This window comes from Actinacidiphila cocklensis, assembly GCF_907177275.1.
Lineage (GTDB): Bacteria > Actinomycetota > Actinomycetes > Streptomycetales > Streptomycetaceae > Actinacidiphila > Actinacidiphila cocklensis.
On record NZ_CAJSLV010000069.1, the window covers coordinates 6,931 to 62,358 of the forward strand.

The 55,428-nt window shown below is 72.1% G+C and carries 55 protein-coding genes and 1 pseudogene (1 of these 56 only partly in view); 24 read left to right on the forward strand and 32 right to left on the reverse strand.

The annotated features are described in order from the left end of the window. The 3 genes and pseudogenes from NFU81_RS24745 to NFU81_RS24755 all read left to right on the forward strand — a co-directional run. Positions 1-344 (forward strand): annotated as a pseudogene (locus NFU81_RS24745) (DEAD/DEAH box helicase); the annotation flags it as partial. A gap of 99 nt (positions 345-443) precedes the next feature. Beyond that, entirely contained in the window at positions 444-1,340 is an 897-nt protein-coding gene (locus NFU81_RS24750) for an alpha/beta fold hydrolase (protein ID WP_251493710.1), read from the forward strand. A 93-nt stretch (positions 1,341-1,433) separates the two neighbouring features. After that, positions 1,434-1,574 carry a hypothetical protein gene (locus NFU81_RS24755; protein WP_205048651.1) on the forward strand — a complete coding sequence of 47 codons (141 nt, stop codon included), beginning with the start codon at positions 1,434-1,436 and terminating at the stop codon, positions 1,572-1,574. A gap of 81 nt (positions 1,575-1,655) precedes the next feature. On the opposite strand, the gene NFU81_RS24760 is transcribed toward NFU81_RS24755, so the two are convergent. The 4 genes from NFU81_RS24760 to NFU81_RS24775 all read right to left on the reverse strand — a co-directional run bounded on the left by NFU81_RS24760 (position 1,656) and on the right by NFU81_RS24775 (position 5,063). Further along, positions 1,656-2,264 (reverse strand): MarC family protein, encoded by a 609-nt coding sequence (locus NFU81_RS24760; RefSeq protein ID WP_251493713.1) that lies wholly within the window; start codon positions 2,262-2,264, stop codon positions 1,656-1,658. A gap of 99 nt (positions 2,265-2,363) precedes the next feature. Further along, positions 2,364-3,215: a PHP domain-containing protein gene (locus NFU81_RS24765; RefSeq protein ID WP_251493715.1), complete on the reverse strand. Its 852-nt coding sequence runs from the start codon at positions 3,213-3,215 to the stop codon at positions 2,364-2,366. Positions 3,216-3,304: 89 nt separating this feature from the next. Then, positions 3,305-3,943 carry a DUF6758 family protein gene (locus NFU81_RS24770; RefSeq protein ID WP_251493718.1) on the reverse strand — a complete coding sequence of 213 codons (639 nt, stop codon included), beginning with the start codon at positions 3,941-3,943 and terminating at the stop codon, positions 3,305-3,307. 535 nt (positions 3,944-4,478) lie between these two features. Next, entirely contained in the window at positions 4,479-5,063 is a 585-nt protein-coding gene (locus NFU81_RS24775; RefSeq protein WP_251493721.1) for a suppressor of fused domain protein, read from the reverse strand. A 395-nt stretch (positions 5,064-5,458) separates the two neighbouring features. On the opposite strand from NFU81_RS24775, the gene NFU81_RS24780 reads away from it, so the two are divergent. Beyond that, positions 5,459-6,595 (forward strand): magnesium and cobalt transport protein CorA, encoded by a 1,137-nt coding sequence (locus NFU81_RS24780; protein WP_251493724.1) that lies wholly within the window; start codon positions 5,459-5,461, stop codon positions 6,593-6,595. A gap of 8 nt (positions 6,596-6,603) precedes the next feature. Here the strand turns inward: NFU81_RS24780 and NFU81_RS24785 are convergent, their stop codons facing one another. Next, positions 6,604-7,560, reverse strand: a complete 957-nt coding sequence (locus tag NFU81_RS24785; protein ID WP_422665279.1) for a DMT family transporter — start codon at positions 7,558-7,560, stop codon at positions 6,604-6,606. A 115-nt stretch (positions 7,561-7,675) separates the two neighbouring features. Here NFU81_RS24785 and NFU81_RS24790 point away from each other — a divergent pair, with 115 nt between their 5' ends. Continuing rightward, entirely contained in the window at positions 7,676-8,182 is a 507-nt protein-coding gene (locus tag NFU81_RS24790) for a hypothetical protein (RefSeq protein WP_251493727.1), read from the forward strand. A 33-nt stretch (positions 8,183-8,215) separates the two neighbouring features. Here NFU81_RS24790 and NFU81_RS24795 read toward each other — a convergent pair whose 3' ends face one another. Next, positions 8,216-8,971 carry a hypothetical protein gene (locus tag NFU81_RS24795; protein ID WP_251493729.1) on the reverse strand — a complete coding sequence of 252 codons (756 nt, stop codon included), beginning with the start codon at positions 8,969-8,971 and terminating at the stop codon, positions 8,216-8,218. A 149-nt stretch (positions 8,972-9,120) separates the two neighbouring features. Here NFU81_RS24795 and NFU81_RS24800 point away from each other — a divergent pair, with 149 nt between their 5' ends. From NFU81_RS24800 to NFU81_RS24810, 3 genes are read left to right on the forward strand one after another with little or no spacing between them, the layout of a single operon-like run. Further along, positions 9,121-10,452 (forward strand): magnesium transporter MgtE N-terminal domain-containing protein, encoded by a 1,332-nt coding sequence (locus tag NFU81_RS24800; protein WP_251493743.1) that lies wholly within the window; start codon positions 9,121-9,123, stop codon positions 10,450-10,452. Then, positions 10,442-11,017, forward strand: a complete 576-nt coding sequence (locus NFU81_RS24805; protein WP_251493746.1) for a DUF1003 domain-containing protein — start codon at positions 10,442-10,444, stop codon at positions 11,015-11,017. The genes NFU81_RS24800 and NFU81_RS24805 overlap by 11 nt, the downstream gene beginning before the upstream one ends. Before the next feature lie 32 nt (positions 11,018-11,049). Next, positions 11,050-12,225, forward strand: a complete 1,176-nt coding sequence (locus tag NFU81_RS24810) for an Mrp/NBP35 family ATP-binding protein (RefSeq protein WP_251493749.1) — start codon at positions 11,050-11,052, stop codon at positions 12,223-12,225. A 78-nt stretch (positions 12,226-12,303) separates the two neighbouring features. Here the strand turns inward: NFU81_RS24810 and NFU81_RS24815 are convergent, their stop codons facing one another. From NFU81_RS24815 to sigE, 4 genes are all read right to left on the reverse strand, one after another. Beyond that, positions 12,304-12,918 (reverse strand): hypothetical protein, encoded by a 615-nt coding sequence (locus tag NFU81_RS24815; protein ID WP_251493752.1) that lies wholly within the window; start codon positions 12,916-12,918, stop codon positions 12,304-12,306. Between the two features lie 186 nt (positions 12,919-13,104). Further along, positions 13,105-13,587: a sec-independent translocase gene (locus tag NFU81_RS24820; protein WP_251493755.1), complete on the reverse strand. Its 483-nt coding sequence runs from the start codon at positions 13,585-13,587 to the stop codon at positions 13,105-13,107. 128 nt (positions 13,588-13,715) lie between these two features. Continuing rightward, the gene (locus NFU81_RS24825) at positions 13,716-14,690 is read right to left on the reverse strand and encodes an anti-sigma factor family protein (protein ID WP_251493758.1); all 975 of its coding nucleotides are present in this window, start codon (positions 14,688-14,690) and stop codon (positions 13,716-13,718) included. Beyond that, positions 14,687-15,451, reverse strand: coding sequence for an RNA polymerase sigma factor SigE (sigE, locus tag NFU81_RS24830; RefSeq protein WP_251493762.1), 765 nt, complete (start codon positions 15,449-15,451; stop codon positions 14,687-14,689). The genes NFU81_RS24825 and sigE overlap by 4 nt, the downstream gene beginning before the upstream one ends. A 158-nt stretch (positions 15,452-15,609) precedes the next feature. Between sigE and NFU81_RS24835 the strand changes: the two genes are divergently transcribed. Continuing rightward, positions 15,610-16,302 (forward strand): O-methyltransferase, encoded by a 693-nt coding sequence (locus tag NFU81_RS24835; protein ID WP_251493765.1) that lies wholly within the window; start codon positions 15,610-15,612, stop codon positions 16,300-16,302. Positions 16,303-16,400: 98 nt separating this feature from the next. Here the strand turns inward: NFU81_RS24835 and NFU81_RS24840 are convergent, their stop codons facing one another. Beyond that, positions 16,401-16,568, reverse strand: coding sequence for a DUF3117 domain-containing protein (locus NFU81_RS24840; protein WP_073493047.1), 168 nt, complete (start codon positions 16,566-16,568; stop codon positions 16,401-16,403). Between the two features lie 257 nt (positions 16,569-16,825). On the opposite strand from NFU81_RS24840, the gene NFU81_RS24845 reads away from it, so the two are divergent. Then, a complete protein-coding gene (locus NFU81_RS24845; RefSeq protein WP_251493768.1) occupies positions 16,826-17,608 on the forward strand; it encodes an enoyl-CoA hydratase-related protein in 783 nt (260 codons plus the stop codon). 20 nt (positions 17,609-17,628) lie between these two features. Here the strand turns inward: NFU81_RS24845 and NFU81_RS24850 are convergent, their stop codons facing one another. Both NFU81_RS24850 and NFU81_RS24855 read right to left on the reverse strand, forming a co-directional pair. Continuing rightward, complete coding sequence (locus NFU81_RS24850) at positions 17,629-18,213, reverse strand: DNA-3-methyladenine glycosylase I (RefSeq protein WP_274038127.1); 585 nt, start codon at positions 18,211-18,213, stop codon at positions 17,629-17,631. Beyond that, positions 18,206-18,568: a DivIVA domain-containing protein gene (locus NFU81_RS24855; protein ID WP_251493771.1), complete on the reverse strand. Its 363-nt coding sequence runs from the start codon at positions 18,566-18,568 to the stop codon at positions 18,206-18,208. Before NFU81_RS24855 ends, NFU81_RS24850 begins: the two co-directional genes overlap by 8 nt. A 156-nt stretch (positions 18,569-18,724) precedes the next feature. On the opposite strand from NFU81_RS24855, the gene folP reads away from it, so the two are divergent. After that, complete coding sequence (folP, locus tag NFU81_RS24860) at positions 18,725-19,537, forward strand: dihydropteroate synthase (protein ID WP_251493909.1); 813 nt, start codon at positions 18,725-18,727, stop codon at positions 19,535-19,537. 15 nt (positions 19,538-19,552) lie between these two features. On the opposite strand, the gene NFU81_RS24865 is transcribed toward folP, so the two are convergent. From NFU81_RS24865 to dapE, 3 genes are all read right to left on the reverse strand, one after another. Then, positions 19,553-20,362 carry an LOG family protein gene (locus NFU81_RS24865; RefSeq protein ID WP_251493773.1) on the reverse strand — a complete coding sequence of 270 codons (810 nt, stop codon included), beginning with the start codon at positions 20,360-20,362 and terminating at the stop codon, positions 19,553-19,555. A gap of 16 nt (positions 20,363-20,378) precedes the next feature. Continuing rightward, entirely contained in the window at positions 20,379-21,455 is a 1,077-nt protein-coding gene (locus NFU81_RS24870) for an alpha/beta hydrolase (RefSeq protein WP_251493776.1), read from the reverse strand. 111 nt (positions 21,456-21,566) lie between these two features. After that, entirely contained in the window at positions 21,567-22,634 is a 1,068-nt protein-coding gene (gene dapE, locus NFU81_RS24875) for a succinyl-diaminopimelate desuccinylase (RefSeq protein WP_251493779.1), read from the reverse strand. A 231-nt stretch (positions 22,635-22,865) separates the two neighbouring features. On the opposite strand from dapE, the gene NFU81_RS24880 reads away from it, so the two are divergent. Then, complete coding sequence (locus tag NFU81_RS24880) at positions 22,866-23,810, forward strand: heavy metal transporter (protein WP_422665280.1); 945 nt, start codon at positions 22,866-22,868, stop codon at positions 23,808-23,810. 268 nt (positions 23,811-24,078) lie between these two features. Then, on the forward strand, positions 24,079-24,492 hold the full coding sequence (locus NFU81_RS24885; RefSeq protein ID WP_251493785.1) for an ATP-binding protein: 414 nt from the start codon (positions 24,079-24,081) through the stop codon (positions 24,490-24,492). 44 nt (positions 24,493-24,536) lie between these two features. On the opposite strand, the gene dapC is transcribed toward NFU81_RS24885, so the two are convergent. Both dapC and fdxA read right to left on the reverse strand, forming a co-directional pair. Continuing rightward, the gene (gene dapC / locus NFU81_RS24890; protein WP_251493788.1) at positions 24,537-25,634 is read right to left on the reverse strand and encodes a succinyldiaminopimelate transaminase; all 1,098 of its coding nucleotides are present in this window, start codon (positions 25,632-25,634) and stop codon (positions 24,537-24,539) included. A 141-nt stretch (positions 25,635-25,775) separates the two neighbouring features. Further along, entirely contained in the window at positions 25,776-26,096 is a 321-nt protein-coding gene (fdxA, locus tag NFU81_RS24895) for a ferredoxin (protein WP_033171714.1), read from the reverse strand. A 108-nt stretch (positions 26,097-26,204) separates the two neighbouring features. On the opposite strand from fdxA, the gene NFU81_RS24900 reads away from it, so the two are divergent. Further along, positions 26,205-27,176, forward strand: a complete 972-nt coding sequence (locus tag NFU81_RS24900) for a GNAT family N-acetyltransferase (RefSeq protein WP_251493792.1) — start codon at positions 26,205-26,207, stop codon at positions 27,174-27,176. Beyond that, positions 27,173-27,970 carry a transglutaminase family protein gene (locus NFU81_RS24905; RefSeq protein WP_251493795.1) on the forward strand — a complete coding sequence of 266 codons (798 nt, stop codon included), beginning with the start codon at positions 27,173-27,175 and terminating at the stop codon, positions 27,968-27,970. The genes NFU81_RS24900 and NFU81_RS24905 overlap by 4 nt, the downstream gene beginning before the upstream one ends. 197 nt (positions 27,971-28,167) lie before the next feature. Here NFU81_RS24905 and NFU81_RS24910 read toward each other — a convergent pair whose 3' ends face one another. The 4 genes from NFU81_RS24910 to NFU81_RS24925 form a co-directional block, all read right to left on the reverse strand. Beyond that, complete coding sequence (locus tag NFU81_RS24910; protein ID WP_251493798.1) at positions 28,168-28,788, reverse strand: response regulator transcription factor; 621 nt, start codon at positions 28,786-28,788, stop codon at positions 28,168-28,170. A 24-nt stretch (positions 28,789-28,812) separates the two neighbouring features. Beyond that, complete coding sequence (locus tag NFU81_RS24915; RefSeq protein ID WP_251493801.1) at positions 28,813-29,139, reverse strand: nuclear transport factor 2 family protein; 327 nt, start codon at positions 29,137-29,139, stop codon at positions 28,813-28,815. Positions 29,140-29,251: 112 nt separating this feature from the next. Next, complete coding sequence (locus NFU81_RS24920) at positions 29,252-32,293, reverse strand: SpoIIE family protein phosphatase (RefSeq protein ID WP_251493804.1); 3,042 nt, start codon at positions 32,291-32,293, stop codon at positions 29,252-29,254. A gap of 124 nt (positions 32,294-32,417) precedes the next feature. Next, entirely contained in the window at positions 32,418-32,960 is a 543-nt protein-coding gene (locus NFU81_RS24925) for a GNAT family N-acetyltransferase (protein WP_251493807.1), read from the reverse strand. 107 nt (positions 32,961-33,067) lie between these two features. Here NFU81_RS24925 and NFU81_RS24930 point away from each other — a divergent pair, with 107 nt between their 5' ends. Genes NFU81_RS24930 through NFU81_RS24940 form a run of 3 tightly spaced genes read left to right on the forward strand, consistent with a single transcriptional unit; the run spans position 33,068 to position 36,047 of the window. Then, positions 33,068-34,057 (forward strand): ABC transporter ATP-binding protein, encoded by a 990-nt coding sequence (locus NFU81_RS24930; RefSeq protein ID WP_251493810.1) that lies wholly within the window; start codon positions 33,068-33,070, stop codon positions 34,055-34,057. Then, positions 34,054-34,794, forward strand: coding sequence for an ABC transporter permease (locus NFU81_RS24935; RefSeq protein ID WP_251493813.1), 741 nt, complete (start codon positions 34,054-34,056; stop codon positions 34,792-34,794). Before NFU81_RS24930 ends, NFU81_RS24935 begins: the two co-directional genes overlap by 4 nt. Before the next feature lie 44 nt (positions 34,795-34,838). Further along, on the forward strand, positions 34,839-36,047 hold the full coding sequence (locus tag NFU81_RS24940; RefSeq protein WP_422665281.1) for a sensor histidine kinase: 1,209 nt from the start codon (positions 34,839-34,841) through the stop codon (positions 36,045-36,047). Here the strand turns inward: NFU81_RS24940 and NFU81_RS24945 are convergent. From NFU81_RS24945 to NFU81_RS24960, 4 genes are all read right to left on the reverse strand, one after another. Continuing rightward, positions 36,025-38,436 (reverse strand): hypothetical protein, encoded by a 2,412-nt coding sequence (locus NFU81_RS24945; protein WP_251493819.1) that lies wholly within the window; start codon positions 38,434-38,436, stop codon positions 36,025-36,027. The two genes, NFU81_RS24940 and NFU81_RS24945, sit on opposite strands and share 23 nt — an antisense overlap. A 152-nt stretch (positions 38,437-38,588) precedes the next feature. Further along, a complete protein-coding gene (locus NFU81_RS24950; protein ID WP_251493822.1) occupies positions 38,589-38,957 on the reverse strand; it encodes a DUF6113 family protein in 369 nt (122 codons plus the stop codon). Continuing rightward, complete coding sequence (gene mshB, locus NFU81_RS24955) at positions 38,954-39,844, reverse strand: N-acetyl-1-D-myo-inositol-2-amino-2-deoxy-alpha-D-glucopyranoside deacetylase (protein ID WP_251493825.1); 891 nt, start codon at positions 39,842-39,844, stop codon at positions 38,954-38,956. The genes NFU81_RS24950 and mshB overlap by 4 nt, the downstream gene beginning before the upstream one ends. A gap of 31 nt (positions 39,845-39,875) precedes the next feature. After that, positions 39,876-40,070 (reverse strand): hypothetical protein, encoded by a 195-nt coding sequence (locus NFU81_RS24960; protein WP_073493011.1) that lies wholly within the window; start codon positions 40,068-40,070, stop codon positions 39,876-39,878. A 260-nt stretch (positions 40,071-40,330) separates the two neighbouring features. On the opposite strand from NFU81_RS24960, the gene NFU81_RS24965 reads away from it, so the two are divergent. From NFU81_RS24965 to NFU81_RS24990, 6 genes are all read left to right on the forward strand, one after another. Further along, positions 40,331-42,496: a prolyl oligopeptidase family serine peptidase gene (locus NFU81_RS24965; protein ID WP_251493828.1), complete on the forward strand. Its 2,166-nt coding sequence runs from the start codon at positions 40,331-40,333 to the stop codon at positions 42,494-42,496. A gap of 530 nt (positions 42,497-43,026) precedes the next feature. Further along, a complete protein-coding gene (locus tag NFU81_RS24970; RefSeq protein ID WP_251493831.1) occupies positions 43,027-44,052 on the forward strand; it encodes an ABC transporter permease in 1,026 nt (341 codons plus the stop codon). 98 nt (positions 44,053-44,150) lie between these two features. Further along, positions 44,151-45,953, forward strand: a complete 1,803-nt coding sequence (locus tag NFU81_RS24975; protein ID WP_308208320.1) for an ABC transporter substrate-binding protein — start codon at positions 44,151-44,153, stop codon at positions 45,951-45,953. Positions 45,954-46,052: 99 nt separating this feature from the next. Next, the gene (locus NFU81_RS24980; protein ID WP_251493837.1) at positions 46,053-47,030 is read left to right on the forward strand and encodes an ABC transporter permease; all 978 of its coding nucleotides are present in this window, start codon (positions 46,053-46,055) and stop codon (positions 47,028-47,030) included. Positions 47,031-47,040: 10 nt separating this feature from the next. Continuing rightward, positions 47,041-48,102 carry an ABC transporter ATP-binding protein gene (locus NFU81_RS24985; protein ID WP_251493840.1) on the forward strand — a complete coding sequence of 354 codons (1,062 nt, stop codon included), beginning with the start codon at positions 47,041-47,043 and terminating at the stop codon, positions 48,100-48,102. Positions 48,103-48,125: 23 nt separating this feature from the next. Beyond that, positions 48,126-49,256, forward strand: coding sequence for an ABC transporter ATP-binding protein (locus NFU81_RS24990; protein WP_251493843.1), 1,131 nt, complete (start codon positions 48,126-48,128; stop codon positions 49,254-49,256). 87 nt (positions 49,257-49,343) lie between these two features. Here the strand turns inward: NFU81_RS24990 and NFU81_RS24995 are convergent, their stop codons facing one another. The 6 genes from NFU81_RS24995 to NFU81_RS25020 form a co-directional block, all read right to left on the reverse strand. Beyond that, positions 49,344-50,429, reverse strand: a complete 1,086-nt coding sequence (locus NFU81_RS24995) for an ABC transporter ATP-binding protein (protein ID WP_274038128.1) — start codon at positions 50,427-50,429, stop codon at positions 49,344-49,346. Continuing rightward, positions 50,398-51,447 (reverse strand): ABC transporter ATP-binding protein, encoded by a 1,050-nt coding sequence (locus NFU81_RS25000; RefSeq protein WP_251493845.1) that lies wholly within the window; start codon positions 51,445-51,447, stop codon positions 50,398-50,400. The genes NFU81_RS24995 and NFU81_RS25000 overlap by 32 nt, the downstream gene beginning before the upstream one ends. Before the next feature lie 13 nt (positions 51,448-51,460). Continuing rightward, the gene (locus NFU81_RS25005; protein WP_251493848.1) at positions 51,461-52,453 is read right to left on the reverse strand and encodes an ABC transporter permease; all 993 of its coding nucleotides are present in this window, start codon (positions 52,451-52,453) and stop codon (positions 51,461-51,463) included. Further along, the gene (locus NFU81_RS25010; protein ID WP_251493851.1) at positions 52,446-53,369 is read right to left on the reverse strand and encodes an ABC transporter permease; all 924 of its coding nucleotides are present in this window, start codon (positions 53,367-53,369) and stop codon (positions 52,446-52,448) included. Before NFU81_RS25010 ends, NFU81_RS25005 begins: the two co-directional genes overlap by 8 nt. Positions 53,370-53,460: 91 nt before the next feature. Then, entirely contained in the window at positions 53,461-55,113 is a 1,653-nt protein-coding gene (locus NFU81_RS25015) for a peptide ABC transporter substrate-binding protein (protein WP_251493853.1), read from the reverse strand. Between the two features lie 207 nt (positions 55,114-55,320). After that, positions 55,321-55,428, reverse strand: the 3' end of a protein-coding gene (locus NFU81_RS25020; RefSeq protein ID WP_274038129.1) for an ABC transporter ATP-binding protein. The gene runs 1,029 nt beyond the window's last position; 108 of the gene's 1,137 nt are visible here — the last part of the coding sequence; its start codon lies beyond the right edge, outside the window — the gene reads right to left on this strand; the stop codon is at positions 55,321-55,323.

The following is a 55,428-nucleotide window of genomic DNA, read 5'->3' on the forward strand; positions in this document are numbered from 1 at the left end:
TCGCGGTCGCGGAGGAGGCGCCCAAGCGCCGCCGCACCCGCAAGGCCGTCGCCGAGGTGCCCGCCCCCGCGGACGGCACCGAGGAGGCCGTGGTGAAGGCCCCGCGCCGGCGGACCCGCAAGGCCGCCGCCGACGTCCCGGCCCCGGCTGTGGCGCCGGAGGCCGAGGTCGCGGTCGCGGTCGCGGTCGCGGAGGAGGCGCCCAAGCGCCGCCGCACCCGCAAGGCCGTCGCCGAGGTGCCCGCCCCCGCGGACGGCACCGAGGAGGCCGTGGTGAAGGCGCCCCGTCGCCGGACCCGCAAGGCCGTCGCCGAGGTGCCGGCCGGTGCGGACGGCGAGAGCTGACCCGTACGGCACACACGTGACACCCCCGGCCCACCCGGCCGGGGGTGTTTCATGCCCAGAGGCAACCTGTCGGACATATGCACCGCGTAATCTCGCTGCATGAGCCGACCGACCTCCCTGGACCTGCCTGAGCACACGTCAGCCCACCGGCTGGACACCTCACGCGGGTCGTTCGCGGTCCTGGACGCCGCGCCCGCCCCCGACGCTCCCGCACGGCAGGGCACCGCGCTGCTCGTGCCCGGGTTCACCGGCAGCAAGGAGGACTTCGTCGGCCTGCTGGCACCGCTGTCCGCGGCCGGCTTCCGGGTCGTCGCGATCGACGGCCGCGGCCAGCACGACTCGGGCGGCCCGCGCGACGAGGCCGCCTACGCACAGCGCGAACTGGCGAAGGACGTCTCCGCGCAGGGTGCCGCGCTGGCGGCCGACGGCGACGGCGGGCCGATGCACGTACTGGGCCACTCGCTGGGCGGCCACATCGTCCGGGCGTCGCTGCTCGCCGACGGTCCCGGGCCGTGGGCGACGCTGACGCTGATGAGTTCGGGACCCGCCGAGATCACCGCTGACCAGCAGGTCAGGACGCAGCTGCTGATCGACCACCTGCCGACGATGGACATGGAGACGGCCTGGCGGGCGATGCGCGCGCTGGACGCCGACCGCGAGGACTCCCCGGAGAACCCGGGCTGGCTCGACGACTTCCTGCACCGCCGCTGGGTGACCACCGCGCCCGAACAACTGATCGCCACAGCACGCCAGTTGATGACAGAACCGGACCGGGTCGGCGAACTTGCCGCCGTGCCGCTGCCGAAGCTCGTACTGTCCGGTGAGGTGGACTACGCCTGGCCGATCCCGCAGCTCGACGCGATGGCGGAGCGGCTGGGCGCCCGGCGCGTCGTGATCAAGGGCGCGGAGCACTCCCCCAATGCGGAACGACCGGCCGAGACCGCCGCAGCGCTCATCGCGTTCTGGGCCGCCGAGGGTGCTGCCAGCAGCAAGTAGTCGGCCTGCGAAAGAGTTTATTTAGGGTAGGGAATGTTTTGAAGGGGGTGTTCGTTGACCACACATGTAACGAGGGACGAAGGGAGAAGCCCCATGCGCTTCGAGATCATGCGACTCGACGACCGGAACGGCGACGCCGTGGACAGCACCGTCGTGGACGCTTCCGCCGTCAACAAGATCGTGCAGCAGGCCGCTGCTCTCGGCCAGCGCATCTACATCCGCCCGGCGGACTGATCGCAGGCTCACGCAACGGCGCCCCGTACAGCAGGTCCGTACGGGGCGCTTTCGCATGTCCGGGCAGCGTGCCCGCGGGCCTCAGCCCTGGCCGTGGATGAAGCCGAAGACGCCGTTCGCGACGGACTGCACGGCGATCGCGGACAGCAGCATCCCGGACAGCCGGGTCACCAGCACCACGCCGCCCTCCTTGATCACCCGGATGATCGCCAGCGAGTAGCGCATGGTCAGCCACAGGACGGCGTGCATCGCGACGATCGCCAGCCAGACGGACGTCTGCTCGCCGAAGCCGTCCGCGTGCTGCACCGCGAGGATCACCGTGACGATCGCACCGGGGCCGGCGAGCAGCGGCATCCCCAGCGGCACCAGCGCCACGTTGACGTCCTTGGTCTGCGTCGGCTCGTCCGCCTTGCCGGTCAGCAGGTCGAGCGCGATCAGCAGGAGCAGCAGCCCGCCGGCGATCCGCAGCGCGGGCACCGACACGTGCAGGTAGTCCAGGATCTGCTGCCCGCAGATCCCGAACACCGCGATCACGCCGAAGGCGACACCGGCCGCCTGCAGCGCCATCCGCCGCTGCACTTTGGTGGCCCGGCCCGACGTCAGCGCCAGGAAGATCGGCGTGATGCCGGGCGGGTCCATGATCACGAAGAGCGTGAAGAACACGGAACCGAACAGGGTGAAGTCGAACATGCTGAGCTTTCGTCCTCAGTGGCGCCCTCATGGGGGCGCGCGTCGTCACCGGACCGAAGGGGCCGTTGCTGTCGTTGCCGGACCACCGGCCAGTCGGCGCTAGACCGCCGAGATGGGTTGCGCGCCCGTGGCCCGCGCGGCGATCTCCGCGAAGACCTCCGGAGCGGTGACGCACTCGCCGAGCGCGACCGTCTTGCGCGAGCCGTGGTAGTCGGACGACCCCGTCGCGAGCAGCCCGAGGTCCGCCGCGAGCCCGCGCAACCGCTCCCGGGTGGGGGCGTCGTGGTCGACGTGGTCGACCTCCAGGCCGTCGAGCCCGGCGGAGCCGAGCGCCGCGATGACCTCGTCCGGCACCGTCTCCCCGCGCTTGTGCGCGCCCGGGTGGGCGAAGACCGTGACGCCGCCTGCCGCCTTGACCAGGCGGACCGCGTCGAAGGGGTCGAACTCGTGCTTCTCGACGTACGCCCGCCCGTCGTTGGCGAGCCACTCCTCGGTGAAGGCGTCGGAGACGGTGGGCACGACGCCGAGTTCGACCATCGCCGTGGCGATGTGCGGCCGCCCGACCGACCCGTCGCCGGCGATGCGCTGGACCATCTCCCAGGTGACGGGCACGCCCAGCGCCCGCAGCTTGTCGACCATCCCGCGGGCGCGCGGCACCCGGCCGTCGCGTACCAGCTCGCGCGCGTCGTGCAGCCGCGGCTCCGCCGGGTCGAAGAGGTACGCCAGCATGTGCATGCTGATGCCGTCCGTCCGGCAGGACAGCTCCGCGCCGGTGACCAGCGTCAGGGCCGTGCCGTCGAGGGCAGCGGTGGCCTCCGGGTAACCGCCGACGGTGTCGTGGTCGGTGATCGCGACGACGTCGAGCCCGGCAGCGGCGGCGTTGCGTACCAGCTCAGCGGGGGTGTCGGTGCCGTCGGACGCCGTGGAGTGGGTGTGCAGGTCGATGCGCACGGGCACGGGCTCCCGGGGGACGGGCGCGGACAGGGACGAAGCCAAGGATAGCGTCCACCCGGACCTGCGATTCCCAGGCCTTCAGCGGCTCAGGCCAGCAGCCTCGGGGTGAGGGCGCCGCACGGCAGCAGGTCGACCTCGGCGCCGGCGTCCCGCAGGTCGGTGAGGACCAGCTCGTCGTACATCAGCAGCCCGGTCTCCTCGGGCCAGACGATGGCCCACAGCCACAGGCCGCGGGCCTCGCCCGCGAAGACGACGCGGTCGTCGGGGGCGCCGCCCACGTGCCACAGGGCGGTCGGGCGGCCGGCGGCGAGCACCTTGGCGTGCGGCGGCTTGTTCACGCACATGTTGGGACCCGGGTCGGGGCCGTCGATCCCGGCGTAGCGGGCGCCGAGGCCGACGCCCAGCTCCTCGGCGATCAGCATCAGCTCGCCGGGGCCGCCGAAGGGTCCGGGTCCCGAGCAGGCCACCGCGGTGGCCCGGCCGCCGCTGCGGTCGTCACCGGCGGCGGCGATCCCGGAGAAGAGCCAGCCGACGGGCAGCGGCCACGGCATCCACACCGGCACCTGCGCCCGGTGGACGACCACGCCGAGGCCTTCGACACTCGGCGGGACGACGGGCTGCAGCGGGTACACGGTGCCGTGCACGTCGCACTGCCAGGAGTCGGCGAAGAGGCCGGGCGCCCTGACCCTGCCACCGCACTTCGGGCAACTGGGTTCGCCCCTCATAAATCCCCACGGTCCTCCGACACCGTGCCCGCGTCAAGGACGATCACCCGTCCGGAGTGACGCCTTCGCCTGGTCGGCGGGACGGACAAGTAGATGCAGGGCACAATTAGTTGTAAAAGCCAACCTACTGTGTGTACACAACAACTACTGCCGTCCAGAGGGGACGCGGGCCATGCACCAAGGCACCGACGCCGAGAGCGCCGAGCGCACAGAAGGTGTCTAGGACATGGCGCACGAGAAGGTGAGCCTGCTCCGCCAGCCCACCGCCGCCCGCCGCAGGGGCACCCTCGCGAGCCGTGCGCCAGCAGAAGCGCACCGCCGCCCGAAGGGCCACCCCCAAGCCACCGTGCCCCGCGAAAGCGCACCCCCCGCCCAAGGGGCACCCCCCCGAGCCGCCGCGCCCCGCGAAAGCGCACCGCCGCCCGAAGGGCCACCCCCACAGCACCGCGCCCCGCGAAAGCGCACCCCCTGCCCAAGGGGCACCCCCCGAGCCGGCGCAGCCCGCGGAAGGGTGCCGCTCGGCGCAGAGGGCAGGTCAGGACAGGGGGACGGCGCCGCGCAGCGGGTCGCGGAGGTCGGTGGCGTGGTCCAGCCAGAGGGAGCGGAGCGCAGCGGAACCGCGGGCGCGTTTGAAGGCGGCCTCGTTCGGCGTCATCGGGAGGAGGGGGTGGAAGCGGACCGGGTCGCGGGGCTCGGGGAGGGCGAGGTCGTCGACGAGGCCGCCGGGCTCGGCGACCAGGACCGCGGTGAAGGGCGCCCCCGCCCACAGCGGCTCGCCGAGGTCCATCGCGTTGCCGGCCGCCAGGACGACGCCCTCGACCTGCGGGGACGCGGCGACGACGGCCAGCGGCCGCAGCACCCCCGAGGTGTCGGCGCGGCCGGCCCTGACGGTGAGGACCAGTTCGGCGCGCGGCCCGCGCAAGGGGTCGGCGAGCGGGGCGACCGGGTCGGCCATGGGTTGCGCGGACATCCCGAGCGTGGCGTATCGCAGCAGGTCGCCGTCGGCGAAGCGCAGCACCTCGATGCGCTCGGCGCCGAGGAAGGTGACGGCCGCGCGGGCGTCGGGCTCGCCGAAGGCGGAGCGCAGCCGCTCCTCGACCAGTGCCAGGATTTCACCCATGCGGCGAGCATAGAACGCGTAAGGATCGCGCCGAGCGCGTCATCGGGGCCACCGGGGCTTGCTATGGTGGGGCGTTCGCGTACGTCATCCCCCAGCGGGGAACGGCCGGAGGAGGTGGGGACTGACATGGATCCTAGTCGACCGTGCAGTACCGGCAGCTCTTCCCTCGCCGCCGCCCCGTACTCGGTGTGACCCGCTGAGCCCTTCGCGTTCCTTACCCGGCTGACATGCCGTGAAACGCGACCTGCCACGGCCCGCCCGCGGAGCGTACCCGCGTCGGAAGAGCGCCCTGAACTGCCTGGTGATCACCGAGCGCTGATCACCGACCCCACAAGCAGCACCATCTCAGTTCAGTGCGGCGTGATGCCGTCGGCCAGTCCGTGAAGGAGCTTGCCATGTCGATGATCCGTGATCTTCGCGCAGTCGTGCGTCCCGCGCTGCGCAAGTCCCCCGCGTCGTACGACTACGGCCCGACGCGCGACGCGGTCACCGGCACCAGCGCGGTGGTGGACTGCGCCGTCTACCGCGACGGGGTGCGGTGCACCGACAGCATCGGGCTGCGCGACGCGTTGGAGACGGTGCGGGCCGGCCGCGCGTCGGACCAGTGCGACGGCAGCGACGGCTTCGTGTGGATCGGGCTGCACGAGCCGACGGAGCAGGAGTTCGCCGGCATCGCCGAGGAGTTCGGGCTGCACCCGCTGGCCGTCGAGGACGCGGTGCACGCGCACCAGCGGCCGAAGCTGGAGCGGTACGACAACTCGCTGTTCACCGTCTTCAAGACGATCCGCTACGTCGAGCACGCAGAACTGACCGCGACCAGCGAGGTGGTGGAGTCCGGCGAGGTGATGGTCTTCACCGGCCGGTACTTCGTGATCACCGTGCGGCACGGCGGCCACGGCTCGCTGCGTGCGCTGCGGCACCGCCTGGAGGACGACCCGGAGCTGCTGGCCAAGGGGCCGTCCGCGGTGCTGCACGCGATCGCCGACCAGGTGGTGGACGACTACCTGGCGGTCTCCGACGCGGTGCAGGACGATATCGACGAGGTCGAGATCGACGTCTTCTCCGCCGAGCCCGGCAAGTCCTCGCGCGGCGGCGACGCCGGCCGGATCTACCAGCTCAAGCGGGAGGTGCTGGAGTTCAAGCGGGCGGTCTCGCCGCTGCTGCGGCCCATGCAGATGCTCGGGGAGCGGCCGATGCGGCTGATCGACCCGGAGATCCAGAAGTACTTCCGCGACGTCGCCGACCACGTCGCCCGGGTCCACGAGCAGGTCACCGGCTTCGACGACCTGCTGAACTCGATCCTCCAGGCCAACCTGGCGCAGGCCACCGTGGTGCAGAACGAGGACATGCGCAAGATCACCGCGTGGGCGGCGATCCTGGCGGTCCCGACGATGATCACCGGCGTCTACGGCATGAACTTCGACCACATGCCGGAGCTGCGCTGGAGGTTCGGCTACCCGACGGTGCTCTGCGTGATCCTGGCCATCTGCTACGCCATCCACCGCGGCTTCCGCCGCAACGGCTGGCTCTGACCCCGGCCCTAAGCGCGCTTCCGGCGGTCGGCGAGAATCACCAGGGCCAGGCCCGCGAGGATCACGCCGAGCGCCGGATACGCGGCGGCGGGCGGTGTCTGGCCCAGCCAGAGGGCGGCGATCAGGGCCGCGCCCGGGGTCTCCAGCAGGATCGCGGTCGAGGTCGTGGACGGGCCGAGGCCGCTGACGACGCGGTTGAGCAGCGAGTGGCCGAGCAGCTGGGCGACCACGGTCAGCGCGGCGATCTTGAGCCAGCTCTTCCCGTCGTAGCCGCCGAGGGCGGAGCCGGACACCAGGCAGGCGCCGAGCAGGACGGCGGCGGTGGTCGAGTAGCAGACGAAGGTGTACGCGGTCGTCGTCGCGGTGCGCCGCACCTCGGCGCCGAGCAGCATGTAGACGGCCGCGGCGAGGCCCGCGGCCAGGGCGAGGGCGTCGCCGGCCAGGGCGCGGGTGTCGGTGGACATGTCGATGCCGGTGAGGATCAGCACGCCGACCACGGCGAGCGCGGTGCCCGCCCACACCAGGCCCGGCGGGCGGTGGCCGCGCAGCCGCAGGATCAGGGTGGTCCAGATCGGGGTCGTGGTGACCAGGGCGGTCGAGGTGGCCACCGAGGTCATGGTGAGGCTGGGCAGCCACAGCCCGAAGTGCAGCGCGAGCACCACCCCGGCGGCGCCGGACAGGCCGAGCGCCCTGCGGCCCATCCGGCGCAGTTCGCCGCGGTGCCGCCACAGGGCGACGGGGCTGAGCACCCCGACGGCCATCGCGTTGCGCCAGAAGGCGATGGCCAGCGCGGGCGCGGTGGTCGCGGCGATCAGCGGGGCCGACATCGACACACCGGCGATGGCGACGGCGAGCAGCGTGAAGTCGGTGCCCCGCGAGGCCGGGACGGTGCCGGCGGGCGGCTGGTCCGCGGCCGGGACGCCCGGGGCCGGGAGCGCGGCGGAGGTGCTCTGCGGGGCGGTCACGGTGCTCCTGGGGTGCGGGACGGGCGTACGGGCGTGCGCCCACCAGAGTAAGGCCCATGACCACCCCGAGCACCTGTCATTCCACGGGCGGGACGGGGCGCCCTACCCTGTGCACATGACGAGCGAGCACGCCGCCCTCATCGAGGAGGCCACCAAAAAGTCCGGCCTGGTCTGGGTGAACGGGCTGGCCATGTGGCACGCCTGGATCGACGGGTCGATGTACGTGCTGTGCGGCGGCCCCACCGAGCAGCCGGCGCCCGCCGGGCTCGCCGACGGCGCCGTCGCGGCGGTGACCGTGCGCAGCAAGGACAAGGGCGGCCGGCTGGTGGGCTGGCAGGGCCGGGCGCAGGCGCTCGCCCCCCGGTCCGAGCTGTGGTCCACCGCGGTCGCCGAGCTGCGGACGAAGCGGCTGAACTCCGCGGACGCCGACACCGTCGCGGACCGCTGGGCCGAGGAGTGCACGCTCTTCCGGCTGACCCCTGAGGGCGACCCGGCCGAGCACCCGGGCGCGATGCCCGCGGGCTCCGGCGCCGCGGTGCCGCTCGCCTCGCCGGCGATCACCCGGCAGCCGATCCCGGCGGGTCTGCCCAAGCTGCTGGCCCGCCGCAAGGCGCGCGGCTGAGCTGCCGGTGCCTCGACGCTCTTCGTGCCGGCGCTATTTGTGCGTCTTGTGCGTCGGTGAGGGCGCCGGGGTGGCGCCGACCGTCTTGCCGTAGTCGACGACCTCGGATTTCGCCGGCGCCTTCAGCGTGAAGTCCTCACCCCAGTCGACCAGCGTCAGGGTGCCCGCGTTGCCGGCCCGCTGGTAGCGCAGCGGGTAGGGGGCGCCCTTGAGGGAGACGTCGAGGGTGCCGCCCTTGGAGCCGGTCAGCTCGATGGTCCTGGTCGTGCCGACCTTGCGGTGCTCTCCGACGTCGACGGTGCCGTCGAGCACGAACAGGTCGGCGAGCAGCACCTTCTTGTCGGTGAAGCCGCTGAACTGCTTGTACGCCGGGTCGCCGGGCGGCACCTTGACGTACTTGCCGTTGAGCTTGGCGGCCGCGTCCTGGCTGTCCTTGTCGTCGCCCGAGCCGTAGAAGTCGGCGCCCGCCTTGAGGTAGAGGTCGTCGCCGACCCGCAGCAGCTGGAAGGTGTCGCCCTTGGTGGTGACCTCGCCGACGCCGCCGTCGGCGCGCAGCCGCATGTCGAGCCGGTAGGTCTGCCCGTTGCTGACCACGGTGCCGGTCAGCCGTACGGTCGGCGCGGCCTGGGCGGCGGCGCCGGCCTTCTGCTCGATGGTCGCGGCGGGGAGCTTGGCGACGCCGTTCGTCCCGCTGTCCGGATCGCCGCCCAGACCGAGGCAGCCGCTGAGCAGCGGGGCCGAGGCGACGGCGACGAGGACGGCGGTGGCGGTCCTGCGACCGTGATACACGTGGAGTCGACCCCTCGGAGACGGCGGCTGCGGGCGTGGCAGAAGCTACCGCAGCGTACCCCCGGGGAGCACCCCGCAGGGCGGGCAAGATCGGCCCGGAGTAGCCTGGCCTGGGAAGACCGCGTAAGGGCAGGCCCAGGGAGGCTCCGATGGTCGCAGGCGCCCCCAGGGTCTTCGTGTCGCACCTGTCGGGTGTCGCGGTCTTCGACCCCAACGGCGACCAGGTCGGCCGGGTCCGCGACGTCGTGGTGATGCTGCGGGTCGGCGGGCGCCCGCCGCGGGTGCTCGGCCTGCTGGTCGAGGTGGTCAGCAGGCGCCGCATCTTCCTGCCGATGACCCGGGTGACCGGGATGGAGTCGGGGCAGGTGATCACCACCGGCGTGGTGAACATGCGCCGCTTCGAGCAGCGCCCCACCGAGACCCTGGTGCTCGGCGAGCTGCTCGACCGAAGGCTGCGCTGGCTGCCGCAGGGCGGCGGCGCCACCAGTGCCACCACGGGCGAGAACGCGGGCGAGGAGGTCACCGTGCTCGACGTGTCGATGGTGCAGCTGCCCGCCCGCCGCGACTGGGAGATCGACAAGGTCTTCATCCGCCGCGGCAAGAGCGGCGCGCTGCGCCGCAAGGGTGAGACGCTGACCGTCGACTGGTCGGCGGTCACCGGCTTCCGGCTGGCCGAGGACGGCCAGGGCGCGGAGAACCTGGTGGCGACCTTCGAGCAGCTGCGCCCCGCCGACCTGGCGAACGTCCTGCACCACCTGTCGCCCAAGCGCCGCGGCGAGGTCGCCGCCGCGCTGGACGACGACCGGCTGGCCGACGTCCTGGAGGAGCTGCCGGACGACGACCAGGTGGAGATCCTCAGCAAGCTCAAGGAGGAGCGGGCCGCCGACGTCCTGGAGGCGATGGACCCCGACGACGCGGCCGACCTGCTGGCCGAGCTGCCCGCCGAGGAGCAGGAGCGGCTGCTCACCCTGATGCAGCCGCAGGACGCGGCGGGCGTACGGCGGCTGCTGTCGTACGAGGAGCGCACGGCGGGCGGCCTGATGACGACCGAGCCGATCGTGCTGCGGCCCGACGCGACCGTCGCCGACGCGCTCGCCAGGATCCGCAACCCCGACCTGTCGCCGGCGCTGGCCGCGCAGATCTACGTGTGCCGGCCGCCGGACGAGACGCCGACCGGCAAGTACCTGGGCCTCGTGCACTTCCAGCGGCTGCTGCGCGACCCGCCCTTCACCCTGCTCGGCTCGATCGTCGACACCGACCTGCATCCGCTGGCCCCGGACACCGCGCTGCCGTCGGTGACCAGCTTCCTGGCCACGTACAACATGATCTCGGCGCCCGTGGTCGACGAGAGCGGGTCGCTGCTCGGCGCGGTCACCGTGGACGACGTGCTCGACCACCTGCTGCCGGAGGACTGGCGGGAGACCGAGCTGCGCGGCGCCGAGCACCTCGGGCCCGTGACGGAGAGCGCCGATGGCCGCTGAGGACCGCGAGCGCACGGCCACCAACCGGCACCCGGCGGGCGCGACCGCCGCGCCCAGGCCCCGGGTGCGGCTGGACCAGCCGCGCGCCTCCCGCCGCAGATGGCTGCCCGCCTACGACCCGGAGGCCTTCGGCAAGTTCTCCGAGCGGATCGCCCGCTTCCTGGGCACCGGGCGCTTCATCGTGTGGATGACGGTCATCATCATCCTGTGGGTGCTGTGGAACGTCTTCGCACCCAAGGCGGTGCGCTTCGACAACTACCCGTTCATCTTCCTGACGCTGATGCTGTCGCTGCAGGCGTCCTACGCGGCCCCGCTGATCCTGCTGGCGCAGAACAGGCAGGACGACCGCGACCGGGTCAACCTCGAACAGGACCGCAAGCAGAACGAGCGCAGCATCGCCGACACCGAGTACCTGACCCGGGAGGTCGCCTCGCTGCGGGTGAACCTGGGCGAGGTCGCCACCCGGGACTGGATCAGGTCGGAGCTGCAGGACCTGCTCAAGGAGATCGAGGGCCGTGCCCCGCACCCGGCCCGGGGTGACGAAGCAGACGGCCGGGGCCGCTGATCGGCCCGCGGGCGTCGCCGTACCATCAACGTATGGCTACCACCACGTACGGCTCGGGCACCGCGCCCACCGCCACACCGACCGACGAGGCCGTGCGCGCCGCGCTCGGCACGGTGAACGACCCGGAGATCCACAAGCCGATCACCGACCTCGGCATGGTCAAGTCGGTGGACATCGCCGAGGACGGCACGGTCGCCGTCACCGTCTATCTGACGGTCTCCGGCTGCCCGATGCGGGACACCATCACCGAACGCGTCACGACGGCCGTGGCGGCCGTTCCCGGGGTCACCTCGGTGCAGGTCGCGCTGGACGTGATGAGCGACGAGCAGCGCCGCGAGCTGGCCAGCTCGCTGCGCGGCGGGCAGGCCGAGAAGGAGATCCCCTTCGCCCAGCCCGGCTCCCTGACCCGGGTCTACGCGGTGGCCTCCGGCAAGGGCGGCGTCGGCAAGTCCTCGGTCACGGTGAACCTGGCGGCGGCGATGGCCGCGGACGGCCTGAAGGTCGGCGTGGTGGACGCGGACATCTACGGGCACAGCGTGCCGCGCATGCTGGGCGCGGAGGGGCGCCCCACGCAGGTCGAGAACATGATCATGCCGCCGTCGGCGAACGGCGTGAAGGTCATCTCGATCGGGATGTTCACCCCGGGCAACGCGCCCGTGGTGTGGCGCGGCCCCATGCTGCACCGGGCGCTCCAGCAGTTCCTGGCCGACGTCTACTGGGGCGACCTGGACGTGCTGCTGCTCGACCTGCCGCCCGGCACCGGTGACATCGCGATCTCGGTGGCGCAGCTGGTGCCCAACGCGGAGATCCTGGTCGTGACCACCCCGCAGCAGGCCGCGGCCGAGGTCGCGGAGCGCGCGGGCTCCATCGCGGTGCAGACCCACCAGAAGATCGTCGGCGTCGTGGAGAACATGTCGGGCATGCCGTGCCCGCACTGCGACGAGATCGTCGACGTCTTCGGCACGGGGGGCGGCGACCGGGTCGCCGAGGGCCTCACCCGTACGACGGGTGCCACCGTCCCCGTCCTCGGCCGTATCCCCATCGACGTCCGCCTCCGCGAAGGCGGCGACGACGGCCGCCCGGTCACTCTCGCCCACCCCGACTCCCCCGCGGGTGCCGCCCTGCGCGGCATCGCCTCCAAGCTCAGCTCGCGTGCGCGAGGCCTCTCGGGCATGTCCCTGGGCATCACCCCGCGCAACAAGTTCTGACGGGGACTCCGCCCCATCTGCCCCCCACCGGCCGTCGCCGGGCTGGAGGGGCAGACGGGGCGGAGCCCCGGGGGACGGCTACGCGCCGTCGTACGCGCGGATATCGGGGATGGCCGCCAAGGCCAACCCGTACGCGCTCATGCCGCGTCCGAACGCGCCGAGGTGGACACCGCGGGCCGAGCCCGCGAGGACCCAGCCGTACTCGGACTCGCGGTAGTGGAAGGGCGTGGGTTCGCCGTCGACCGGGAGGGTGAGCGCGGCCCAGCCGGAGCCGGCGAGGTCGTCGGCGAGTTCCCAGGCCGTCGCCGTCTGCTGGTCGAGCCAGTCCTGGCGGAGCGCCCGCTCCATCGTGGTGGGCCAGGTGCAGGCGAGCAGGCCCGAGCCCGCGAGCCAGGCCGCCGAGGAGACCGACGTGGCCTCCAGCAGCCCGGTGCCGTCCGCGGTGCGCCGCCCGGGGCGCTGGGCCACCGTCATGACGACGGCGAACTTCAGCGACTCGTCGGCCGGGTCCGCCTTGAGCGTGGGCTCGTCACCGTGCCCTATCGAGCCGTATTCGACCGTGCCGTCCCCACTCGCCCCGACGGTGTGCAGCCAGCGGCGTCCGGTGAACGCGTCGTCCAGCCCGTACCACGGGAAGTCGGCCATCAAGTAGCCGTCGACCGCCCCCTGTGCCGAACCGGTCTTCGTCTCCATTTGGGTCGCGCCTCCTCATTGCCCTTCTGGGCGACTCGCCATCTTGCCCGACCATGGGTGGGTTCGGGGGCAGAAACGGCGCGGGGTGACGGCGAACACATGGACAATGATCACCCGATCGGGCGAAAAACCCTGATCCGGTTGACTTCGGGGGACCCGCTGAGGACGGCGCCGGAGGGCGCCCGATCAGGTGGCGTCGGCGTCGAACGGCGGCGGCTCGTCCTCGTCCAACTGCTCGCGCTTGCGCAGCCGGTCGGGCGTGGTCGGCCCGGGAGTGCCGGACGCGGCGGCAGTGGCGGTGCCGGCCTTGCGGGCGGCGGGAGCCGCGGTGTCCACCCCGTTGACCGCGTCGGTGACCTCGGCCATCTCCTTGCGCAGGTCCAGGCTGCTGCCCAGCTCCCGCAACTCCTTGAGGCCGTACTCGTCCTCGTCGCTCATCAGGTTCTTGCGGATGAACGTCTTGGGGTTGAGGTCCTCGAACTCGAAGTCCTTGAACTCGGGACCCAGTTCCCGCCGGATGTCCTCCTTGGCGCTGTCGGAGAACTCCCGCACCTTCCGGATGAAGGCCATCGTGTCCTGGATGACCTTCGGGAGCTTGTCGGGTCCGAAGACGAGCACGGCAAGGACCACGAGCGCGACCAGCTCAAGCGGGCCTATGTCGAAGAACACCTTGCAGCTCCTTGGGACGTCCGCAGCCGGGAGGGCTGAGTCCGGCGGCCTTTACGTTACCTGCCCGCCCTGGCGGAGCGGGAGTGGCTGCGGCCAACACTACGTCGCCGCACGGTGAAGGTCCTTCCTCAGTGCAGGGCCGCGGAGCTGCTCGCCAGGCCGTTCAGCGCCGGGGGGCGGCCCGAGGCGAACGCCCCGGCTGGAAGCGCGCCAGGGGTCGCCTGGGCGCCGCTGAGGGCCACGGACGTGACCGACGCCACGGAGGCCGCCGACGCCAGGCTGCCCGGCAGCGGCACGCTCACCTGTCGCAGCCGCCGCTCCTCGCGCGCGTCCAGCAGGTCGCGGGGCGTGGTGCCGTGGGTGTCGGTGACCGAGTTGGCGGCGCTGAAGGGGGTGACCGCGGGTCCGTCGTCCGGGCGGGCGCTGCCGTCGACGCCGGCCTCCATCGGCAGTGCCCCGCCGATGGCGATGGCGGCCATCGAGAAGGCGCCTGCGGCGGCGAACGCGAACCTCCGGCTGCGGGAGGCCTGGGCGGCCGCCCGGGCCGCGGTGGCGCCGCCACGGGGGTCTGCGGGGCCGTCCAGCGGGCTCGGCTCGCCGGTGAGGCTGCGGGCCGCCTCGTGGATGCGGAAGCCGCGGGCGCCCCTGCCGTCGCCGGGCGCCACGAGGTCGGGGGCCGGGACGAGGTAGGACATCTGCCGCCGGCCACCGGAGCCGAAGACGCCCGACCCGAGCAGGCCGCCGTCGAAGGGGCCGCGCCGGCCGCCCTGCGGGACCTCGTGGACGTCGTGGCCGCCGAGGGTGCCGCGGCCGTCGGTGCCGTCGTCGCCGTCCTTGGGGCCGCAGGCCGCCAGGCCCTGGAGCCGTGCCATCAGCCCGGCCGAGATCGCGGGCAGCTCGGAGGCCGCCACCACGCTCTTGAGCCGGCGCTGCTCGGTGGCGGCCGCCTTGCACTGCGGACAGGTCGCCAGATGGGCCTGCACCCGGTCGCGGGCGTCGTCGGCCAGCTCGCCGTCGACGAACGCCGCGAGCCGGTCGCCCAGGTGCTGCTCGGCGGGTCCGATGCGCTGGGCGCGCTGCTCGCCTGAACCGCTGCTGCTCACGCTCTCCCGCCCTCCAGGCCAGGTTGGGGTACGGCGGCAGCGAGCGCGGGAACCGGCCGGGCGCCGGGCGCCCGGTGCTCCAGAGCCTTGCGCAGGTGGGAGCGGCCCCGGTGGATCCGGCTCCGCACCGTGCCCAGCTTGACGCCCAGCGTCGCCGCGATCTCCTCGTACGACAGCCCCTCGATGTCGCAGAGCACCACGGCGGCCCTGAACTCCGGTGCGAGGGTGTCCAGCGCCTGCTGGACGTCCGCGTCGAAGTGGGTGTCGTTGAAGTGCTGCGCGGGGGACGGTTCACGGCTGGGCAGCCGCTCCGCCGCGTCGTCCCCGAGGGCGTCGAAGCGGATGCGCTGGCGTCGCCGCACCATGTCGAGGAAGAGGTTGGTGGTGATCCGGTGGAGCCAGCCCTCGAAGGTGCCGGGCGTGTAGGTCGACAGGGAGCGGAAGACCCGCACGAAGACCTCCTGGGTGAGGTCCTCCGCGTCGTGCTGGTTGCCGGTCAGCCGGTAGGCCAGCCGGTACACCCGGGCACTGTGCGTACTGACGATCTCCTCCCAGGAAGGAGGCGTCCACGCCTGAGGGTCCCCGTCGGTGGTGAAAGTCGCGGTCGAGGAGTCGTTGTCGCGTGAACTGTCATCAGCAGTCTTGGTCACGGATTTCGGCTGTCCGGCCGACCGTCGAAAGCGCGTGAGCACCTTCCGGTCACCGGCCGCAGCCGCACCTCCCCTGTCGGCTCTGGTGGTGTCCAGTAGAGCCTCTACCATATCCACCTCGCCCGTTAGCTCCGGATAAATGCAGTGCTGCCTCCGGGCCGGGAACCCGTACCGACGCGACGCGCTCCCGCCCTTGTGTGGTCACTGTGCCTAACGCGCAGTCCCATCAGCAGGTTCCCCGACCCAACGGATACAGTCGCCCCGGCGGGGTGCCGCACACGGTCAACGGACAGTCATCGGGCACAGTCGGCTACGAGGAGAGGGCCATTACCGGCAACCGGCAGGCGAGCTGGGCGTTCGCCGACGCTTTCGTCGCCGAGGACGACGCCCTCATACGTGCCCGCGCCCGCTCGCACGCGTCGGGGCTGCGGCCCGTCTCCCCGGGCACCGGTGCGGCGCTGCGGCTGCTCGCCGCCGCGGGCAACGCGAAATACGTCGTCGAGATCGGTACGGGCACCGGTGTGTCCGGCATCCACCTGCTGCGCGGGATGCGCCCCGACGGGGTGCTGACCACCGTCGACACCGAGCCGGACCGCCAGCAGCTGGCCCGCGGGGCCTACCGCGAGGCCGGCTTCGCCGCGAACCGCTCCCGCTTCATCCCGGGCGCCGCGCTCGACGTCCTGCCCCGGCTCACCGACGGCGCCTACGACCTGGTCTTCTGCGACGGCGACCGGCTGGAGTACCTGGACTACCTGGACGAGTCGCTGCGCCTGCTGCGCCCCGGCGGGGTCGTCTGCTTCGAGGGGGCCTTCGCGCAGGGCCGCGCGCTGGACGCCGCCCACCAGGACCCCGAGTCCCTGACCCTGCGCGAGCTGCTGCGCGCGGTACGGGACAGCCCGCGGGTGGCCCCGGTCCTGCTCCCCACCGACGACGGCCTGCTCTGCGCGGTCCGCCGGCCGTAGCGCCGTAAGACCTGCAGGCGGCGAGCCGCCGGCATGAAAAAGGGCGCGGCCACGCACGGTGTGTGCGTGGCCGCGACGATGCCAGGGGACCGCTGGTCTCAGACGATGGCCTTCTTCAGCGCATCGCCGAGGGCATCCGCCTCGTCCGGGGTCAGCTCGACAACAAGCCGCCCGCCGCCCTCAAGCGGAACGCGCATAATAATGCTCCGCCCCTCCTTGGTCACCTCGAGCGGGCCGTCACCCGTCCGCGGCTTCATGGCCGCCATGCTCGTTCCCCTTCCTGAAACCAGCTCGGACTCGAACACATTGGTTCTCGGCCATTATCCCGCATCCACCTGCCCGATGACCAACAGCGGTGGCACTCCGTTCCACAATCGACACCCGCAAAACCCGCCAATTCGGCGCCCGGGGCGTGCGGTGCGCAGGGCGGCGCACGAAAACACTTGACGTACGTCACATGACCGCCGGTCCGCCGGTCCGGCATCCTGGCCAGGACCGTTGCCGCGACGAAGGGGTTACTGCCATGGCCGACAGCGTGCTGTACGAGGTGGCCGACGGGCTCGCCACCGTCACCCTCAACCGCCCGGACGCGATGAACGCGCTCGACACCGGCACCAAGGCGGCACTGCGGGACGCGCTGCAGGCGGCGGCCGGCGACGAGGCGGTCAGGGCGGTGCTGCTGACCGGCAGCGGGCGGGCCTTCTGCGTCGGCCAGGACCTCAAGGAGCACGTCGCGGTCCTGGAGGCGGGCGGCGGCATGACCACGGTCGCCGAGCACTACAACCCGATCACGCTGGCCATCGCGACGATGCCGAAGCCCGTCGTCGCCGGGGTCAACGGGGTCGCCGCGGGCGCCGGGGCCGGGTTCGCCTTCGCTGCGGACTTCCGGGTCGTCGCGGACACCGCGTCCTTCAACACGTCCTTCGCCGGGGTGGCCCTGTCGGCCGACTCGGGGGTCTCCTGGACCCTGCCCCGGCTCGTCGGCCACTCGCGTGCCGCCGACCTGCTGCTCTTCCCGCGGGCCGTGCCCGCGCAGGAGGCGGCCGCGCTCGGCATCGCGAACCGGGTGGTGCCGGCCGCGGACCTCGCGGCCGAGGCGCTCGCCGTCGCCCGGCGGCTGGCCGCCGGCCCCACCCTGGCGTACGCGGCGATCAAGGCGGCGCTCGCCTTCTCGGCGACGCACCCCCTGCCGGAGGCGCTCGACCGGGAGGCCGTGCTGCAGTCCGCGGCGGGCGCGTCCGCCGACCACCGCGAGGCGGTCGCCGCCTTCCTGGCCAAGCGCCCGCCCGTGTTCACGGCCGGCTGACGCGGTGTTCCGGCCCTAAATTAGCGGGCCGAGCAGTCGGCGAGGTGGTCGTTGACCAGGCCGCACGCCTGCATCAGGGCGTACGCCGTCGTCGGGCCGACGAAGCGGAAGCCGTGGGCCTTGAGGGCCTTGGCAAGGGCCACGGACTCCGCAGAGGTCGGCGGGACGTCGGCGGTGGTGCGGGGCGCCGGACGGGTCGCGGGGTCGGGGGCGAAGGACCAGACGAGGGCGTCGAGGCCGCCCTCGTCCCGCAGCGCCCGTGCGGCCAGCGCGTTGGCGATCGACGCGTCGACCTTGGCCCGGTTGCGGATGATCCCGGGATCGGCCAGCAGCCGCTCCCGGTCCGTGTCCGTGAACCCGGCCACCGCGTCGATCTCGAAGCCCTTGAAGGCCGCCCTGAAGGTCTCCCTGCGGCGCAGGATCGTGATCCACGACAGGCCGGACTGGAAGGCCTCAAGGCACACCCGCTCGAAGAGCGCGTCGTCGCCGTGGACGGGCCGGCCCCACTCCGTGTCGTGGTAGGCGACGTAGTCGGGCGTGGACAGCCCCCAGGGGCAGCGTGCGAGCCCGTCCTCGCCGATCACGACACCGCCGGACTCACTCACCCGCGTCGCCCCGCTCGTCGGCGGCCGGCGGCTCCTGCTTCGTCAGGGACATCGTCGAGCCGTGGGCGTAGACCCCGGCGAGCGACGACTCCAGCTCGGCGATCCGCGCGTCCCGCTCGGCCAGCTCCGCGCCGAGCCGGTCGAGCACCTCGTCGACGTCGAGCATGCGGTAGCCGCGTACCGCCGTGGGCAGCCGTACCGCGTCGATGTCGGAGCGGATCAGCGGGCGGTCGGCGGGCAGCCGGTCGTCCAGCCGGTCGGTGCCGGCGTCCCGCAGCGAGCCGCCGTCGCCCAGCACGGCCATTGCCACCGCGGCGACCACCGCGACCAGCGCGATGAGCATGAACCAGAACAAGTCGATCTCCCGGAGTCCGGCCTCAGGGCCTGCCGTACATTGTCAGGCCGTCCATGTCAGGCACGATCGTGCCACGATCGCATGAGTCTGAGATGAGGAGCGGCAGTGGCACTTCGGCTGGGCACCCGGGAATTCGGCGAGCGGGAGCCGGTGATCATGGCGATCGTGAACCGTACGCCCGATTCGTTCTACGACCAGGGCGCCACCTTCACCGACGAACCCGCGCTGGAAAGGGTCGCGCTCGCGGTCGCCGAGGGCGCCGCGATCATCGACATCGGCGGGGTCAAGGCAGGCCCGGGTGCCGAGGTGTCGGCGGCCGAGGAGATCCGCAGGACGGCCGCCTTCGTCGGCGAGGTGCGCCGCCGGCACCCGGACGTGGTGATCAGCGTGGACACCTGGCGGCACGAGGTCGGCGAGGCGGTGTGCGCGGCGGGCGCGGACGTGCTGAACGACGCGTGGGGCGGCGTCGACCCGAAGCTCGCCGAGGTGGCCGCAGAACACGGTGTGGGCCTGGTGTGCACGCACGCGGGCGGCGCGCAGCCGCGGACCCGGCCGCACCGGGTCGGCTACGACGACGTGATGGCCGACATCCTGCGGGTGACCTGCGGGCTGGCCGAGCGGGCGGCGGACCTCGGGGTGCGCAGGGACGCGATCATGATCGACCCCGGGCACGACTTCGGCAAGAACACCCGGCACTCGCTGGAGGCGACCCGCCGCCTGCCGGAGATGGCGGCGACGGGCTGGCCGGTGCTGGTGTCGCTGTCGAACAAGGACTTCGTCGGCGAGACGCTGGACCGCCCGGTCAAGGAGCGGCTGATCGGCACGCTGGCGACCACGGCGGTCTCGGCGTGGCTGGGCGCCCAGGTCTACCGGGTGCACGAGGTCGCCGAGACCCGGCAGGTGCTGGAGATGGTGGCCTCGATCGCCGGCCACCGCCCGCCCGCGGTCGCCCGCCGCGGGCTGGCGTAGTCGCCCGGGCGGGCGTTACGCGCTCTCCTTGGTGACCCGCTCGACCGCGTCGTCCACGTCGTCGGTGACGTGGAAGAGCTCCAGGTCGGCCGCGGACGCCTTGCCCTCGGCGATGAGGCTGCCGCGGATCCACTGGACCAGGCCGCCCCAGTACTCGGTGCCGAAGAGCACGATCGGGAAGCGGGTGACCTTCTTGGTCTGGACGAGGGTCAGCGCCTCGAACAGCTCGTCGAGGGTCCCGAAGCCGCCGGGCAGCACGACGAAGCCGCGGGCGTACTTGACGAACATCGTCTTGCGGACGAAGAAGTAGCGGAAGTTCACGCCGATGTCGACGTAGGGGTTGAGGCCCTGCTCGAAGGGCAGCTCGATGCCGAGGCCGACCGAGACGCCGCCGGCCTCCAGCGCGCCCTTGTTGGCGGCCTCCATGGCGCCGGGGCCGCCGCCGGTGATCACCGCGAAGCCGGCCTCGGTCAGGGCGCGGCCGATGCGGACGCCGGCTTCGTACTCCGGCGAGTCGGCGGGGGTGCGGGCCGAGCCGAAGACGCTGACGGCAGGCCCCAGTTCGGCCAGCGCGCCGAAGCCCTCGACGAACTCGGACTGGATGCGCATGACCCGCCACGGGTCGCCGTGCACCCAGTCGGACGGGCCGTGGCTGTCCAGCAGCCGCTGGTCGGTGGTGCCGGTCTGCACCTGGCCGCGCCGCCGCACGACCGGTCCTGTGTGCCGTTCCGGCCAGCCCTTGCCGTACGGCAGCTCCTCCGCGGCCGCGTTCGCGGCGGCGGCCGCCTCCTGCGCGTCGTCCGGGACGCCTCGTGCTTCTGTCATATCGGCAGCCTACGCATCAGGGTGCCGCCGACGGGGCCAAAGGCACCGCCCGCGGCGCTTCGAGGCGGGCGCTCACCCAGGTGAAGGCATCGGGGAACATCCGGCCCCAGGTGTTCCAGTTGTGCCCGCCGCGGCTCAGCTCCAGGGTGCTGACCTCGGTGGGCGCCCGGGCCGCGGCGGTGATCCAGTCGGCGAACTTCGGCGGGCTCTCCCGGTCCTGCAGGCTCGACTCGACCAGCAGCCGCACGTCGGGGTGGGTGTTGCGGGCCAGCCACAGCGGCGAGTGCAGTCCCTTCGACGGGTCGTCGGGGGCCAGCGCGGCGCCGGCGGCGAAGGTGTCGGGGTGCTCGAAGGCGAGCCGGGCCGCGCAGTAACCGCCGGTGGATATGCCCATCACCGCCCAGCCGCGGGGCGCGGGCAGCGTGCGGAAGTTGCGCGAGATCGTCTTGACCACGTCGTCGGTCAGCCAGGTGCCGACCTTGCTCTTGCCCTCGACGTCCGCGCAGCCGGTGTTGACCCGGTCGGGCGTGATGGTGGGCAGCACCAGGATCGCGGGCTCGGCGCGGCCCGCGCTGATCTGCTCCTGCATGATCCGGCCGAGCCGCATCCCGCGCAGGAAGCTGTGCGGGGTGCCCGGTATGCCGTGCAGCACCTCGATGACCGGGAAGCGGGTGTGCGCGAACTCCGGCTTGGCATACTGCGGCGGCAGCCAGACGATCACGTCGCCCTTGGTGCCACTGTCCCAGCCGTGCACGGTGGCCCGCTCGAAGCCCTGCGAGTACGACGCGAACTTCACCGCGTAGTCCGGCACCGCGGGCGCCGGGGCGCCCTGGGCCGTGTGCCCGGCGGCCCCGCCGGAGTTGGCGTGGCCGAGCAGGTCGTCCCACGAGGCGTAGAAGCCGTACTCGTTGTTCACCGTCACCATCACCACGAGTACCGCGGTGAGCTGGCACATCATGATCATGCCGACCCGCAGCACCGTCCGCAGCGGCCGCGGGCCGCGCACCCTCGGCCAGAGCAGCACGGCGCCGGCCACTGTCCCCACTGCCGCCGCGATGAGCAGCGCGGCGAACCACCCGCTGGTCAATCCCACGACCGGAGCCCCTCCCCCGTCCGGAATCGGACGTATCCGATCACACCATGCCGGGAGGAAGGACCCGTGCGCACCCCAGTTCGGTTGCCTGCCCCGAGGGTGATCCTGTGCTCAGGCTGTCAGCCAGGCGGTCAGCTTGCGTTCCGCCTCGCGGATCGCGGCGACCTCCACATGCTCCTCGCGGGTGTGCGCCAGCGTCGGGTCGCCGGGGCCGTAGTTGACCGCGGGGATTCCCAGCGCGGAGAAGCGGGCCACGTCCGTCCAGGCCTCCTTGGCCGCGGGGGCCGTGCCGATCGCGTCGACGAACGCCGCGGCCGCCGGGTGGGACAGCCCGGGCAGGGCGCCGGGCGCGCTGTCGGTGAGCACCACCTCGAAGCCGTCGAAGACGTCGCGGACCCGGTCCAGTGCTTCCGCTTCGCTCTGGTCGGGCGAGAAGCGGTAGTTCACGGTGACCGCGCACGTGTCCGGGATCACGTTCCCCGCGTGGCCGCCCTCGATCATGACGGCGTTCAGCCCCTCGGGGTACGTCAGCCCGTCGATCTCCACGCGGCGCGGCTCGTACGCGGCGAGCCGGGCGAGGATCGGGGCGGCCTTGTGGATCGCGTTCTCGCCCAGCCAGCTGCGCGCGGAGTGCGCACGGCGCCCGGTGGTCTCCACCCGCACCCGCAGGGTGCCCTGGCAGCCGCCGTCCACCCGGCCGCCGGTCGGCTCCATCAGCACGGCGAAGTCGCCCGCGAGCCACTCCGGGTGCCGCTCGACCAGCCGCTTGAGGCCGTTGAACTCGGCGGCGATCTCCTCGGCGTCGTAGAAGACGAAGGTCAGGTCGCGGTTGGGGGCGGTGAGGTTCGCGGCCAGCTTCAGCTGGACCGCGACGCCCGCCTTCATGTCGCTGGTGCCGCAGCCCCACAAGGTGCCTTCGGCGTCGAGCCGGGAGGGGAGGTTGTCCGCGATCGGGACGGTGTCGATGTGGCCGGCGAGGACGACGCGTTCGGCCCGGCCGAGGCGCGTCCTGGCGACCACCGCGTCGCCGTCGCGGTCCACCACGAGGTGGGGGTGCCCCTGCAGGGCCTGCTCGATCAGGTCGGCGAGCGGCTTCTCCTCACGGCTCACCGACGGTACGTCCACGAGGGCTGCCGTCAGGTCGGCCACATCTGTCGTGAGGTCAAGTCCGCGTCCCATACCTCCGCACTCTAGGCGCTACCGCGCCCTTGGGGGGTGGGTGACCCTTGCGGTGGCCTTCACTCTTACGGTGCGTCGTTGCCGGTCGCGCAGTTCCGCCCCCGGAGCTTCGCCCGGGCGTACCCCCGGGCGAAGCTATGGGGCGGAACTGCGCGAACACCCACAACAGCACCGCGGACGAAAACGCACCGAAACGGGCGGGGCCTCAGGGGGGCGGGGAGCCGGTACGCTCTGCGCGTGCCCACGTCAGACGCCCCTTCGGCGAGAAACCCGCGACGCCGTGCGACCCGCGTACTGAGCGCACTTCTGGTGCTGGCCGCGGCCGCGTACGTGGCGTATCACTTCACCGGCGGCAAGTCCCCGCGGGAAGCGGGTTGCGTGGTGCGGTCCGACGACGACAGGTTCGAGCTGACGCAGGACCAGGCGGCGAACGCCGCGACCATCGCCGCGGTCGGGACGGCCCGCAGACTGCCCGAGCGGGCCGTCACGATAGCGCTGGCGACCGCGCTGCAGGAGTCGCGGCTCGACAACCTGGACCACGGCGACCGCGACTCCCTCGGCCTGTTCCAGCAGCGCCCCTCGCAGGGCTGGGGCACCGCGCAGGAGGTCCAGGACCCGGTCTACTCGACGAACGCGTTCTACGACCGGCTCGTCAAGATCAAGGGCTACGCCGGCCTGCCCCTGACGGTCGCCGCGCAGAAGGTGCAGAAGAGCGGCTTCCCGGACGCGTACGCGAAGCACGAGGCGGACGCCACGCTGCTGTCCGCGGCCCTGGTCGGCCGCAAGCCGGCCGAGCTGAGCTGCACGACGGGCGCGGACCGGGCGGACAGCGCGGGCGGTGCGGCCGGCGACACCGCGCTGGTGACCGCCCGGCTGAAGCGGGAGTTCGGCGCCGGGGCGCGGCCGAAGACGGCCGGGGAGCCGGCCCGTACGGTGAGCGTCCCCGCGGGGCCGCCCGGCGGCGGGGCGGCGGGGGACGCGGTCCGGCGGGGCTGGCAGCTGGCCCAGTGGTCGGTGGCGCACGCGCACGACCTGAAGGTCTCGGTGGTGTCCTTCGCCGGCATGCAGTGGCAGGCGGCGCGCTCCGGCAGCGGCTGGCAGAAGGCGGCGGAGGCCGCGGGCGGCAGCCCCGACGGCGCGGGCGGCGGATTCGTACGGATCACCGTCGCGCAGTAGTGCCCGCTTTCACCCGCGAGGGGATTTCCCGGCGGCGGGCGAATACCCGCGGCACATTGCCGCGCCGTTCGCCGATTCCCCTGCCTGGGCTGGGATGTGACGGCTTTTCAGGGTGGCCGCCGGTCATATCAGCTGTCCGTTATATCCGATGTGCCGGGTGCCTATTATGCGACGCATTGCCCACTCTTTACCTTGTGCGGCCGCAACCTTCCGGCGTGTCCGCCGATAGTCACGGCGTTGTTGAAGACCACTCGCCGCAAGGAGCACCATGTCCCTCCCCCTCACGCGCCGCATCGCCCAGGCCGCCCTGCTGCTCGGCGCCGCCGCCGCACCCCTGATCGGCGCGGGCGCCGCACACGCCGCGGCCCCCGCGCACCCGGTGGGCGGCCTCACCGCCCTGGACGGCGCCGAGCTGGGCTCCGCGGTGGACGGCGCCCCGCAGCACGCCGCCGGGCTCGCCACGCAGGGCGGCACGCAGGCCGTGAAGACCGCCGTCCCGGCCGCCGGCCGTATCGTCGGCACCGCGGCTCCCGCGGCCCAGCAGAGCGCCGCACAGGCCACCGACGCGACCGGCCGCATCGCCGGCGCCACCGCCGAGTCCCTCCCGGTCGCCGGCGCCCTCCCCAACACCGGGGCCCTCCCCACCGACCAGCTCCCCCTCAAGACCCTCCCCTTGGGCTGAGCCCCTTTTTGCCTCTGGTGCGAGCCCAGCGGCAAAGGTGGACGTCAGGCCAGCCGCTCCACCGCCGCCGCGATGCGCTCGTCCGTTGCCGTCAGGGCGACGCGGACGAAGGCGGCGCCCGTCGGGCCGTAGAACTCGCCGGGGGCGACCAGGATGCCACGTTTGGCCAGGTCGGCGACCGTCTCCCAGCAGCCCTCGCCGCGGGTCGCCCACAGGTAGAGGCTGGCCTCGCTGTGCTCGATGCGGAAGCCGGCCGCCTCCAGGGCGGTGCGCAGCGCGGTACGGCGGCGGGCGTAGCGCTCCTTCTGCTCGACCGCGTGGGCGCGGTCGCCGAGGGCGGCGACCATCGCGGCCTGTACGGGCTGCGGCACGATCATGCCGGCGTGCTTGCGTACCGCGAGCAGTTCCGCGACGACCGCCGGGTCGCCGGCCAGGAAGGCGCCCCGGTAGCCGGCGAAGTTGGACCGCTTGGACAGCGAGTGGACCGCGACCAGGCCGTCGTGGCTGCCGCCGCAGACGTCGGGGTGCAGGACCGAGACCGGCTCCTCGCCCTCCCAGCCCAGCTCGATGTAGCACTCGTCGGACACCACGAGGATGCGGTGCTCGCGCGCCCAGCCGACGATCCGCCGCAGCTCAGGCGCGCCCAGCACCCGCCCGGTGGGGTTCGAGGGGCTGTTGAGCCACAGCAGCTTCACGCGTGCCGGGTCGAGGTCGGCGACCGGGTCGTCGTAGGTGACCGGCTCGGCGCGGGCCATCAGCGCGCCGATCTCGTACGTCGGGTAGGCCAGCTGGGGGTAGCCGACCTGGTCGCCCTCGCGCAGGTCGAGCAGCGTCGGCAGCCAGCCGACCAGTTCCTTGGAGCCGATCAGCGGCAGTATGTGGCGCGGGTCCGCGCCCGCGACCCCGTGCCAGGTGCGCAGGTAGTCGGCCGCGGCGGCACGCAGCGCGGCGGTGCCGTACGTCAGCGGGTAGCCGGGGCTGTCCGCCGCGGCGGTCAGGGCCTGCCTGATCACCTCGGGCACCGGGTCCACCGGGGTGCCCACCGAGAGGTCGACGACGCCGTCGGGATGGGCGGCGGCCGCCGCCTTGTACGGTTCGAGCCGGTCCCACGGGAAGACCGGCAGGCGGGCGGAAATACTCACGTGCTCACACTTTCACTCTGCCGGTACACCACGGCCCCGTACGGCGCTGCGGCGCGTACGGGGCCGTGGCGGAAGACGCCCTGGGGCGCGGCGTGCTGGCTGTCGTACCTGGTGCTGTGTGGTGCGTAGTACCTGGTGCGCTTACTGGTTCTGCGGGGACAGCTCGGCGATGAAGGGGTGGTCGCGCTCGATCAGTCCGAGCTTGGACGCGCCGCCGGGCGAACCCAGCTCGTCGAAGAACTCGACGTTCGCCTTGTAGTAGTCCTTCCACTCCTCAGGAGTGTCGTCCTCGTAGAAGATGGCCTCAACCGGGCAGACCGGTTCGCACGCGCCGCAGTCGACACATTCGTCCGGGTGAATGTACAAGGACCGAGCGCCCTCGTAGATGCAGTCGACCGGGCACTCTTCGATGCACGCCTTGTCCTTGACGTCGACACAAGGCTGCGCGATGACGTAGGTCACGCTGTCGTTCCTCCTCGATAGGGCTCATCTCGCGCGGGAGCGCGGCGTCGTCGATGCCCACACCTAGTATCTCCGTTCCGGGGCACGAACCGAACAGGAGGGGCACGCATGCCAGCGGATTTCTCGGCCGGGGCACGACTGGAAGTCCGGATTACCCCGGCTGACGTGGGCAAACGCGTATCGGTGCGGCAGTTGTCCGAAGTCGTTGACGGCCGTCCGACGTTCACCGATACGGTCGGTGTTCTCGCATCCTGGGACAAGGGAGTGGTGCAGATCACGCGCAGGACCGGCGAATCCGTCCGTATCGCGGAATCCGCCCTCGTGGCCGGCAAGGTTGTCCCGCCCGCGCCGGTACGGCGCGGTGCGGCTGTTCCGGTGGTGACGGACGAGGCAATGGACGCGGTCGCCGCCCGGGCGTGGCCCGCCACAGAGACCGCCCCGCTCGGCGACTGGACGCTGCGGTACGCCGGCGGCTTCACCCGCCGGGCCAACTCGGTACTGGTCGGCGGCGACCCCGGGATGCCCGTGGACGAGGCGCTCGCCGAGGTCGTGCGGTGGTACCGCGTGCGCGGCGCGACCCCGTACCTGCAGCTGTCCGACTCCTCGCCGTACGCCGCCCAGGCGGCCGCCCGCGGGTGGCCGCGCGAGGCCGACACGCTGATCAGGACGGCGCCGCTGGCGCCGCTGACCCTGCTGCCGGGCGACCCCGTGACGCTGTCCCGTACGCCGGACGCCGACTGGCTGGCCGCCTACCACCGCACGGGGGATCTCGCCGACGCGGCGCTGAAGGTCGTCACCGGCGGGCCGTCCGTCTGGTTCGCGACGATGCCGGGCGCGATCGGGCGGGCCGTGGTCGACGGGCGGTGGGCGCTCTTCGGGGCCGTCGAGGTCATACCGTCGCACCGCAGGCGGGGCCTGGCCAGTGCGGTGATGGGCGCGCTCGCCCGGCGGGCCGCGGAAGAGGGCGCCACCGCGGCGTACCTCCAGGTCGAGGCGGACAACGAGGGCGCCCGCGCCCTCTACGACCGGCTCGGCTTCAGCGACCACCACGGCTACCACTACCGGCGACCGCCGGCATGACCGTACCCGAACGCTTCGCCGCCGCGGCCCGGGACGAACGCCCCGACCTGGCCGAGCTGTGCCTGCTCATCGGCGCCCGCGCCGACCCCGCGCTGGACGGCGACGCCACCGACGCCGCGCAGATCGAGCTGGACCGGCTCGCCGGGCTGCTCCCGCACGGCCTGTGCACGCCGTTGGAGTGGGCGGCCGCCCTGCACCGCGTCCTGGGCGTCGGCCACGGCTTCCACGGCACGCCAGGCGACTACCAGCGGCTGTCCTCCTCGCTGCTCCAGGACGTGCTGCGGCGGCGGCGCGGCCTGCCGATCCTGCTGTCGGTGGTCTGGATCGAGGTGGCCCGCCGCGCCGGCGCCCCCGTCTACGGGGTCGCGCTCCCCGGCCACTTCGCGGTCGGGCTCGGCGATCCCGACGGCGAGCACGTGCTCGTCGACCCCTTCGACGGGGGCCGGCTCATGTCCCGCGCCGACGCGCAGCTCCTCGCGGAGGGTGCGGAGTCCTTCAGCCCGGCCGACCCGCTGGACGTCGTCCAGCGCATCCTGAACAACATCCGCGCGTGGGCCGCGCCGCGCCCCGAGCACCGCCCGGTCCAGCTCTGGACGCTCGACCTGACGCTGCTCCTCCCCCGGCATCCCGCGAAGCTGCGCTACGAGCGGGCGAAGCTCCTGGTCTCCATGGGGGATTTCCTCGGCGGGGCCGCGGAGATGGATTCCTACGCGGATGTCATCGGTACGTTCGACCCGGAGTCGGCCGCAGCGATCCGGCTCGGCGCGCGAGCCGCCCGCGCCCACCTCAACTAGCCCCTGCGGGGGGACTTTTCGGGGGGCCAGCCTCGCCCGGGGGTACCCCCAGCGCCCCTGGGGTGCCGCTCCTTGGCGGTGGCCGATGGCGCGGGCTGGGCGCGCCCGCGCGGCGCCGGCCGCAGATCAGATGCAGCCCCGCGCCCCTGAAAAACGCTCTCCCTCTGCGGAATAGGGCAGCGGGCGGGGCGGGTGGGTCAGAGCCAGCCTTTTTCGCGGGCGATGCGGGCCGCTTCCGCGCGGTTGCGCGCGCCGGTTTTCTGGATCGCCGTGGAGAGGTAGTTGCGCACCGTGCCCTCGGACAGGCCGAGCAGCCGGGCGACGTCGGCGTTGACGCTGCCGTCGGCCGCCGCGGTCAGGACGTCGCGCTCCCGGGCGGTCAGCGGGTCGGCACCGTCGGCGAGTGCCGCCGCGGCCAGCGTCGGGTCGATCACCCGCTCGCCCCGCAGCACGCGGCGCACCGCCTCCGCGAGTTGGGCCGCGGGGGCGTCCTTGACCAGGAACGCATCCGCCCCGGACTCCATCGCGCGCCGCAGGTAGCCGGGCCGCCCGAAGGTCGTCACGATGACGACCTTCACCCGCGGGCACTCCGTACGAAGCAGCGCCGCCGCCTCGATGCCGGTCATGCCGGGCATCTCGATGTCCAGCAGCGCCACGTCGGGCGCGTACGCCTTGGCCGCGGCGACCACCGCGTCGCCGCGGCCGACCTGCGCCACGACCTCCATGTCGTCCTCCAGCCCGAGCAGCGTCGCCAGCGCCTCCCTGACCATGGACTGGTCGTCGGCAAGCAGCACTCTCACGGGTTCCGGGTCGCTCATGGCCCTCAGCCTAATGAGGAGCCTTCACCCGGTGATACGCATCAGCGCGACCCGGTCGCCGCGCACGGTGAAGGCGAAGTCGGACGGGCCGTTGTAGCCGTGGCCGCCGACCTGGGCGCTCACGGTGGTCGTGTCGCCCTCGGTGCGGCAGCCGGTCACCTCCAGGCGGACCTGCTTGCCGATGAACTCGGCGTCGCTCCAGCCGCGGATCGCCTCGTGGCCGCGGAACTCGCGGCCCCAGTCGTCGACGACGCCGTCGGCGGCGAAGGCGTGCAGGAAGTCCTCGATGGCCCCGGCGTTGGCGGCTTCCAGCGCCGCGGCGACGGGGATGGGCAGGGGTGCGTGCGTCATGCCGGGACCAACGAACGCCGCCTGCCGTGCGGCACCCGCCGAACAGGTTCACCTCCCGGGGACGCGGCACCGTACGCGGTCACAGCGCGACCCGCGCCGCGTACGGCGCCGGTCACAGCGCGACCCGCGCCCAGATGCACTTGCCGCCCTCGGTGTACCGCGTGCCCCACCGCTTGGCCGTCACGGCGACGAGTTGCAGGCCGCGGCCGAACTCGTCGTCCAGCAGCGGGTGGCGCACCCGCGGGGTCGCCTGGGAGCCGTCGTAGACCTCGCAGGTGACGGAGTCGTCGGTGAGGCGCAGCAGGCGCAGCCGCAGCAGGCCCTCGACGCCGTCCGCGACGTCCCTGCCGATGCCCACCGCGTGCCGTACCGCGTTGCCGATGAGCTCGCTCACCACCAGCGTCGCGGTGTCCTTGAGGTCGCCGAGATCCCAGGCGGTGAGGCGTTCGGCGGCCAGGACGCGGCCGCGCCGGGCGGATTCGGGGGCGCACGGCAGGTCCCAGGACGCGATGCGGTCGTCCGGCACCCGCCCGAGGGCCAGCGCGAGCAGCACCGCGTCGTCCTTGCGGTGCGGGTCGGGCGGCAGCTGTCCGGTGATCGTGTCGCACAGCGTGTCGAGCCAGGCCTCCCGCCGGCCGACGTCGGAGGGCAGCGGGGCGGTGGCGGAGTAGCGGGTGAGCAGGTCGGCCAGCGGTGCCGGGTCGCGGTCCCGCTCGGCGCCTTCGAGCAGGCCGTCGCTGTAGAGGACCAGGACGCTGCCCTCGGGCAGGACGTGCTCGGTGACCGGCGCCGGGACCTGCGCCTGCCCGAGCGGCTGCCCGACGGGCAGGTCGACCTCCTGGGCCTTGCCGCCGGGCCGGACCACGATGGGCGGCGGGTGGCCCGCGCCGGCGATCCGGCAGCAGCCGGTGGTGGGGTCGTAGAGCAGCAGCAGGCTGGTGGCGGTGAGCGGTTCCAGCCGCCCCGCCACGTCGTTGAGGTGCGCCATGATCTCGTCGACGGGCAGGTCGAGCGCGGCGACGGTGAGCACGGCGTGCCGGATGATGCCCATGGCGATGGCCTGTTCGAGGCCGTGGCCCTTCACGTCGCCGATGACGGCGAGCGTACGGCCGCCGGGCATCGGGATCGTGTCGTACCAGTCGCCGCCGACCTCCTCGCCCGCGGCGAGCCGGTAGCGGGAGGCGCTGTCGACGGCGACGGTGTCCGGGAGCTCGCCGGGCAGCAGCTCGTTCTGCAGGCGTTCCGCCCGGCGCCTGGCCTCCTCGTAGAGCTTGGCCTTGCCCAGTGCCTGGGCGATGATCACCCCGACGGTGCCGAGCAGCGTCTTCTCCTGCTCGGTGAAATCGCGCGGCCCCGGCCAGCTGATGATGCACGAGCCGACCCGGTGGTCGCCGACGATCAGCGGCAGGACCGCCCATGCGCCTTTCCCGCCGTACCGTGCCAGCGGGGTCAGCCGCGGCCACAGCGCGTCGAGTTCGGCGATCGAGGAGAAGAACCGCGGGGTGGCGGTGTCGGCGGCGGTGGCCAGCCGCTGCGGCCAGCCGGGCGCCTCCAGCTCCGCGCGGAACTCCGCCGCGTACCCGGTGGCCGCGACCAGCCGGGGCGCGGGTCCCGTGACGTCCTGCACGATCAGGCCCTCCGCGGACACCAGCGGCAGGACGTGCTCGATGATCGCGGCGACCACGTCGGGGGTGCCGACCGCGCGGATCAGCGCCTGGTTCAGCTCGGTCATCCGGCGGCTGCGTTCCGCCTCGGCCCGCTCGGCGGCCTTCTGCTCGGAGATGTCGGCCATCTGGGTCGCGACGAAGCCGCCGACCTCCACGGCACGCACCGTCCAGGAGGCGAGCCGCCCGCCGGGTTCCTCGTAGTACGTCAGCTCGCTGGTCACCGCGGCGCCCGGTGCGGCCCGTGCCCTGGTCAGCATCTCGGGCATGCCCTGTCCTGCGAGTTTCGGCTGCTTGACCCAGGGGACCTCGCCGATCATCTCGGCTCCCGCGCCCCCGCCGAGCGCGCGGGCCGCGTGGTTGGCCCACTCGACGCGGTCGTCCGCGGACAGCACGTGGATGGGGTCGGGGTGCATTTCGAGCAGGCCGACGAGCCAGGCGAGCTTGCTGCGGCGGGCGGTGACGTTCCAGGTGGTCCCCACCATGCGCACCGGCCGCCCGGTGTCGTCGCGCTCGGGGGCGGCCCGCAGCTCCAGCCAGCTGATCCGGCCGTCGCCGTCCAGGACGCGGTGTTCGACGGCGTACGGCTGCCCGGTCGACAGCGACGCCTCGATGGACTCCTGCACGCCGGGCCGGTCGTCGGGGTGGATGCGCTCCATCCAGGTCTCGATCCGGTGGTCCCAGGTGGCGGGGTCGAGCCCGGCCGCGGTGGCGAGCCCTTCCGTGACCTCGTCGACGTCCAGCCGCCCGCTGTCCAGGTCCCAGGTCCAGGTCCCGACGCTGACCTGCTGCATCGCCTGCTCCTTGGTGCCCATCGGCTCCTGCCACCAGGGGCTGGTGCCGCTGCGCCAGGCCCGGGAGCGCGGCAGCTGCGAGCTCACGGCCCCGGCGAGGCGGGCCAGGAAGCGCTGCCGGCCGGAGTCGGGGGCGGCGCCGGTCAGGACGGAGAGGGCGCCGACGGGTTCGCCGTTGAGCAGCAGCGGCGCGGCCACCACGCCCCCGGGCAGCCTGCCGTCCGTGTCGGTTACCGCCCACGCCGAGGGCTGCACGGGCGGCGGCGGGCCGGCGATCCAGCCGGCGCCCGGCACAGCGGCGTCGGCCGCGGACGCCTGGTCCCCGCCGGCCCCGGCGCCGTCCCGGCCCGCCGCCGTGCCGTCGGCGCCCGCGGCCGCGGCCGCGGGCCACCGCAGGTCCCAGGTCACGCGCAGGTCCTTCACGGCGCCGCACGGTGCCGTGAACCCGGTGGTCGGCAGGTTGTCCCAGCGGCGGGCCAGCGGAGCGGGCAGGCCGTTGACGGCGGCGAGGCGCATCGTGCCGTCCTCGGGGCCGCGCAGGTGGGCGAGCCCGCCGTAGCCGCCGAGCGCGGACACCGCCTGCTGGAGCGCGAGCCGCAGCAGGTCGGCCTCGTTGAGCCCGTCCGCCGCTTCGAGCAGGCGCAGCCGTACGGCGTCCGCGGGGCCGTCGTCCGGTGCGCCGTGTACGGCAGCCATCTGCGCATCACCCGCCTGGGTCGGCACTTTCGCCCTGTTCATCCCCATTCTTGCGCCAATCGCCGCGCGCGGCCGCTTGTCGCCCCCGCATCCACCCGCTCACCGTGCGCGACAGCGGCCGGGATCAGCCGGCGGCAGCGGCGTACTCCTCCGCGGTGATCGCGTAGACCCGCACCGGGCGGCCGCTGGAGGAGGAGACCAGCTCGCGGTCCAGGCGCATCCCGAGCTTGTGCATGACCCGCTCGGAGGCGGTGTTGCCGGTCTGGGCGACGCTGATGACGCGGTCCAGGCCGCGGGTGCGTATGCCGTAGCGCAGGCTCGCGACAGCGGCCTCGGTGGCGTAGCCGCGGCCCCAGTGGCGGCGGCCGAGGCGCCAGCCGATCTCGACGGCGGGCAGCACCTCGGGCAGGAAGAGCGGCACGGACAGGCCGGTGAAGCCGGCGAGTTCACCGGTGGCGCGGATCTCGACGGCGTACAGGCCGAAGCTCTCCGCCTCCCACAGCGCCTCCATCCTGCGGATGCCGTCCCGCGTCCTGTCCTCGTCCCAGGTCGAGCCGTCGCCGATCCAGCGCATGACGTCGGGGTCGGCGTTGACGGCGGCGAGGTGCGGCAGATCGCTGTCACGCCAGCGCCGCAGGATCAGTCGTTCGGTCTCCAGTTCACCCATCCCCCGATCATCTCCCACCGCCTCGTGCCGCCGTATGACATCTGTCATGCGGAACTCACGACCTCCGGCACTGCCGCGCGGCCGACCCGCCAGGGGAGGCTGGGAGCATGACAGTGACAGCGACGAATGGCGCGACGGGGCCGACCGTGCAGACGGGGGCGCCTGTCGTGGGGTTCAGCGGGGTGAGCAAGAGCTACGGTGCCGTGCGGGCGGTGGCCGACGTCAGCCTTGAGCTGCACCCGGGGGAGACGGTGGCCCTGCTCGGGCCGAACGGGGCCGGCAAGTCGACGGCACTCGACCTGCTGCTCGGGCTGAAGAACGCCGACGGCGGCTCGGTGCGGGTGTTCGGGAGGACGCCCGCGCAGGCGATCGCCGAGGGGCGGGTCGGGGCCATGCTGCAGAGCGGCGGCCTCATGGAGGAGGTGACCGTACGGGAGCTGGTCGGGCTCGCGTGCGAGCTGCACCCCAGGGCGTACCCGGTCGACCAGGTGCTGGCCGCGGCCGGCATCGCGGACATCGGCTCGCGGATGGTCAACAAGCTCTCCGGCGGCCAGGAGCAGCGGGTGCGGTTCGCGCTCGCCACCGCGGGCGCCAACGACCTGATCGTGCTGGACGAGCCGACCGTCGGGATGGACGTCAGCGCCCGGCAGGCGTTCTGGGCGACGATGCGCGGCCAGGTCGAGGAGGGGCGGACCGTGCTGTTCGCCACGCACTACCTGGAGGAGGCCGACGCCATCGCGGACCGCGTCCTGGTGCTGCACCAGGGCCGGCTGATCGCCGACGGCACGGCCGCGGAGATCAAGGCGCGGGCGGGCGCCCGGCGGATCACCTTCGACCTCGAAGGGGCCATCGACGAGGCCGCGCTGCGGGCGCTGCCGCACCTGGTGGGCCTGGAGATCACCGGGCCGACGGTCCGCATCCGCTCCGACGACGCCGACGCGACGACGCACGCGGTCTACGGCCTCGGCCTGTACCCGCGCAACCTGGAGGTCGCCGGGCTCGGCCTGGAGCAGGCCTTCCTGGCCATCACCGACGCGGCCACCGCCGCGAACGCGTACCCCGCAGGCGCGGGCGGCGACGAGGCGGGCAAGCGATGAAGACCCTGGTCCGGCTGGAGATCCTGCGCACCCTGCGGAACCGCAAGTTCATGTTCTTCTCGATGATGTATCCGGCGCTGCTCTTCGTGATCAGCACGCTCGGCACCGGAAAGGACAAGGAGGTCGGCGACCTCGGCCTGACCTATGTCGCGTACTACATGGTGGCGATGGCGGCGTTCGGCGCGATGACCGCGGTCCTGATGGGCAACGCGGAGCGGATCGCGCGCGAGCGGGAGAAGGGCTGGGTGCGGCAGCTGCGGCTGACCGCACTGCCCGGGAGGGGCTACGTCACAGCGAAGATCGCGGCAGCCGCCACCGTCAGCCTGCCGTCGATCCTGATCGTGCTGATCCTCGGCGCCACGGTGAAGAGCGTGCACATGGCCGCCTGGCAGTGGATCGCCATCGCGGTCAGCACCTGGGCCGGCAGTCTGGTCTTCGCTGCGCTCGGCGTCGCCATCGGCTACCTCGCCACGGCGGACGCCGCCCGGCCGATCTCGATGGTCTTCTACTTCGGTCTCGCCGGGCTCGGCGGCCTGTGGGTCCCTGTGACAGGCTGGCCGGACTGGCTGCAGACCGTGATCGGCTACCTGCCGGGCCGCCCCTACGCGGCCCTCGGCCAGTCGATCGAGCTGGGCGACGCGCCGCACGCCAAGGACATCGCCGTACTCGCCTGCTACCTGGCGCTCTTCGCCGGTACGGCCGCGTGGCTGTACCGCAAGGACACCAGGAAGGCGTAGGGCCGCAGGGCAGGGAAGGAGCGGGGCTGATGAGCGTCGACGCGATGACGCCGCGGTACGAGGCCGCGGCCCCGGCGGCCGCCGGGGCCGCCGGGCCGGCGCCCGAGGGCCGCAAGCAGGTGCTGGTCAGGCTGCTGTGGATCGGCGTGTGGCTGCTGTACCTGGCCTCACCGGTCAGCGACCTCTTCGGCGGCCGGTACTCGGTGGCCGTCTCGATCCTGGCGGGCGCCGGCCTGACCGCCTTCGTCCTGGTCTACCTGGCCGTGGTCTTCACGCCGACCCCGGGCGGCGAGCGGGCGCAGCGGTGGGTCTACGCGGCCATCGGCGTACAGCTCGCACTGTCCTTCGGCCTGACGGCGGGGCTCGGCAGGGACTGGCTGGTGCTCTTCGTGTACGTGGCGGTCTCCTGCGGGGCCGCGCTGCCGCCCGCCCAGGCCCGCTGGGCGGTGCCCGGGGTGACCGCGGCGCTGGCCGGCCTCGGGGGGTGCGTGGACCGGCAGGCCGAGCTGTACCCGTCGCTGGTGGTGCCCGCGCTGCTGGGCGGCTTCTCGATGCTCGGCGTCACGCAACTCGTCCGGACCATGCGGGAGTTGCGGGAGGCCCGGCGTACGGTCGCGCAGCTGGCCGCGACCGAGGAGCGGCTGCGGCTGGCCAGGGACCTGCACGACCTGCTCGGGCACTCGCTGTCCCTGATCACGCTCAAGAGCGAGCTGGCCGGGCGGATGCTGCCGGCCCGCCCCGAGGACGCGGCGCGGCAGGTCGCGGACATCGAGCAGGTCAGCAGGCAGGCGCTGGTCGACGTGCGCAAGGCGGTCAGCGGCTACCGCAGGCCCACGCTGGCCGGCGAGGCCGCGGCCGCCCGCGGGGCGCTGGCCAGCGCGGGGGTGGCGGTACGGGTCCACGTCCCGGACCTGCTGCCCGGCCTGGACCGCGACGCGGAGGGCGCGCTGGCCTGGGCGCTGCGGGAGGCCGCGACCAACGTCGTACGCCACAGCGGCGCCGCCCTGTGCGTGTGCGCGGTGACGCTGGACCCGGCGGCCGGCCAGGCCGTGCTGACCGTCTCGGACGACGGCCGGGGGCCGGCCGGCGCGGCCCCCGCCCGGGGCAACGGCCTCACGGGCCTGGCCGAACGCCTCGCCCTGGCCGGCGGCACCCTCACCACCGACCGCGCGGGCGACGGCGGCTTCACCCTCCGCGCGACGGTCCCGCTGTCCACGGCCGTCGTGGGGGCTACACCACGTTCGGGAGGGTGACCGTGCGGTCCGCGGCGTCGGGGGCGCCGAGGGCCTTGATCAGGGCCGTGGCGACGTCCTGCGGGGTGACCGGTGTCTTGGAGCCGTCGGAGCGCTTGAGCAGCACGCCGTCGAACTTGCTGCCGTACAGGCCCTTGAGGACCTTCAGGTCGATGTGCGGGGTGAGCTTGCCGTCGGGGGTGGACACCATCGTCAGGAACTGCGGCACCGTCGTCTTGAAGGGGATGCTGTGGGCCGCGTCCGACCGCACCGTGACCTTGCCCGACATCGCCGTCTTGCCGAAGCCGTTGACGGCCTTGTCCAGCTCGGCCTGCGAGACCTTCGGCGGGACGGTGGTGGCGTTGAGCGCCACCGGCGCGTCGGTGCCGGTCTCCACCCGCGTGCGGTAGGCCGCCTCGACCTGCGCGGTCGCGGCGACCACGTCCAGCGTCCTGCGCGGCGTTCCGGGCACGCCGACCGCCTTGCCGTCCTCGAAGCGGACCATCGCGTCGGTGCCGCTGCTGCCCGAGCCGGCCAGCGTCTGGAGCGCGGCCTTGAGCTTGTCCTCGTCGACGACGAAGACCGGGTCGGAGGTGCGGCTGCCGCCGAACAGCGAGCCGATCACCGAGACCGGGTTGTAGTCGGCGTGCGCGACTTCCCGCACGGTCGCGTCCGTGTCGATGGACAGGCCCGCGACCGACGGCTTGAGGACCTGCTTCTTGCCGCCGACGGTGAGCTCGATCGGGGCGGTGGCGCGGTTGCCGAGCGCGGTGTCGAGCATCTTGACGGCCGCGTCGCGGTTCTGGTTGCCGATGTCCACGCCGAGCACGGTGGTGCCCTTGGGGACGTCGGCGTGGTTCATCAGCAGGCCGGCCCCGTAGGCCACGACCAGGACGCCGCCGACGGCGACGCCGAGCAGCACCGGCTTGGAGCGGCCCTTCTTCTTCGCCGGTTTGGCGGCGGCCGGCGCGGCCGGCTTGGCCGCGGGCGCGGTACGGGCCGGGGCGGGCGCGGGCGGCGGCACCGGCGCGGTGCCGGGGACGGGCGCGTTGGCCCGCGGCGGCGCCTGCCGGGGCGGGCGGGACTCGCCGGACGGCACCGTGGGGATACCGCTGACCAGGGTGTCGCCGGAGACGGGGGCGCTCCCGCCGCGGGGCGCGGGCGGGCGGAAACCGTTCGGCCCGGTCGGCGGCTGGACCGCCTCCGGAGTGAGCGGCGGGACGTTCATGGAGCCGGTCGCGGGACCCGCGGTCGGGCCGTACGGCGCGGCAGGGGCGCCCTCGCCGCCCGGGAAGGGCTGCTCGCTGGGCCGCGGCACCCCCGGCGGGAAGTCGGCGGTCCCGAACGGCTGCGACCCGGTGTCGTACGGCGAGCGGCCGCCGTCCACGGCGGGCGTCGCGCCGGTGTCGAAGGGCGAACCCGCGCCGAAGGGCGGCGCCTCGGCCGAGGCCTGGGGCGTGGCTCCGGTGTCGAAGGGCGAGCCGGCGCCGAAGGGCGGCGCCTCGTTCGCGAAGGGGGTGGCGAAGCCGCCCGCCGGGGTGTCGTGCGGGCCGCGCGCGGCCTCGCCCTCACCGGGCGCGGAGCCGACCGGCGGCGGCAGGTACGGCGTTTCGGCCGTCGACTCCCCCGGCGCGACTCCGAACAGCGACCCGGGGGTCGAGCTGCCGCTCGTGGGCGCCGCTCTGCCGGCGCCGGGATTCCGTACGGGCAGCGGCGCGTTGCCCGTCGCCTCGTCCTGCCCCAAGGGCGCACCGTTCTCACCGAACGGCAGCGGCATGCCACCGGTCGACTCGTCCTGCCCGTAAGGCGACGCGGGCGCACCGCTGGGGACACCGCCCTCACCGAAGGGCAGCGGCATCCCGCCCGTGGAGTCGTCCTGCCCGTAAGGCGAGGCGGGCGCACCGCTGGGCGCACCGCCCTCGCCGAAGGGCAGCGGCATCCCGCCGGTCGACTCGTCGCGCCCGTAGGGCGACGCGGCCGGCAGCGGGGAGGAGGGGGGCGGCGCGGCCGACGGCTTGCGCGGGGCGAACCAGTCGCTGGTCTTCTCCGGCTCCGGCTCGGCCGGAGCCTCCGGCTCGGGTGCGGCCGGGGCCGGCGCGGGGGACTCCGCCGCGGCGGCGGCAGCCCCGGCGTCGTCGACCGTGGTGCGGACGACGACCGGCGGGATCGGGCGCGAGCCCGGGATGTTGATGCGGATCCGGGTCGTCAGCGTCGTCTCGGTCCTGGGCTCGTCCGCCGCGGGAGCGGCGGCCGCGGCCGCCTCCTCGGCGCCGTCGTCCGGCGCGCCCGCCCGCTCCTGCGGGTGCAGTGAGGGGAAGGGTCGGCTGCCGTACGGCGGGGTCCCCGAGGGGTACGCGGCACCGCCGCGGCCCTGGGGACCGGAGGACGAACTGTCTGTTTCACGACTCAAAGCAGGATCTCCCGGTTAGCTTCGCCGCCCGACACTGTTCTCCGCTTGCGGCTCGCCGGCGGCCCCACCATACCGAGCTGCCGGTGGCCGCGACCCTGGTCGGTCGGAACGCTCGCGCTCAGCCAACCATGTGCTCGCCCCTGCCCGCCAAGTCAGGCGCTATTCGCCCCGGAAGAGGTCAGTTGGGGCAGAGTGGCGCAGATCACCGCGGACATGGCGCCGCCGAGGAGATAGACGTAGGCTCCCGCGCCCGCCGCGAAGAGGAAGTCGCCCTCGGGACGGGTGGAGCTGAGCAGCAGCACGGAGATCAGCCAGAAGGCCGCGGGCACCGCCACGCCGACCCGGCTCCCGGTGGCCTTGAGGCCGCCGTAGAAGAGGGCCGCGCAGCCCGCGAGGGCCAGCAGCAGCCCGCCGGGGAACAGTCCGGCCTGGACGAGCGCCCCGGCCAGCGCGACGAGGGCGCCGAGCACGGCGAGGCCCAGGTAGCCCAGGATGCGGCCGAGGGTGATCGGGGTGGTCACGACGCGCTCCCGTCGGTGGGGAAGAGGTCGTCGGCGCGGCCGTCGCCGCCGAGTGCGTCGCCGCGCACCTGCCGGTAGCACTCGGTCGCGAGGAACGGCTGCCCGAGGTCGTTGGACAGCGCGAAGAAGGGGCCGTCCACGGCGATCTGGCTGGCGTGCGCGCGCATCGCCGCGGTCTTCCTGTCGGCGTACGCGCTGCCGTCGATCGCCACGCTGACCAACTCGTCGTCGATCACGCCCGGCACGTCGTCCGGGCTGGCGACGCCCTCGAAGGGGAAGTCCTTGCCGGCCGCCGCGAGCCGCGCGAAGCCCTCCTCGACCACGGAGCGCGGGGTGCAGATCTCGAAGACCCGGTCCACCCGGTGCCCCTGGCCGGCGGCCAGTTCGTAGCCGCGCAGGGCGACCCGGTGGGCCTGGATGTGGTCGGGGTGGCCGTAGCCGCCGTTGTCGTCGTAGGTGACGAGCGCCTGCGGGCGTACGTCCATGATGACCTCGGCCAGGTGGCCCGCCGCCTCGTCGAGGTCGGCCTGCCAGAAGCAGTCCGGCACCTCGTTCTGCGCGACGCCCATCATGCCGGAGTCGCGGTAGCGGCCCGCGCCGCCGAGGAAGCGGTGGTCGGCGACCCCCAGCTCCGCCATGGCCGCCGCCAGCTCCCCGATCCGGTGCTCGCCCAGGGTGTCGTCCCGGTCGGATGCCAGGTGCGCCAGCTCCGCCGGGATGACCTCGCCCTCCTCGCCGAGCGTGCAGGTGACGAGGGTGACGAGGGCACCTTCCGCCGCGTACTTCGCCATGGTGGCGCCGTTGTTGATCGTCTCGTCGTCCGGGTGGGCGTGGACGAGCAGCAGCCGGCGCGCGGGTCGTTCGGGCGGGGTGGGTCGGTCGGTCATGGCGAAAGCCTACGGCCCCCGCCTGCGGCGCTCAGAACTTGATGTCGGAGATCATTCCGGCGACGTTGTTGGTCAGGTCGGTGATCTGTGGCGCCCATGAGGAACTCGCCAGGTAGAAGCCCAGGAGAGTACAGGCGATGGCATGGCCGGTCTTCAAGCCGGACCTGCGGATCAGCAGGACCACGATGATCAGCAGCAGCAGCACCGCCGAAATCGAGAGTGCCACAGCGGCTCACCTCCAGGTACGCAGGGTTCATGTCAGTTGCCACATGCTTATTACCCACCCACGGCAACGGATCATAACTTTCCGTGCCACCGCATATGTCGGAGCACGGAAGCACGCGGGGGCGCATGACCAGATCCGGCCACCGCGGGACGTGGGCGTGAATTCGACCCGGGGTGCTGCTGCGCTGGTCGGGGGGCTCTCGGGGCCGTCCGGCGGTTATTCGGAGGCGGTTGTCAGTGGCACCCCCTACTGTGCCGGGTATGACGTACCTCTCATTCCCGCGGCAGCACGCACGGACGCAGCGGTTCACCCTCGGGGCGCCGCGGTCCTTCGCCGTCGCGCCCGGGGGCGGGCGAGTGGCGTTCCTGCGGTCGCGGTCCGGTACGGACACCGCCCAACTGCTGTGGGTGCTGGACCTGCCGGCGGAGGGCGCGGGGGACGAGGGGGACGAGGGGGAGGCGCACGAACGCGTCGCGGCCGACCCGGTGGCGCTGCTCGGCGGCTCGCAGGAGGACCTGCCGGCGGCCGAGAAGGCCCGCAGGGAGCGCAGCCGGGAGGGCTCGGCGGGCGTGGTGGCCTACGCGGTGGACAGCGCGGTGGCGGTCGCCGCCTTCGCGCTGTCCGGGCGGCTGTTCACGGCCTCGCTGCTGCCGGACGGCGGCGGTGCCCGCGAGTTGGCGGTGCCGGGTCCCGTGGTGGACCCGCGGCCCTCGCCGGACGGCCGCTGGGTGGCGTACACGGCGGGCGGCGCGCTGCGGGTGGTCGCGGCGGACGGCAGCGACGAGCGGGCGCTGGCCGAGACGGACGGCGAGCAGGTGACGTGGGGGCTGGCGGAGTTCATCGCGGCCGAGGAGATGGGCCGCTCCCGCGGCTTCTGGTGGGCGCCGGACGGCTCGGCGCTGCTGGCCGCCAGGGTCGACGAGTCGGGGGTGCGGCGGCGCTGGATCTCCGAGCCCGCGCGGCCCGAGCAGGCCCCGGTCGAGGTCGCCTATCCGGCGGCGGGCACGCCCAACGCGGAGGTCTCGCTCGCCCTGCTGGGCCTCGACGGCAGCCGGCGGGACGTGACGTGGGACCGGGAGCGCTTCCCGTACCTGGCGGCGGTGCACTGGACGGCGGCGGGACCGCCGGTGCTGCTGGTCCAGGCGCGCGACCAGCGCACCCAGCACTACCTGACGGTGGACCCGGCGACCGGTGCGACGAGCACCGCGGTCGTCGAGGAAGATCGAATTTGGCTTGATCTTTTCCCCGGCGTGCCGGCCCTGCGGCCCGACGGAACGCTGCTGCGGATCGCCGAGGTGGACGGCGCGCGGGTGCTGATGGCCGGTCAGGAAGCGCTCACCGGACGCGAGTTGCACGTGCGCGCGTTGCTGGACGCGGGCGGCGACGACATCCTGGTCAGCGCCTCGGCGGGACCGGACGCGGCCGACCCGGAGACGGGGCAGATCCACGTCCACCGGGTGACCGCCGACGGCCCGGTCCGGGTCACGCAGGAGCCCGGCGTGCACTCCGCGGTGCGGGCGGGCGAGGTCACGGTCCTGGTCTCCGCGGTGCCCGACAGGCCCGGCGCGAGAGTCCGGGTGCTGCGCTCGGGGCGCCTCGTCGCGGAGGTGGCGTCGCACGCGGAGACCCCCTCGCTCACCGCCCGGGTGCGGCTGACCGAGGCGGGCAAGCGCGGCATCCCCTGCGCGGTGCTGCTGCCCACCGGTTACACCGAAGGCGACGACCCGCTCCCGGTGCTGATGGACCCTTACGGGGGTCCGCACGGCCAGCGTGTGGTGGCCGCGCACAACCCGCACCTGGTCTCGCAGTGGTTCGCCGACCAGGGCTTCGCGGTGGTCGTCGCGGACGGCCGCGGGACACCGGGCCGCTCCCCCGAGTGGGAGAAGGGCATCGCCGGCGGACGGCTCGCCGAGGTGGTGCTCGACGACCAGATCGACGCGCTGCACGCGCTGGCGGAGACCTTCCCGCTCGACCTCGGCCGGGTCGCGATCCGCGGCTGGTCCTTCGGCGGCACCCTGGCCGCACTGGCGGTGCTGCGGCGGCCCGACGTCTTCCACGCGGGTGTCGCCGGCGCTCCGCTGACCGACCAGCGGCTGTACGACACGCACTACACCGAGCGGTATCTCGGGCACCCGGACGAGCAGGCCGCGGCCTACGACCGCAACTCGGTGGTCACCGCCGACGGGATTCCCGAACTCGCCGAGCCGGCCCGGCCGCTGATGATCGTTCACGGCTTCGCCGATGACAACGTCCTGGTGGCGAACGCGCTGCGGCTGTCCACGGCTCTGCTCGCGGCCGGCCGCCCGCACGAGGTGCTCCCCCTCTCGGGCGGCATCACCCACATGACCCCCCAGGAGCAGGTCGCAGAGAACCTGCTCCTCCTCCAGGTCGACTTCCTCCACCGCTCGCTCGCCACGAGGGCCTGACCCTCCGCCTCGGGGGGCGCCACTTGCGGTGACCTCGCACCCCCAGTGCGTTGTGGGTGGTCGCGCGGTTCCTCCCCCAGAGCTCCACCTGGGGGTACCCCCGCCGGAGCTTCACCTGGGGTAACCCCAGCCCCCTGAAAAACGCCCGCCCTCGTCGGAAGAGGGCACGCCCGGGTGCCCGGGAGAACTGCGCACGCAACCAGCCACCCGGGGAAGGTCCGGCGACGAGGCACGCCGACCCGGGCGTACGGACTGCAAGACCCGCGGTCCGTATATCGGGCATACGACGGCCAAGTTGCCCCCGTGTTAACGCAGTTGGTCCGGATAAGTCCGACATGCCCACCCGAGCCGGAGGCTGTCAAGCACATCCGGAGGACGATCTGCTCAATCTTCGCTCAAGATGCAGTCGATCACGCTTTCTTCCCTCCGCGCCCTCTTGACTGGAACTTGCTTTCATTGCGACAGTCCGGGCAACTCGCGACGCGTCCAGCCCGTCGCGCCGTCCCAATCCAGCTGCGGGGGCTATCGCGATGACGAGTTCCACCGAGACCACGGTCTCCGGTCCGCCCGGCGAGCCGGGCGAGATCAGTTCCGCCGACCCCGAGGTCGCGGCCGAGCTCGTCGGCCGTTCACCGGGGCAGTTGATGTGGCTGCGGTTCAAGCGGGACCGCACCGGGGTCATTTCGGCCTACGTGGTCGGTTTCTTCTTCGTGGTCGCGATCCTCGCGCCGGTCATAGCGAAGCTGTACGGCAAGAGCCCGTACACGCTCTACGGCCAGAACGAGCCGGGCCTGCTCAACGAATTCGGCTATCCGATCGCGCCCAACGGCGGGGTGAGCGGCCGGTTCTGGTTCGGCATCGAGCCGAACCTCGGGCGGGACGTGTTCACCCAGCTGATCTACGGCATCCGCACCTCGCTGGGCATCGCGCTCGCGGTGACGATCGCCGTGACGATCACCGCGATCCTGCTGGGCATCTCGGCCGGCTATCTCGGCGGCAAGGTGGACTACTTCGTCGGCCGGATCACCGACCTGCTGATGGCCTTCCCCGCGCAGCTGTTCTTCGTCGCCGTCATGCCGGTGGTCACCGCGGTCTTCGTGAGCCCGGTCGACGAGACGCCGACGTATCTGCGGGTGGTGGCGCTGATCACGGTGCAGTGGTTCCTCGGCTGGATGGGTCTGTCCCGACTGCTGCGCGGCCAGGTACTGAGCCTGCGTGAGCGGGAGTTCATCGAGGCCGCCCGGGTGACCGGCGCGTCGTCATGGCGGATCGTCCGCCGTGAGCTGCTGCCGAACCTGGTGACGCCGATCCTCGTGCAGAGCACGCTGATGCTGCCGACCTTCGTGACCGCGGAAGCAGGACTGTCCTTCCTCGGCGTCGGGCTCGTGGAGCCGACGCCCGACTGGGGACGGATGTTCGCGATCGGCGGCGAGATCTACCAGAACGACCTCACCTACATGTTCTTCCCGGGTATCGCGATGGTGATCTTCATCGTCGCGTTCAACCTCCTCGGGGATTCGGTCCGGGACGCATTCGACCCGAAGGCCGCACGTTAGCGACACCGTTGTGGGGGCGGCGTCGCCCCGCACCGGGCCGATTCAGGCAGCTCACAGCATCAACGGACAGGGGTGCAAGAACCGATATGAGACTCTACGTGCGTAGAACCCGGGCCGCATTGGTGGCGGTCGCCGCCGGCGCGCTGGTCCTGACCGCATGCAGCAGTGGCGGGGGCGGGGGCGGCAAGGACGTCGAGAACAAGGACGCCAGGGCGAAGCAGAGCAAGAGCGCCCAGCAGCTGGCCGCGCAGATCACCTTCGGTGACGACGCCGCATCGAAGGGTCCGGCCGAGCCCGTCCCGGGCGCGGTGAGCGGCGGCACGATGAACGTGCTGGAGCGCGACAGCTACACCCACCTGGACCCGGCACAGATCTACGTGTCGAACGAGGGCCAGCTGGCGACCCTGATCCACCGCGGCCTGACGACGTACAAGCTGGACAACAAGGGCACCTACACCGTGGTCGGCGACCTCGCCACCAACAGCGGCGAGGAGTCCGACGGCGGCAAGACGTGGACGTACCACCTCAAGGACGGCATCAAGTTCCAGGACGGTACGCCGATCACGTCCAAGGACATCCGCTGGTCAGTGGAGCGCACGTTCGCCCCGTTCGCGACCAACGGCCCGGTGTACCTCCAGCAGTGGCTGGCCAACGTCACCGGCACCGACTACCGCAAGCTGCTGCCCGAAGGCCCGTACAAGGGCAAGCACCTGCCGGACACCCTGCTGTCCACGCCGGACGCGAAGACCATCGTCTTCCACTTCCCGAAGGCGCAGAGCGACACCCCCTACCTGTTCGCGATGCCCGGCTACTCGGTGGTCGACTCCGCGAAGGACACTCAGGCCAAGTACGACAAGGCACCGGTCGCCTCCGGTCCTTACATGATCAAGAACTTCGACCAGGGCAAGTCGATGACCCTGGTGAAGAACCCCAACTGGGACCCGAACACCGACTCGGCCCGGCACCAGTACGTGGACTCCTTCGCGATCACGTTCAACCACCAGAACGAGGACTCCACCAAGCGGCTGATGTCCGACTCGGGTGAGAACCAGACCTCGGTGAGCTTCGACAACACCGTCGACACCAACAACACCCCGACCGTGGTGGGCACTCCGGCGATCTACAAGCGGACGGTGGCCGGCTACCAGCCCTTCGTCGGCCAGATCGACTTCAACATGAAGAAGCTCACCGACATCAACGTCCGCAAGGCGCTGGCGCTGGCGATCCCGACCAAGTCCGTCTTCCAGGCGCTCGGTGCGTCCTACGGCGCCGAGTACGCGGGCGGCTTCATCAGCCCCGCGCTGGCCGGCTACCAGAAGGCCGACCCGCTGGGCAAGGTCGCCAACCCCAACGGCGACCAGGTCGCGGCCAAGAAGATCCTCACCGACGCCGGCAAGCTCAACACCAAGATCACCTACGCGTACGCCAACAGCACGGCGGGCCAGCAGTACTCGGTGTCCATCGCCGCCGCCCTGAAGGCCGCCGGCTTCGACGTGCAGCGCAAGGAACTGCCCGCCGACACCTACTACGACCTGGTCGGCAAGGTCGACAACCCGTACGACATGTACGCGCAGGCGTGGGGCTCGGACTGGCCCAGCGCGCTGACGGTGATCCCGCCGGTCTTCGACGGCCGCACGATCGCCGACCAGGCGCCGAACTACTCGCACGTCAACGACCCGCACATCAACAGCGAGATCGACCGGATCTCGGCGCTGACCGACCCGAAGCAGGCGCAGGCGGCGTGGTTCGCGCTGAACACCTACATCGAGACCCAGGTCATCCCCGCCGTCCCGACCGTCTACTACAAGGAGCTGCAGCTGTTCGGCTCCAAGGTCGGCGGTGCCGTGTACAACAACATGTCCGCCGGCATCGACGCCACCAAGCTCTACCTCAAGCCGTAACCGTCGGCGCGCAGTCCCGGTGGGGCCGGACACCGTCCGGCCCCACCGGGGCGCCCGCCGGTCCACCACCGCCGCCGTCCCCAGAGAGCTGCGACCGCCATGCTTCGATTCCTCGTCCGCCGGACGCTCGGCGCTGTGGTCATCCTGTTGTTCATCAGCGCCTTCACGTTCTTCCTCTTCTTCGCCATCCCCCATGACCCGGCGCTGCTGTCCTGCGGCAAGAACTGCACACCGGACAACCTCAAGATCATCCACCACAACCTGGGCCTCGACCACCCGGTGCCGGTGCAGTACTACCACTACATGGTGCGGATCTTCACCGGCCACCGCTTCACCGCCGGCAACTGCCCCGCGCCCTGCTTCGGCTACTCCTTCGCCAACAGCGAGCCGGTCTGGCCGACCCTGATGGACCGGCTGCCCACGACGCTGTCGCTCGCAGTCGGCGGCATGGCGGTCTTCCTGCTGATCGGCCTCGGCACCGGCATGATCGCCGCCTGGAAGCGCGGCACCATGATCGACAAGATCTTCAGCTCCGCTTCGCTGGTGCTCAGCTCGCTGCAGATCTACTTCGTCGGTCCGATCGTGCTGGCCCTGCTGGTCTACAACAACCACATCCTCGACCAGCCCAAGTACGTGCCGTTCACGGACAATCCGGTGGCCTGGTTCAACGGGCTGCTCATCCCCTGGTGTGTGCTGTCGATCATCTTCACCGCGAACTACACCCGTATGGCGCGCTCCACGATGATCGAGCAGCTCCAGGAGGAGCATGTGCGCACCGCGGCGGCGAAGGGCATGTCCAGCCGCTACGTCTTCTTCCGCTACGCCTGGCGCGGCTCGCTGATCCCGATCGTCACCATCCTCGGCATCGACCTCGGGTCGCTGCTGGGCGGCGCGATGATCACCGAGTGGACCTTCCAGCTCGCCGGGCTCGGACGGCTCGCGCTGGACTCGGTGACCAAGACGGATCTGCCCATGCTGATGGGCGTGATGCTGTTCAGCGCCGCTCTGATCGTCCTGTTCAACATCATCGTGGACGCCGCCTACGCGTTCATCGACCCGCGCGTGCGCCTGTCCTAGGAGACCGTCAGTGACCACCATGACCAAACCGGAGGAAGACGCCGTCCCGGCCGCGCCCGAAGCGTTCTTGTCGGTACGCGACCTGTATGTGCGCTTCTCCACCGAGGACGGCATCGTCAAGGCCGTCGACGGGCTGTCGTTCGACCTGGAGCGCGGCAAGACGCTGGGCATCGTCGGCGAGTCGGGCTCCGGCAAGTCGGTGACCAACCTGACCGTGCTCGGCCTGCACAACCCGCGGACGACCGAGGTCGCCGGCGAGATCGTGCTGGACGGCCAGGAGCTGACCGGGGCGAGCAACCGCACCCTGGAGCGACTGCGCGGCGACAAGATGGCGATGATCTTCCAGGACTCGCTCACGGCGCTGTCGCCGTACTACACGGTGGGCCGGCAGATCGCCGAGCCGTATGTGAAGCACCGCGGCGTCAGCAAGCGGGAGGGCCGGGCGCGGGCCATCGAGATGCTGGAGAAGGTCGGCATCCCGCAGCCCAAGCTGCGGGTGGACGACTACCCGCACCAGTTCTCCGGCGGCATGCGGCAGCGCGCGATGATCGCGATGGCGCTGGTGTGCAACCCCGACCTGCTGATCGCCGACGAGCCGACGACCGCGCTCGACGTGACCGTGCAGGCGCAGATCCTGGACCTGCTCAAGGACCTGCAGCAGGAGTTCGGCTCCGCGATCATCCTGATCACCCACGACCTGGGCGTGGTGTCCAACGTCGCCGACGACCTGCTGGTGATGTACGCGGGCAAGGCGGTCGAGCGCGGTTCGGTGCGCGAGCTGATCCACGAGCCCCAGCACCCTTACACCTGGGGCCTGCTGGGGTCGATGCCCCGGCTGATGTCGGACGTCACCGAGCCGCTGACCCCGATCCCGGGGGCACCGCCGAGCCTGCTGTCACCACCGCCGGGCTGCGCCTTCCATCCGCGCTGCGGTTTCACCGACCTGGTCGGCGGCGGGCGGTGCTCGGCCGAGCGGCCGGTGCTGCCGGACGGACGCGGCTCCGCGTGCCATCTGACGGACGAGCAGAAGCGGTCCGTGTTCATCGAGACGATTCAGCCGCGGCTCGGCTGACGGTCACTGGGGCAGGCATCAACATGAGCAACGACATCTCACTGTCCAAGGCGCCGGCCGAGGCCGCCGCCGGGGAGCCGGCCGGCGAGACCCTGCTGGAGGTCAGCGGGCTCACCAAGTACTTCCCGGTGATGGGCGGCTTCCCGATCAAGCGGCAGGTCGGCTCGGTGCAGGCGGTGGACGGCATCGACCTGGCGGTACACGCCGGCGAGAGCTTCGGCCTGGTCGGCGAGTCCGGCTGCGGCAAGTCCACCACCGGGCGGCTGATCACCCGGCTGCTCGAACCCACCTCGGGCTCCATCAGCTACCGCGGCCAGGACATCTCGCACGCCAACCGCAAGCAGCTGGCACCGGTCAGGTCCGAGATCCAGATGATCTTCCAGGACCCCTACTCGTCGCTGAACCCGCGGCAGACGGTGGGCACGATCATCGGCGGCCCGATGGAGATCAACGGGATCAACCCGCCGGGCGGCCGGGACAAGCGGGTCCGCGAGCTGCTGGAGACCGTGGGCCTGAACCCCGAGCACTTCAACCGCTTCCCGCACGAGTTCTCCGGCGGCCAGCGGCAGCGCATCGGGGTGGCCAGGGCGCTGGCGCTGGAACCCAAGCTGATCGTGGCCGACGAGCCGGTCTCCGCGCTGGACGTGTCGATCCAGGCGCAGGTCGTCAACCTGCTCCAGAAGGTGCAGCGCGAGCTGGGCATCGCGTTCCTGTTCATCGCCCACGACCTGGCGATCGTCCGGCACTTCTCCGAGCGCGTCGCGGTGATGTACCTGGGCAAGATCGTCGAGGTCGGCGACCGCGACTCGATCTACCAGCGGCCGCGCCACCCGTACACCCACGCGCTGCTGTCGGCGGTGCCCGAGGTGGAGCTGGAGGGCGAGGAGCGCGAGCGGGAGCGTATCCGGCTGGCCGGTGACGTGCCCTCCCCGATCAACCCGCCGTCCGGGTGCCGCTTCCGCACCCGCTGCTGGAAGGCGCAGGACAAGTGCGCGGCGGAGGAGCCGCCGCTGATCCAGCTGGGCGGTTCCGAGGACGGGCATCTGACCGCATGCCACTTCCCCGAGGAGCCGACCATCGCCGCGCGCGGCGAGGACATCGTGATGGACCCGGCGCTCGCCGCGTTGGAGGACATCGCGGACCGTCCGGTGTGAGCCGCCGTACGGACCGCGCCGAACGGCCCCGGCGCGGTCCGTACGGCCCGGGGTCCGTACGGCCGCGCGTGCCGTACGGACCCGGACCTACTCCTCGGGCGGTACGACCTGCTTCTCCTCTGCGAAGTGGCACGCCGAGTCGTGCTCGGCGGGACCCGCGGTGCCGCGGAAGACCTCGGGCACCGCGAGCAGCGGCTCCTCGACGACGCAGCGCTCCTGCGCCTTCCAGCAGCGGGTGCGGAAGCGGCAGCCGGAGGGCGGGTCGGCCGGCGAGGGCACGTCGCCCTGCAGGATGATCCGCTCGCGGTACTCGCGCGCCTGCGGGTCGGGCACCGGCACCGCGGACAGCAGCGCCTGGGTGTACGGGTGGGTGGGGTGCGAGTAGATCTCCTCGTCGGCGCCGATCTCCACGATCTTGCCCAGGTACATCACGCCGACCCGGTCGGAGATGTGCCGGACGATCGACAGGTCGTGCGCGATGAACATGTACGACAGCGTGAACTCGTCCTGCAGCCGCTCCATCAGGTTGACCACCTGCGCCTGCACCGACACGTCCAGCGCCGAGACCGGCTCGTCGGCCACGATGATCTCCGGCCGCAGCGCGAGCCCGCGGGCGATGCCGATGCGCTGCCGCTGGCCGCCGGAGAACTGGTGCGGGTACCGGTTGATGTACTCCGGGTTGAGCCCCACCACGTCCAGCAGGTCCTGCACCCGCTTGCGCCGCTCGCCCTTGGGCGCGACGTCGGGGTGGATGTCGAAGGGCTCGCCGATGATGTCGCCGACGGTCATCCGCGGGTTGAGCGAGGTGTAGGGGTCCTGGAAGACCATCTGGATGTTGCGCCGGACGGTCTTGAGCGCGCGCCCGGACAGCTTGGTGATGTCCTCGCCGCGGTAGATGATCTCGCCCGACGTGGGCTCTTCGAGGTTCATCAGCAGCTTCGCGACGGTGGACTTGCCGCAGCCCGACTCGCCGACGATGCCCAGCGTCTCGCCGGGGAAGAGGTCGAAGGACACCCCGTCGACCGCCTGGACGGCGCCGACCTGGCGCTTGAAGACGATGCCCTGGGTCAGCGGGAAGTGCTTGACCAGTTTCCGCACCTGCAGGATCGGCTCGCGGGCCGCGGGCTTGGGGTCTGACGGCTCAGGCGTCGTCGGCCGGGGCGCTGTCGTCACCGAGGACCTCCTTCCAGAAGTGGCAGGCGCTGGCCCGCTCCTGGCTGACCCGGTAGAGCGGGGGGACGTCGGTGCGGCAGACGTCCCGCGCCAGCGGGCAGCGCGGGTTGAAGGCGCAGCCGGGCGGGATGTGCAGCAGGTTCGGCGGCAGGCCCTTGATGGCGTACAGCTCCTGGCCCTTCTGGTCCAGGCGCGGGATCGAGTCGAGCAGGCCCTTGGTGTACGGGTGCGCCGGCTTGGCGTAGATGTCGTGGACCGGTGAGGTCTCCACGATCCGGCCCGCGTACATCACCGCGATCTTGTCGGCGACGTCGGCGACCACGCCGAGGTCGTGGGTGATCAGGATCAGGCCCATGTTGTACTCGCGCTGCAGGTCCGCGAGCAGGTCCATGACCTGGGCCTGCACGGTGACGTCGAGTGCGGTGGTGGGCTCGTCCGCGATGATCAGCTCGGGTTCGAGCGCCATCGCCATGGCGATCATCACCCGCTGCCGCATACCGCCGGAGAACTGGTGCGGATAGCTCTTGATCCGCTCCTTGGCGGCCGGGATGCGCACCCGCTCCATCAGCTCGATCGCCTTGGCCCTGGCCTGCTTGCGGGACATGCCGCGGTGCACGGTGAACATCTCGCCGAGCTGCTCGCCGACGTTCAGCACCGGGTTGAGCGAGGACAGCGCGTCCTGGAAGATCATCGCCATCCGGGCGCCGCGCACCTTGCGGCGCTCCTCCGTGCTCAGCTTCAGCTGGTCCCGGCCCTGGAAGATGATCTTCCCCTGGGTCACGAAACCCGGCGGCGAGTCCAGGATGCCCATGATCGCCTGGGCGGTGACCGACTTGCCGGACCCGGACTCGCCGAGCACCGCGAGGGTCTCCCCCGCGTCGACCGAGTACTCGACGCCGTTGACGGCCCGGGCGACACCCTCCCGGGTGCGGAACTCGACGTGCAGGTTGCGCACGTCGAGCAGCGGGCCGCCGTCCGTACCGCCTTCTTCCGTGCTCAGCTCGACACTTGTGGCCATATCGGCGGGCTCCTCAGCGCAGCTTGGGGTCGAGGGCGTCGCGCACCGCGTCGCCGAGCATGATGAACGCCAGGACTGTCAGGCTCAGCGCACCGGCGGGCCACAGCAGCATGTGCGGGGCGTTGCGGATCTGGCTGGACGCGTCGGAGATGTCGATCCCCCAGGAGACGGTGGGCGGTTTGAGGCCGACGCCCAGGTAGGACAGCGTGGCCTCCAGGGCGATGTAGGTGCCCAGCGCGATGGTGCCGACGACGATGACCGGGGCGACCGCGTTGGGCGCGATGTGCCGCAGCAGCATCCGGGAGTTGCCCGCGCCCAGGGCGCGGGCGGCCTGGACGTAGTCGTTCTGCCGGGCGGTGATGACCGAGCCGCGGGCGATACGGGCGATCTGCGGCCAGCCGAGCAGCACCATGAAGCCGACCACCGGCCAGACCGTGCTGTTGGTGACCACCGACAGGAAGACCAGGCCGCCGAGCACCACCGGGATGCCGAAGAAGACGTCGCTGATCCGGGACAGGATCGCGTCCCACCAGCCGCCGAAGAAGCCGGCGAGACCGCCCAGCACGCTGCCGAGCAGCACCACCCCCGCGGTCGCGCACACGCCGACGGTCACCGAGGCGCGGGCACCGTAGACCACCCGGGTGTAGACGTCGCGGCCCTGCTGGTCGAAGCCGAACGGGTGGCCCGGCTCGGAGCCGGCCTGCGCCTTCAGCAGGTTGGCCTGCAGCGGGTCCTGGGTGGCGATGGTGCCGGGCCACAGCGAGATGAAGACCAGGAAGAGGATGATCAGCACCGAGACGATGAAGATCGGGTTCCGCCGCAGGTCCCGCCAGGCGTCCGACCACAGGCTGCGCGGCTTGCCGGCCGGCCCGCCCGGTTCCTGGCCGTGGCCCGGCGGGCGCTCCAGGGTGTCGGCGTCGGAGGCCGCCAGGTCCATGCCGGCCCCGTAGCCGCCGCCGGGGGCGATGGGACCCTGCTCGGGGTCCAGCGGATTGCTGTCAGGCATAACGGATCCTCGGGTCCAGGACCGCGTAGAGCAGGTCGACCAGCAGGTTCGCGAGCAGGAAGACCAGCACCAGGATGGTGACGAAGCCGACCACGGTCGGCGCGTTGTTGCGCAGGATGCCCTGGTAGAGCTGGTAGCCGACACCGTGGATGTTGAAGATCCGCTCGGTGACGATGGCACCGCCCATCAGGAAGCCGACGTCGGTGCCGATGAAGGTGACCACCGGGATCAGCGAGTTGCGCAGCAGGTGCCTGATGATGATCCGGTGCCGCGGCAGGCCCTTGGCGACCGCGGTGCGCAGGTAGTCGGCGCGGGTGTTCTCGGCGATCGAGGTACGGGTCAGCCGGGTGACGTAGGCCAGCGACACCAGGGCGAGCACCAGGCCGGGCAGGATCAGCTCGTTGAAGGGCGCCTCGGGCGACACCGAGGGGCTGACCCACCCCCACTGCACGCCGAAGAGGTACTGCAGCACGTAACCGGTGACGAAGGTCGGCACCGAGATGACGACCAGCGTCAGCAGCAGCACCCCGGTGTCGTCCGGCTTGCCGCGCCGCATGCCGGTGAGCACGCCCAGCGAGATGCCGATGATGATCTCGAACAGGATCGCGACGATGGTCAGCCGGATGGTGACGGGGAAGGCGCTGCGCATCAGGCTGACGACGGACTCCCCGTTGAAGGCGGTACCGAAGTCACCGGTGAAGATGTTCTTCATGTAGATCAGGTACTGCTTCCACAACGGGTCGTTGAGGTGCAGTTCGGCCCGGATCTGCGCGGCGGTGGCCGGGTCGGGCGCACGGTCGCCGAAGAGCGCCGCGACCGGGTCGCCGAGCGCGTAGACCATGAAGAAGATCAGGAACGTGCTGCCGATGAACACCGGGATCATCTGGAGCAGCCGCCGGATCACATAGCGTCCCATGCGGAGCCTTCCGGGGAGTTCCGGGGAGGGTGGGGGCCGGGGGCCGCCGCTGCCGGTGCTTCCTCCGGTGCGGCGGCTCCCGGCCGCGGTGTCACTTGACCTTGATCTCGTTGTAGACGGGCACGCTGAACGGGTTCAGCGCGACGTTCGAGAGGTTGGACGAGTAGCCGGCGCTGCCGTTCTGATACCACAGCGGGATCGCCGGCATGTCGATGACCAGCTGCTTCTCCGCGTCCTGGAACTTGCTCACCGAGTCGGAGGTGGAGGAGGCGGCGTTGGCCTCGTTGACCAGCTTGTCGAAGTTGGCGTTGCTGTAGTGCGAGTCGTTCGACGAGGCGCCGGTGAAGTACTGCGGCTGCAGGAAGTCCTGGATCAGCGGGTAGTCCATCTGCCAGCCGGCCCGGAAGGGGTTGTCCAGCTGCTTGCTGGTGATGCGGTTGCGGAAGTCGGCGAAGGTGCCGACGGGGGCGCCGACGCACGCCGTGTTGTTGCCCAGCGCGTTGTTGATGCTGTTGCAGACCGCGTCGACCCATTCCTTGTGCGAGCCGGTGTCCGCGTTGTACGAGATGGTGATCTTGCCGCCGGGCAGGCCGCCGCCCTCGGCGATCAGCTGCTTGGCCTTGTCCGCGTTGAAGGTGCACTCCTCACCGCACAGCCCCTCCTTGAAGCCGCCCGCGCTGCCGAGCACCGGGGAGGTCCAGTCGCTGGCGGGGGTGCGGGTCTGCTGGAAGATCTGGTCGGTGATCTCCTTGCGGTTGATCGCCATCGACAGGCCCTGCCGGACCTTCGCGGAGTTCGCCGAGGACCAGCGCGAGCTGTACAGCGGGAAGGAGATGGTCTGGATGATGCCGGCCGGCACGTTGATGTAGCGGTTGCCCAGGTCGCTCTTGACGTTGCGCAGCTGGGTGACCGGGATGTCGTCGACCAGGTCGATGTTGCCGGCCTGCAGGTCGGTGTACGCGGTGTTGTTGTCGGTGTAGACCCGCAGCTCGACCCCGCCGTTCTGCGCCGGGTCGGGACCCTTGTAGCCGTCCCACTTCTGCAGATCCATCTTGGAGCCCTTGGTGTACGACGAGATCTCGTACGGACCGTTGCCGATCGGCTTGGCCAGCCACGCCTGACGGTTGGTGAAGAACGCCTGCGGAAGCGGGTAGAAGGCCGCGTAGCCCAGGGTGTCGGGGAAGAGCGCGAACTTCTGGTTGAGCTTGACCTTGAACTCGGTGTCGGAGACCTTCGTCAGGCCGGACAGCGTGGTGGCGCTGGCCTTGGCTCCCGGGGTGTCGGGGTGCACCTTGTCGTAGCCGTCGATGTAGCTGAAGAAGCTGGCGTTGAGCTGGGCGTTCTTCAGCTGCGTGTCATAGTTCCAGGCGTTGATGAAGGAGTCGGCGTTGACCGGCTCGCCGTTGCTGAAGGTCCACCCGGTCTTGAGCTTGATGTCGAAGTTCTGCGAGTCCGACGACGTGATCGACTGGGCGATCATGTTCTGGGCCTGAGCGGTCTTCGGGTTGTACTGCTTCAGGCCGCGGAAGATCATGTCCAGCACCTTGCCGCCCTGCACCTCGTTGGTGTTGGCCGGCTCCAGCGGGTTCTGCGGGTCGCCCCAGGAGGCCCGAACGATGCCGCCGCCGCTGCCGCCCGTCGAGCTGCTGCTCCCGCCGCTGTCACTGCTGCTGCCGCAGGCGGCGGCCGTCAGGGCGACGGCTGTCACGCCGACGGCCAACTTCACGCGCGTGGCTCCGCGCATCGCGTGCCTCCTCATGGGTCACAAATGACACTTCGTTACCCATGACACAGCAATTGCGGCAAAGCCGCACTTCTACTCCTGCGTGTCGCGTAGCCAATGCGTTGGCCAGAGGGCGACGCACCGCGCCGCGCACCCTGCGGCAGGACGCCGGAAGGGGCGCCCCCCTGCGGGGACGCCCCTTCTCGTACTGCTGCGGTGGAGGACCGGTCAGGCCGCGCCCACCACGTCCTTCTCCTCGGCGAAGTGGCACGCGGACTCGTGCTTGGCCGGGGTGTCGACCTCGGCGAACCGGGTCGGGATCGCGAGCAGCGGCTC

What these genes read in the sequence shown, in the direction of transcription:
- NFU81_RS24750 (WP_251493710.1), top strand. Translation starts at nt 444, where the DNA reads ATGAGCCGACCGACCTCCCTGGACCTGCCTGAGCACACGTCAGCCCAC.
- NFU81_RS24755 (WP_205048651.1), top strand. Translation starts at nt 1,434, where the DNA reads ATGCGCTTCGAGATCATGCGACTCGACGACCGGAACGGCGACGCCGTG.
- NFU81_RS24760 (WP_251493713.1), bottom strand. Translation starts at nt 2,264, where the DNA reads ATGTTCGACTTCACCCTGTTCGGTTCCGTGTTCTTCACGCTCTTCGTG.
- NFU81_RS24770 (WP_251493718.1), bottom strand. Translation starts at nt 3,943, where the DNA reads ATGAGGGGCGAACCCAGTTGCCCGAAGTGCGGTGGCAGGGTCAGGGCG.
- NFU81_RS24775 (WP_251493721.1), bottom strand. Translation starts at nt 5,063, where the DNA reads ATGGGTGAAATCCTGGCACTGGTCGAGGAGCGGCTGCGCTCCGCCTTC.
- NFU81_RS24780 (WP_251493724.1), top strand. Translation starts at nt 5,459, where the DNA reads ATGTCGATGATCCGTGATCTTCGCGCAGTCGTGCGTCCCGCGCTGCGC.
- NFU81_RS24790 (WP_251493727.1), top strand. Translation starts at nt 7,676, where the DNA reads ATGACGAGCGAGCACGCCGCCCTCATCGAGGAGGCCACCAAAAAGTCC.
- NFU81_RS24800 (WP_251493743.1), top strand. Translation starts at nt 9,121, where the DNA reads ATGGTCGCAGGCGCCCCCAGGGTCTTCGTGTCGCACCTGTCGGGTGTC.
- NFU81_RS24805 (WP_251493746.1), top strand. Translation starts at nt 10,442, where the DNA reads ATGGCCGCTGAGGACCGCGAGCGCACGGCCACCAACCGGCACCCGGCG.
- NFU81_RS24810 (WP_251493749.1), top strand. Translation starts at nt 11,050, where the DNA reads ATGGCTACCACCACGTACGGCTCGGGCACCGCGCCCACCGCCACACCG.
- NFU81_RS24815 (WP_251493752.1), bottom strand. Translation starts at nt 12,918, where the DNA reads ATGGAGACGAAGACCGGTTCGGCACAGGGGGCGGTCGACGGCTACTTG.
- sigE (WP_251493762.1), bottom strand. Translation starts at nt 15,451, where the DNA reads ATGGTAGAGGCTCTACTGGACACCACCAGAGCCGACAGGGGAGGTGCG.
- NFU81_RS24840 (WP_073493047.1), bottom strand. Translation starts at nt 16,568, where the DNA reads ATGGCGGCCATGAAGCCGCGGACGGGTGACGGCCCGCTCGAGGTGACC.
- NFU81_RS24845 (WP_251493768.1), top strand. Translation starts at nt 16,826, where the DNA reads ATGGCCGACAGCGTGCTGTACGAGGTGGCCGACGGGCTCGCCACCGTC.
- folP (WP_251493909.1), top strand. Translation starts at nt 18,725, where the DNA reads ATGGCGATCGTGAACCGTACGCCCGATTCGTTCTACGACCAGGGCGCC.
- NFU81_RS24865 (WP_251493773.1), bottom strand. Translation starts at nt 20,362, where the DNA reads ATGACAGAAGCACGAGGCGTCCCGGACGACGCGCAGGAGGCGGCCGCC.
- dapE (WP_251493779.1), bottom strand. Translation starts at nt 22,634, where the DNA reads ATGGGACGCGGACTTGACCTCACGACAGATGTGGCCGACCTGACGGCA.
- NFU81_RS24885 (WP_251493785.1), top strand. Translation starts at nt 24,079, where the DNA reads ATGTCCCTCCCCCTCACGCGCCGCATCGCCCAGGCCGCCCTGCTGCTC.
- NFU81_RS24900 (WP_251493792.1), top strand. Translation starts at nt 26,205, where the DNA reads ATGCCAGCGGATTTCTCGGCCGGGGCACGACTGGAAGTCCGGATTACC.
- NFU81_RS24905 (WP_251493795.1), top strand. Translation starts at nt 27,173, where the DNA reads ATGACCGTACCCGAACGCTTCGCCGCCGCGGCCCGGGACGAACGCCCC.
- NFU81_RS24910 (WP_251493798.1), bottom strand. Translation starts at nt 28,788, where the DNA reads ATGAGCGACCCGGAACCCGTGAGAGTGCTGCTTGCCGACGACCAGTCC.
- NFU81_RS24915 (WP_251493801.1), bottom strand. Translation starts at nt 29,139, where the DNA reads ATGACGCACGCACCCCTGCCCATCCCCGTCGCCGCGGCGCTGGAAGCC.
- NFU81_RS24920 (WP_251493804.1), bottom strand. Translation starts at nt 32,293, where the DNA reads ATGGCTGCCGTACACGGCGCACCGGACGACGGCCCCGCGGACGCCGTA.
- NFU81_RS24925 (WP_251493807.1), bottom strand. Translation starts at nt 32,960, where the DNA reads ATGGGTGAACTGGAGACCGAACGACTGATCCTGCGGCGCTGGCGTGAC.
- NFU81_RS24930 (WP_251493810.1), top strand. Translation starts at nt 33,068, where the DNA reads ATGACAGTGACAGCGACGAATGGCGCGACGGGGCCGACCGTGCAGACG.
- NFU81_RS24935 (WP_251493813.1), top strand. Translation starts at nt 34,054, where the DNA reads ATGAAGACCCTGGTCCGGCTGGAGATCCTGCGCACCCTGCGGAACCGC.
- NFU81_RS24940 (WP_422665281.1), top strand. Translation starts at nt 34,839, where the DNA reads ATGACGCCGCGGTACGAGGCCGCGGCCCCGGCGGCCGCCGGGGCCGCC.
- mshB (WP_251493825.1), bottom strand. Translation starts at nt 39,844, where the DNA reads ATGACCGACCGACCCACCCCGCCCGAACGACCCGCGCGCCGGCTGCTG.
- NFU81_RS24965 (WP_251493828.1), top strand. Translation starts at nt 40,331, where the DNA reads ATGACGTACCTCTCATTCCCGCGGCAGCACGCACGGACGCAGCGGTTC.
- NFU81_RS24970 (WP_251493831.1), top strand. Translation starts at nt 43,027, where the DNA reads ATGACGAGTTCCACCGAGACCACGGTCTCCGGTCCGCCCGGCGAGCCG.
- NFU81_RS24980 (WP_251493837.1), top strand. Translation starts at nt 46,053, where the DNA reads ATGCTTCGATTCCTCGTCCGCCGGACGCTCGGCGCTGTGGTCATCCTG.
- NFU81_RS24990 (WP_251493843.1), top strand. Translation starts at nt 48,126, where the DNA reads ATGAGCAACGACATCTCACTGTCCAAGGCGCCGGCCGAGGCCGCCGCC.
- NFU81_RS25000 (WP_251493845.1), bottom strand. Translation starts at nt 51,447, where the DNA reads ATGGCCACAAGTGTCGAGCTGAGCACGGAAGAAGGCGGTACGGACGGC.
- NFU81_RS25005 (WP_251493848.1), bottom strand. Translation starts at nt 52,453, where the DNA reads ATGCCTGACAGCAATCCGCTGGACCCCGAGCAGGGTCCCATCGCCCCC.
- NFU81_RS25010 (WP_251493851.1), bottom strand. Translation starts at nt 53,369, where the DNA reads ATGGGACGCTATGTGATCCGGCGGCTGCTCCAGATGATCCCGGTGTTC.
- NFU81_RS25015 (WP_251493853.1), bottom strand. Translation starts at nt 55,113, where the DNA reads ATGCGCGGAGCCACGCGCGTGAAGTTGGCCGTCGGCGTGACAGCCGTC.